At 65.4% G+C, this 54729-nt stretch carries 60 protein-coding genes and 1 pseudogene (1 of these 61 only partly in view); 30 read left to right on the forward strand and 31 right to left on the reverse strand.

Features of this window, described 5'->3' with window-relative positions:
• Together J2R76_RS02080 and soxR are read right to left on the reverse strand one after the other, a co-directional pair.
• Window positions 1-261: a GlsB/YeaQ/YmgE family stress response membrane protein gene (locus J2R76_RS02080; RefSeq protein ID WP_016843463.1), complete on the reverse strand. Its 261-nt coding sequence runs from the start codon at window positions 259-261 to the stop codon at window positions 1-3.
• A gap of 107 nt (window positions 262-368) precedes the next feature.
• On the reverse strand, window positions 369-845 hold the full coding sequence (soxR, locus tag J2R76_RS02085) for a redox-sensitive transcriptional activator SoxR (RefSeq protein WP_057018397.1): 477 nt from the start codon (window positions 843-845) through the stop codon (window positions 369-371).
• A gap of 131 nt (window positions 846-976) precedes the next feature.
• On the opposite strand from soxR, the gene J2R76_RS02090 reads away from it, so the two are divergent.
• Together J2R76_RS02090 and J2R76_RS02095 are read left to right on the forward strand one after the other, a co-directional pair.
• Window positions 977-2092: an efflux RND transporter periplasmic adaptor subunit gene (locus J2R76_RS02090; protein ID WP_076828459.1), complete on the forward strand. Its 1116-nt coding sequence runs from the start codon at window positions 977-979 to the stop codon at window positions 2090-2092.
• 33 nt (window positions 2093-2125) lie between these two features.
• Window positions 2126-5206 (forward strand): efflux RND transporter permease subunit, encoded by a 3081-nt coding sequence (locus tag J2R76_RS02095; RefSeq protein WP_253623736.1) that lies wholly within the window; start codon window positions 2126-2128, stop codon window positions 5204-5206.
• Window positions 5207-5305: 99 nt separating this feature from the next.
• Here J2R76_RS02095 and J2R76_RS02100 read toward each other — a convergent pair whose 3' ends face one another.
• Window positions 5306-6490: an acyltransferase gene (locus tag J2R76_RS02100; protein ID WP_057018399.1), complete on the reverse strand. Its 1185-nt coding sequence runs from the start codon at window positions 6488-6490 to the stop codon at window positions 5306-5308.
• Window positions 6491-6677: 187 nt separating this feature from the next.
• On the opposite strand from J2R76_RS02100, the gene J2R76_RS02105 reads away from it, so the two are divergent.
• Complete coding sequence (locus J2R76_RS02105; RefSeq protein WP_024582607.1) at window positions 6678-6851, forward strand: DUF1328 domain-containing protein; 174 nt, start codon at window positions 6678-6680, stop codon at window positions 6849-6851.
• A 123-nt stretch (window positions 6852-6974) separates the two neighbouring features.
• Here the strand turns inward: J2R76_RS02105 and J2R76_RS02110 are convergent, their stop codons facing one another.
• Entirely contained in the window at window positions 6975-7334 is a 360-nt protein-coding gene (locus J2R76_RS02110) for a DUF427 domain-containing protein (RefSeq protein ID WP_057018401.1), read from the reverse strand.
• A 187-nt stretch (window positions 7335-7521) separates the two neighbouring features.
• Here J2R76_RS02110 and J2R76_RS02115 point away from each other — a divergent pair, with 187 nt between their 5' ends.
• Together J2R76_RS02115 and J2R76_RS02120 are read left to right on the forward strand one after the other, a co-directional pair.
• A complete protein-coding gene (locus J2R76_RS02115) occupies window positions 7522-7758 on the forward strand; it encodes a BolA family protein (protein WP_016843470.1) in 237 nt (78 codons plus the stop codon).
• 32 nt (window positions 7759-7790) lie between these two features.
• Window positions 7791-8972 (forward strand): low temperature requirement protein A, encoded by a 1182-nt coding sequence (locus tag J2R76_RS02120; RefSeq protein WP_076828463.1) that lies wholly within the window; start codon window positions 7791-7793, stop codon window positions 8970-8972.
• A 9-nt stretch (window positions 8973-8981) separates the two neighbouring features.
• Here J2R76_RS02120 and J2R76_RS02125 read toward each other — a convergent pair whose 3' ends face one another.
• From J2R76_RS02125 to egtB, 3 genes are read right to left on the reverse strand one after another with little or no spacing between them, the layout of a single operon-like run.
• A complete protein-coding gene (locus J2R76_RS02125; RefSeq protein ID WP_076828465.1) occupies window positions 8982-9377 on the reverse strand; it encodes a DUF4345 domain-containing protein in 396 nt (131 codons plus the stop codon).
• A 25-nt stretch (window positions 9378-9402) separates the two neighbouring features.
• Window positions 9403-10371, reverse strand: coding sequence for an L-histidine N(alpha)-methyltransferase (egtD, locus tag J2R76_RS02130; RefSeq protein ID WP_076828467.1), 969 nt, complete (start codon window positions 10369-10371; stop codon window positions 9403-9405).
• A gap of 53 nt (window positions 10372-10424) precedes the next feature.
• Window positions 10425-11678 carry an ergothioneine biosynthesis protein EgtB gene (egtB, locus tag J2R76_RS02135; RefSeq protein WP_076828469.1) on the reverse strand — a complete coding sequence of 418 codons (1254 nt, stop codon included), beginning with the start codon at window positions 11676-11678 and terminating at the stop codon, window positions 10425-10427.
• Between the two features lie 292 nt (window positions 11679-11970).
• On the opposite strand from egtB, the gene grxD reads away from it, so the two are divergent.
• The 4 genes from grxD to J2R76_RS02155 all read left to right on the forward strand — a co-directional run bounded on the left by grxD (window position 11971) and on the right by J2R76_RS02155 (window position 15550).
• Window positions 11971-12303 (forward strand): Grx4 family monothiol glutaredoxin, encoded by a 333-nt coding sequence (gene grxD, locus J2R76_RS02140; protein ID WP_016843475.1) that lies wholly within the window; start codon window positions 11971-11973, stop codon window positions 12301-12303.
• Complete coding sequence (locus J2R76_RS02145; protein ID WP_057018462.1) at window positions 12300-12851, forward strand: O-acetyl-ADP-ribose deacetylase; 552 nt, start codon at window positions 12300-12302, stop codon at window positions 12849-12851. The genes grxD and J2R76_RS02145 overlap by 4 nt, the downstream gene beginning before the upstream one ends.
• Before the next feature lie 49 nt (window positions 12852-12900).
• Window positions 12901-14184: a serine hydrolase gene (locus J2R76_RS02150; RefSeq protein ID WP_076828470.1), complete on the forward strand. Its 1284-nt coding sequence runs from the start codon at window positions 12901-12903 to the stop codon at window positions 14182-14184.
• Window positions 14185-14287: 103 nt separating this feature from the next.
• Window positions 14288-15550, forward strand: a complete 1263-nt coding sequence (locus tag J2R76_RS02155; protein WP_076828472.1) for a serine hydrolase — start codon at window positions 14288-14290, stop codon at window positions 15548-15550.
• Window positions 15551-15601: 51 nt separating this feature from the next.
• Here J2R76_RS02155 and J2R76_RS02160 read toward each other — a convergent pair whose 3' ends face one another.
• The 8 genes and pseudogenes from J2R76_RS02160 to murI all read right to left on the reverse strand — a co-directional run bounded on the left by J2R76_RS02160 (window position 15602) and on the right by murI (window position 21434).
• Window positions 15602-16669 (reverse strand): low specificity L-threonine aldolase, encoded by a 1068-nt coding sequence (locus J2R76_RS02160; protein ID WP_076828474.1) that lies wholly within the window; start codon window positions 16667-16669, stop codon window positions 15602-15604.
• A gap of 39 nt (window positions 16670-16708) precedes the next feature.
• Complete coding sequence (locus J2R76_RS02165) at window positions 16709-17005, reverse strand: type II toxin-antitoxin system RelE/ParE family toxin (protein ID WP_076828475.1); 297 nt, start codon at window positions 17003-17005, stop codon at window positions 16709-16711.
• Complete coding sequence (locus J2R76_RS02170) at window positions 16984-17211, reverse strand: hypothetical protein (protein WP_076828477.1); 228 nt, start codon at window positions 17209-17211, stop codon at window positions 16984-16986. Before J2R76_RS02170 ends, J2R76_RS02165 begins: the two co-directional genes overlap by 22 nt.
• Window positions 17212-17330: 119 nt before the next feature.
• Window positions 17331-17948, reverse strand: coding sequence for a 30S ribosomal protein S4 (gene rpsD / locus J2R76_RS02175; protein WP_076828559.1), 618 nt, complete (start codon window positions 17946-17948; stop codon window positions 17331-17333).
• A gap of 269 nt (window positions 17949-18217) precedes the next feature.
• On the reverse strand, window positions 18218-19003 hold the full coding sequence (locus tag J2R76_RS02180) for an acyltransferase (RefSeq protein ID WP_076828479.1): 786 nt from the start codon (window positions 19001-19003) through the stop codon (window positions 18218-18220).
• 118 nt (window positions 19004-19121) lie between these two features.
• Window positions 19122-19510, reverse strand: a pseudogene (locus J2R76_RS02185) (cupin domain-containing protein).
• Between the two features lie 290 nt (window positions 19511-19800).
• On the reverse strand, window positions 19801-20577 hold the full coding sequence (locus J2R76_RS02190; RefSeq protein WP_076828481.1) for an HpcH/HpaI aldolase/citrate lyase family protein: 777 nt from the start codon (window positions 20575-20577) through the stop codon (window positions 19801-19803).
• Window positions 20578-20636: 59 nt separating this feature from the next.
• Complete coding sequence (gene murI / locus J2R76_RS02195) at window positions 20637-21434, reverse strand: glutamate racemase (RefSeq protein WP_076828483.1); 798 nt, start codon at window positions 21432-21434, stop codon at window positions 20637-20639.
• Between the two features lie 184 nt (window positions 21435-21618).
• Between murI and J2R76_RS02200 the strand changes: the two genes are divergently transcribed.
• Both J2R76_RS02200 and J2R76_RS02205 read left to right on the forward strand, forming a co-directional pair.
• Entirely contained in the window at window positions 21619-22191 is a 573-nt protein-coding gene (locus J2R76_RS02200; RefSeq protein WP_076828485.1) for a cytochrome b, read from the forward strand.
• Window positions 22188-23228, forward strand: a complete 1041-nt coding sequence (locus J2R76_RS02205; protein ID WP_076828487.1) for an agmatine/peptidylarginine deiminase — start codon at window positions 22188-22190, stop codon at window positions 23226-23228. Before J2R76_RS02200 ends, J2R76_RS02205 begins: the two co-directional genes overlap by 4 nt.
• 55 nt (window positions 23229-23283) lie before the next feature.
• Here the strand turns inward: J2R76_RS02205 and J2R76_RS02210 are convergent, their stop codons facing one another.
• The 3 genes from J2R76_RS02210 to J2R76_RS02220 form a co-directional block, all read right to left on the reverse strand.
• A complete protein-coding gene (locus J2R76_RS02210) occupies window positions 23284-24456 on the reverse strand; it encodes a M20 aminoacylase family protein (protein ID WP_076828489.1) in 1173 nt (390 codons plus the stop codon).
• A gap of 168 nt (window positions 24457-24624) precedes the next feature.
• Window positions 24625-25293, reverse strand: a complete 669-nt coding sequence (locus tag J2R76_RS02215) for a response regulator transcription factor (protein WP_076828491.1) — start codon at window positions 25291-25293, stop codon at window positions 24625-24627.
• Window position 25294: 1 nt separating this feature from the next.
• The gene (locus tag J2R76_RS02220) at window positions 25295-26665 is read right to left on the reverse strand and encodes a histidine kinase (protein WP_076828560.1); all 1371 of its coding nucleotides are present in this window, start codon (window positions 26663-26665) and stop codon (window positions 25295-25297) included.
• 244 nt (window positions 26666-26909) lie between these two features.
• Here J2R76_RS02220 and J2R76_RS02225 point away from each other — a divergent pair, with 244 nt between their 5' ends.
• The 7 genes from J2R76_RS02225 (at window position 26910) to J2R76_RS02250 (ending at window position 32650) form a co-directional block, all read left to right on the forward strand.
• On the forward strand, window positions 26910-27689 hold the full coding sequence (locus J2R76_RS02225; protein ID WP_076828493.1) for a MotA/TolQ/ExbB proton channel family protein: 780 nt from the start codon (window positions 26910-26912) through the stop codon (window positions 27687-27689).
• Complete coding sequence (locus J2R76_RS02230; RefSeq protein ID WP_076828495.1) at window positions 27686-28375, forward strand: hypothetical protein; 690 nt, start codon at window positions 27686-27688, stop codon at window positions 28373-28375. Before J2R76_RS02225 ends, J2R76_RS02230 begins: the two co-directional genes overlap by 4 nt.
• Window positions 28368-28976: a hypothetical protein gene (locus J2R76_RS02235; protein ID WP_076828497.1), complete on the forward strand. Its 609-nt coding sequence runs from the start codon at window positions 28368-28370 to the stop codon at window positions 28974-28976. The genes J2R76_RS02230 and J2R76_RS02235 overlap by 8 nt, the downstream gene beginning before the upstream one ends.
• 617 nt (window positions 28977-29593) lie before the next feature.
• On the forward strand, window positions 29594-29728 hold the full coding sequence (locus tag J2R76_RS40555) for a hypothetical protein (RefSeq protein ID WP_016843141.1): 135 nt from the start codon (window positions 29594-29596) through the stop codon (window positions 29726-29728).
• Entirely contained in the window at window positions 29725-30318 is a 594-nt protein-coding gene (locus J2R76_RS02240) for a TetR family transcriptional regulator (RefSeq protein WP_076828498.1), read from the forward strand. The genes J2R76_RS40555 and J2R76_RS02240 overlap by 4 nt, the downstream gene beginning before the upstream one ends.
• Window positions 30319-30425: 107 nt before the next feature.
• Complete coding sequence (locus J2R76_RS02245) at window positions 30426-31166, forward strand: metallophosphoesterase (RefSeq protein WP_076828500.1); 741 nt, start codon at window positions 30426-30428, stop codon at window positions 31164-31166.
• Between the two features lie 5 nt (window positions 31167-31171).
• Window positions 31172-32650 carry a bifunctional serine/threonine-protein kinase/universal stress protein gene (locus J2R76_RS02250; protein WP_076828502.1) on the forward strand — a complete coding sequence of 493 codons (1479 nt, stop codon included), beginning with the start codon at window positions 31172-31174 and terminating at the stop codon, window positions 32648-32650.
• Window positions 32651-32663: 13 nt separating this feature from the next.
• On the opposite strand, the gene rpe is transcribed toward J2R76_RS02250, so the two are convergent.
• Window positions 32664-33365, reverse strand: coding sequence for a ribulose-phosphate 3-epimerase (gene rpe, locus J2R76_RS02255; protein ID WP_076828504.1), 702 nt, complete (start codon window positions 33363-33365; stop codon window positions 32664-32666).
• A 253-nt stretch (window positions 33366-33618) separates the two neighbouring features.
• Between rpe and J2R76_RS02260 the strand changes: the two genes are divergently transcribed.
• A complete protein-coding gene (locus J2R76_RS02260) occupies window positions 33619-34410 on the forward strand; it encodes an EF-hand domain-containing protein (protein ID WP_076828506.1) in 792 nt (263 codons plus the stop codon).
• 158 nt (window positions 34411-34568) lie between these two features.
• On the opposite strand, the gene J2R76_RS02265 is transcribed toward J2R76_RS02260, so the two are convergent.
• The 6 genes from J2R76_RS02265 to J2R76_RS02290 form a co-directional block, all read right to left on the reverse strand.
• Complete coding sequence (locus tag J2R76_RS02265) at window positions 34569-35564, reverse strand: P1 family peptidase (RefSeq protein WP_076828508.1); 996 nt, start codon at window positions 35562-35564, stop codon at window positions 34569-34571.
• Between the two features lie 177 nt (window positions 35565-35741).
• Window positions 35742-36860 carry a branched-chain amino acid ABC transporter substrate-binding protein gene (locus J2R76_RS02270; RefSeq protein ID WP_028339917.1) on the reverse strand — a complete coding sequence of 373 codons (1119 nt, stop codon included), beginning with the start codon at window positions 36858-36860 and terminating at the stop codon, window positions 35742-35744.
• A gap of 166 nt (window positions 36861-37026) precedes the next feature.
• Complete coding sequence (locus tag J2R76_RS02275; protein ID WP_018272406.1) at window positions 37027-37776, reverse strand: ABC transporter ATP-binding protein; 750 nt, start codon at window positions 37774-37776, stop codon at window positions 37027-37029.
• Window positions 37773-38606, reverse strand: a complete 834-nt coding sequence (locus J2R76_RS02280; protein WP_028336791.1) for an ABC transporter ATP-binding protein — start codon at window positions 38604-38606, stop codon at window positions 37773-37775. Before J2R76_RS02280 ends, J2R76_RS02275 begins: the two co-directional genes overlap by 4 nt.
• Entirely contained in the window at window positions 38603-39928 is a 1326-nt protein-coding gene (gene livM, locus J2R76_RS02285) for a high-affinity branched-chain amino acid ABC transporter permease LivM (RefSeq protein ID WP_057018422.1), read from the reverse strand. Before livM ends, J2R76_RS02280 begins: the two co-directional genes overlap by 4 nt.
• 10 nt (window positions 39929-39938) lie before the next feature.
• A complete protein-coding gene (locus J2R76_RS02290) occupies window positions 39939-40856 on the reverse strand; it encodes a branched-chain amino acid ABC transporter permease LivH (protein WP_076828509.1) in 918 nt (305 codons plus the stop codon).
• Window positions 40857-41224: 368 nt separating this feature from the next.
• Between J2R76_RS02290 and J2R76_RS02295 the strand changes: the two genes are divergently transcribed.
• On the forward strand, window positions 41225-41371 hold the full coding sequence (locus tag J2R76_RS02295) for a hypothetical protein (protein WP_168858023.1): 147 nt from the start codon (window positions 41225-41227) through the stop codon (window positions 41369-41371).
• Window positions 41372-41464: 93 nt separating this feature from the next.
• Here J2R76_RS02295 and J2R76_RS02300 read toward each other — a convergent pair whose 3' ends face one another.
• Window positions 41465-42223, reverse strand: a complete 759-nt coding sequence (locus tag J2R76_RS02300) for a hypothetical protein (protein ID WP_076828511.1) — start codon at window positions 42221-42223, stop codon at window positions 41465-41467.
• A gap of 10 nt (window positions 42224-42233) precedes the next feature.
• On the reverse strand, window positions 42234-42413 hold the full coding sequence (locus J2R76_RS02305; protein ID WP_143270940.1) for a hypothetical protein: 180 nt from the start codon (window positions 42411-42413) through the stop codon (window positions 42234-42236).
• Here J2R76_RS02305 and J2R76_RS02310 point away from each other — a divergent pair.
• Window positions 42403-42930 (forward strand): hypothetical protein, encoded by a 528-nt coding sequence (locus J2R76_RS02310; protein WP_076828512.1) that lies wholly within the window; start codon window positions 42403-42405, stop codon window positions 42928-42930. The genes J2R76_RS02305 and J2R76_RS02310 overlap by 11 nt on opposite strands.
• On the opposite strand, the gene J2R76_RS02315 is transcribed toward J2R76_RS02310, so the two are convergent.
• The 3 genes from J2R76_RS02315 to J2R76_RS02325 all read right to left on the reverse strand — a co-directional run bounded on the left by J2R76_RS02315 (window position 42910) and on the right by J2R76_RS02325 (window position 45777).
• Entirely contained in the window at window positions 42910-43302 is a 393-nt protein-coding gene (locus J2R76_RS02315) for a carboxymuconolactone decarboxylase family protein (RefSeq protein WP_028339924.1), read from the reverse strand. The genes J2R76_RS02310 and J2R76_RS02315 overlap by 21 nt on opposite strands.
• 253 nt (window positions 43303-43555) lie before the next feature.
• Entirely contained in the window at window positions 43556-44338 is a 783-nt protein-coding gene (gene pcaD, locus J2R76_RS02320; protein ID WP_076828562.1) for a 3-oxoadipate enol-lactonase, read from the reverse strand.
• 83 nt (window positions 44339-44421) lie between these two features.
• Window positions 44422-45777, reverse strand: a complete 1356-nt coding sequence (locus J2R76_RS02325) for a 3-carboxy-cis,cis-muconate cycloisomerase (protein ID WP_253623737.1) — start codon at window positions 45775-45777, stop codon at window positions 44422-44424.
• Window positions 45778-45987: 210 nt separating this feature from the next.
• Between J2R76_RS02325 and J2R76_RS02330 the strand changes: the two genes are divergently transcribed.
• The 9 genes from J2R76_RS02330 (at window position 45988) to J2R76_RS02370 (ending at window position 53467) form a co-directional block, all read left to right on the forward strand.
• Complete coding sequence (locus tag J2R76_RS02330; protein WP_016840413.1) at window positions 45988-46434, forward strand: carbon monoxide dehydrogenase subunit G; 447 nt, start codon at window positions 45988-45990, stop codon at window positions 46432-46434.
• 155 nt (window positions 46435-46589) lie between these two features.
• A complete protein-coding gene (locus J2R76_RS02335) occupies window positions 46590-47075 on the forward strand; it encodes a (2Fe-2S)-binding protein (RefSeq protein WP_028336799.1) in 486 nt (161 codons plus the stop codon).
• Between the two features lie 36 nt (window positions 47076-47111).
• Window positions 47112-47918, forward strand: a complete 807-nt coding sequence (locus J2R76_RS02340) for a xanthine dehydrogenase family protein subunit M (RefSeq protein ID WP_050383296.1) — start codon at window positions 47112-47114, stop codon at window positions 47916-47918.
• A 48-nt stretch (window positions 47919-47966) separates the two neighbouring features.
• Window positions 47967-48872, forward strand: coding sequence for a MoxR family ATPase (locus J2R76_RS02345; RefSeq protein WP_076828515.1), 906 nt, complete (start codon window positions 47967-47969; stop codon window positions 48870-48872).
• A 105-nt stretch (window positions 48873-48977) separates the two neighbouring features.
• Complete coding sequence (locus J2R76_RS02350; protein WP_253623738.1) at window positions 48978-50180, forward strand: VWA domain-containing protein; 1203 nt, start codon at window positions 48978-48980, stop codon at window positions 50178-50180.
• A 29-nt stretch (window positions 50181-50209) separates the two neighbouring features.
• The gene (locus J2R76_RS02355) at window positions 50210-50533 is read left to right on the forward strand and encodes an XdhC family protein (protein ID WP_018272401.1); all 324 of its coding nucleotides are present in this window, start codon (window positions 50210-50212) and stop codon (window positions 50531-50533) included.
• 2 nt (window positions 50534-50535) lie between these two features.
• Window positions 50536-51237 (forward strand): XdhC family protein, encoded by a 702-nt coding sequence (locus J2R76_RS02360; protein WP_076828519.1) that lies wholly within the window; start codon window positions 50536-50538, stop codon window positions 51235-51237.
• Window positions 51234-52838 (forward strand): NTP transferase domain-containing protein, encoded by a 1605-nt coding sequence (locus J2R76_RS02365; protein ID WP_253623739.1) that lies wholly within the window; start codon window positions 51234-51236, stop codon window positions 52836-52838. Before J2R76_RS02360 ends, J2R76_RS02365 begins: the two co-directional genes overlap by 4 nt.
• Window positions 52839-53116: 278 nt before the next feature.
• Window positions 53117-53467 (forward strand): DUF4189 domain-containing protein, encoded by a 351-nt coding sequence (locus J2R76_RS02370; protein ID WP_371852140.1) that lies wholly within the window; start codon window positions 53117-53119, stop codon window positions 53465-53467.
• Between the two features lie 45 nt (window positions 53468-53512).
• Here the strand turns inward: J2R76_RS02370 and J2R76_RS02375 are convergent, their stop codons facing one another.
• On the reverse strand, window positions 53513-54729 hold the 3' portion of the coding sequence (locus J2R76_RS02375; protein ID WP_076828522.1) for an FAD-binding oxidoreductase. Its footprint extends 1 nt past the window's final position; only the last 1217 of its 1218 coding nucleotides appear in the window; only part of the start codon is in view: it crosses the right edge, with 2 bases visible at window positions 54728-54729; it ends in the stop codon at window positions 53513-53515.

Raw genomic sequence — 54729 nt, forward strand, 5'->3', positions numbered from 1 at the left:
TTATGTCGCGCCGCGGACCGCGCGCCAGGCAAAGATGATGATGCAGGCGCCGATGAAGCCGGCGACGAGATAGCTGAGCCAGCCTCCGCCGAGCGATACGCCGAGCAGACCCAACAGCCAGTTCGCTAGCGCGGCGCCGACAATGCCGAGGATGATATTCATGAAGATGCCGGTTCCGGATTTCATGAACATCTCGGCGAGCCAGCCCGCCAGTCCGCCGACGATGATGGCGGCGATCCATCCAACTTGAGGGTCGTTCATCTCAGGACTCCCTAGGGTCAAGAAGTCCGGCCAGCATACCTGAGAATCACCTGGCGGGATGTGACCAAAGGCAGGTTGTGCGCAACTTGTCGGCCGCGAAAATGCCGTCAGCCCCGCCGCTTGCGCCGCGCCCGGCGTTCGGCCGCGGTGATCAGGATGCGCGGGCCCGGCCCCTGGGCGCCGAGCTTGTCGTCGCAGTTGCGCAGCGGGCAATCGGTCACCGACAGGCAGCCGCAACCGATGCAGTTGAACAGCTTGTCGCGGAGATCGGTGAGATCGTTGATGCGCTGCTCGAGCGTCTCGGTCCAGGCCCGCATCGCGCGCTCCCATTCGCGCACGGTCGGCGCGCGATCGAGCGGTATCGCGGCGAAGGTCTGCCTGATCTCCTCGAGCGGGATCCCGGCGCGCTGCGCGATCCTGATCACGGCGATCCGCCGCAGCACCCCGCGCATGTAGCGCCGCTGGTTGCCGCCGGTGCGCCGGCTCGCGATCAGTCCCTTGCTCTCGTAGAAGTGAAGGGTGGAGACAGCAAGTCCGCTGCGCCGCGCCACCTCGCCGACAGAAAGCTCCTGCGCAAGCGTCATTGCAAATCCTGGATTAGAAGTCCTGCAAGCTGCCAGCCTTGACCTCAACCGTACTTGAGGTTCTATATCAGTTGCGGGCTTGCAGGCGCAAGCTTCCGGCCGACACGCCGGGGTTTGTTCTTGGAAACAATATGCCGTCCGCATCATTTTCGTCGCGCCGCTGGCTCGGGCTTTGTGCCAGGCCGTTCGGCATCACCGTTCTGTTGCTCGCCTGTGCCGCGGCCGGCTTGTTTGCCTGGCGTGCAGGCGGATCCAGCGCCTCGGCCAAGCCCACCGCCGAGGCCCCGCCGACGCCGGTCGCGGCGATGGTGGTGCGGACCGAAACCCTGCCGCGGTCGATCGAGGCGATCGGCTCGCTGCAGGCGGTGCGTCAGGTGATTCTGGCGCCGGAGGTTGCCGGCCGCGTCACCGCGATCAATTTCGATGCCGGCATCGATGTCGCCGAGGGCGCGCCGCTGGTGCAGCTCTATGACGCGCCGCTGCGCGCCGCGCGTGCGGTTGCGGTCTCCAAGGGACGCTTCGCGCAATTGCAGGAGAAGCGCTCGCAGGGCCTCGCGCCGTCCGGCTTCGTGACCCAGGAGACGCTGCAGCAGCGGCAGGAAGATCTGAAGCAGGCCGACGCCTCGCTCGACCAGCTCGATGCCCAGATCGCGCAGATGACGATCCGCGCGCCGTTCGCGGGCCAGATCGGTCTGCGCAAGGTCAATCTCGGCCAATACGTCAATGCCGGCGATGCGCTCGCGACGCTGACCGCGCTCGACCAACTCTATGCCAATTTCACCGTTCCGCAGCAGCGCCTGTCAAATCTGAAGGTGGGAGGCGCGGTGACGATCCGTACCGATGCTTTCCCCGATCGGGTGTTCGAGGCCAAGATCAACGCCATCGAGCCGCAGGTCGCCGAGGACACCCGCAATGTCCTCGTGCAAGCCCTGTTTCCTAATCCCGACCGGCTGCTGCGGCCGGGCCTCTTCGTGATGGTAAGCGTGGTGCTGCCGCCGCAGGCGGACGCCATCGTGGTGCCGGTGACCGCGATCCAGACCAGCGCATCCGGCGAGAGCGTGCTGGTCGTGCGCGACAACAAGGCGGTCGGCGTCGCTGTCAAGACCGGGCAACGGATCGGCGAGCGTGTCGTGGTGGAGCTGGGGCTTGCGCCCGGCGATCACATCGTCACCGCGGGCCAGCTCCGCGTCATGCCCGGCGCGGCCGTCCAGACGACCATGCCGGAGACGCCGGAGAAGGGGCGCTGACCCGCGAGCGGTAGGCGACCAAAGGCAAGCATCATGCATTTCACCGACATCTTCATCCGCCGGCCGATTCTGGCGACGGTCGTCAGCCTGCTGATCCTGTTGATCGGCACCGCAGCGATGGTCTCGCTGCCGGTGCGGCAATATCCCAACATGGAGAGCGCGACGATCCAGGTCGACGTCTCGTTCCCCGGTGCGACCCAGGACGTGATGCAGGGCTTTGTGACGTCCGTCATCGCGCAGTCGATCGCGACCGCCAACGGCATCGAGTACATGACCTCGAACTCGACGCTTGGCCTCAGCCAGATCAAGGCCAAGCTGGTGCTCAACGCCAATGCCGACCGCGCCATGACCGAGGTGCTCGCCAAGGTGCAGCAGGTCAAGTACCGGATGCCGACCGGCGTGTTCGACCCTGTCATCACCAAGATCACCGACGGCGCCTCGGCGGTGCAGTACATCGCCTTCACCAGCGACACGCTGACGCCGGCGCAGATCACCGACTTCGCGACCCGCGTGGCGCAGCCGCTGCTCACCTCGGTGCCCGGCGTGGCGTCGGCCGACACCTCGGGCGGATCGTCGCTGGCGATGCGGGTGTGGATCGATCCGTTCAAGCTCGCGGCACGCGGGCTGACCGCGGCCGATATCTCCGCCGCGCTGCGGTCCAACAACGTGCAGGCGGCGCCGGGGCGGCTGCGCGGCGAGATGACCGTCACCAACATCACCGCGGCGACCGATCTGCGCAATCTCGACGATTTCCGCAAGATGGTGATCAAGACCGGCGCCGGCGGCGGAGGCCTGGTGCGGCTCGGCGACGTCGCCACCCTCGAGATCGGCGGCGAGAACTACGATTCCAACGCACGCGACAGCGGCAGGCCCACCGTCTACATCGCGGTGCAGCCGACCCCCGACGGCAACCCGCTGGAGATTGTCGCCGCCACCGCCAAGGTGATCGAGGACCTCAACCGCGTGGCGCCGCCCGGCTTGAAGGTCGCCGACGTCTTCAACATCGTGCACTTCGTCAAGGCCTCGATATCGGAGGTGCAGCATTCGCTGGCCGAGGCGATCGCGATCGTGGTGGTGGTGATCCTGCTGTTCCTGGGCTCGTTCCGTTCGGTGCTGATCCCTGTGGTCACCGTGCCGCTGTCGCTGGTCGGCACCGCCGCGATGATGCTGGCGCTCGGCTTTTCGATCAATCTGCTGACCCTGCTCGCGATGGTGCTGGCGATCGGGCTCGTGGTCGACGACGCCATCGTGGTGGTGGAAAACATCCATCGTCACATCGAGGAAGGGCGGAGCCCCAGCGACGCCGCCTTGATTGGCGCGCGCGAGATCATCGGTCCCGTGATCGCGATGACGATCACGCTCGCCGCGGTCTATGCGCCGATCGGCCTGATGGGCGGCCTGACCGGCAGCCTGTTCCGCGAATTCGCCTTCACACTGGCGGGCTCGGTGGTGGTCTCGGGCGTCATCGCCCTGACCTTGTCGCCGATGATGAGCGCGCAGCTGCTCGGCGAAGCCAACTCGCACGGCCGATTTGCCCGTTTCGTCGAGCATCAGTTCTCAAGGCTGTCGCGTGGCTACGGCCGGCTGCTGGCCGCGACGCTCAAGATGCGCGCAGCGGTGCTGCTGGTGGCATTCGGCGTGCTGGCGGCGATCGTGGTGCTGTTCCTCGGCAGCCAGCGCGAGCTCGCGCCCTCCGAGGACCAGGGCTATGTGTTCACCGTGCTCCGCGCGCCGCAATATGCCAGCGTCGATTACACCACGCGCTCCTCCGACCAGATCGAGCAGCTGTTTCGCTCGTTTCCCGAATACCATGCGAGCTGGTTCATCAACGGTACCGACGGGCAGAACCATGCCTTCGGCGGCATCACCCTGACCGATTGGGACAAGCGCAAGCGCTCGGCCAACGACATCCAGAACCAGCTCTACGGCATGTCCTACGGCGTGCTCGCCGCCAGCGTGACGCCGTTCCAGCCGGCGGCGCTGCCGGCGGCGACCGGCGGCCTGCCGTTTCAGATGGTGGTGCGCTCGGCCGGCGATTTCGCCACCATCTATCAGGAGGTCGAGACGCTGAAGGGGGCCGCATGGAAGAGCGGGCTGTTCGCCTTCGTCGACAGCGATCTTGCCTTCGACAGCCCGACCGCGCGGATCACCATCGATCACGCCAAGGCGGCCGAGGCCGGCGTCAGCATGCAGACCATCGCCGACACGCTCGCGGTGCTGGTCGGCGAGAATTATGTCAACCGCTTCAATTTCTTTGAACGCTCCTACGAGGTGATCCCGCAGGTGCGCCAGGCCGACCGGATCACGCCGGAAGGGCTCGGAAACTTCAACGTCCGTTCGAGCTCGGGGCAGATGTTTCCGCTGTCGACGGTGATCAAGGTCAACGTCAAGCCGGAGCCGAACCGGCTGCCGCAGTTCAATCAGATGAACGCGGCGACGATCTCGGCAGTGCTGAAGCCCGGCGTCACCATGGGGCAGGCGGTGTCGTTCATGCAGGGGCAGAAACTGTCGCCGGGGATGACCGTCGACTGGCTGTCGGACAGCCGGCAATATGTCCAGGAGGGCAACCGCCTGATCGTGACCTTCGGCATGGCGCTGATCGTGATCTTCCTGGTGCTGGCGACGCAGTTCGAGAGTTTTCGCGATCCGCTGGTGATCATGGTCACGGTGCCGCTCGCGGTCTGCGGTGCGCTGCTGCCGCTGTATTTCGGCTTCACCACGCTGAACATCTATACCCAGATCGGCCTCGTCACCCTGATCGGGCTGATCTCCAAGCACGGCATCCTGATGGTGAGCTTTGCCAACGAGATCCAGCACCATGAAGGGCTCGACCGGGTCGCCGCGATCCAGAAGGCGGCCGCGGTGCGGATGCGGCCGGTGCTGATGACGACAGCCGCGATGGTTGCGGGCCTCGCCCCGCTGCTCTATGCCGACGGCGCCGGCGCGGCGAGCCGCTTCGCGATCGGCATCGTCGTGGTGATGGGCATGCTGATCGGCACGCTGTTCACGCTGTTCGTGCTGCCGACCTTCTACATCCTGATCGCCCGCGATCATCGCGCCGCGGCCGCCCCGCGGCTGGAAAGCGTGGCGGCGAGGGGCGAGATCGCTGCGTAGGCGTAGGGTGGGTAGAGCGCAGCGAAACCCACCATCTCGATGCACAGCACGAAAGTGATGGGTTTCGCTGCGCTCTACCCATCCTACGGGTTCATCGAACTAAAGCACGTATCTCGAGCCGGGAATCTTGCGCAACACGGCCGTGACCGCCCAGCTCAGCGCCACAGTGGCGAAGAACGCGATCGCGGCCTTGGCGAAGGCCGGCAGATCCATATCAAACAGCCAGTATTGCAGCCACAGCACGATCGGATAGTGCACCAGGAACATGCCGTAGGCGTCGCCCTGCATCCGGTCGAGCAGCGTCGGGCCCGACGATTTCGATTGCAGGAAGTAGGCCAGGATCGCGAACAGGATCGAGGCGCTGAACAGCACATAGAAGGTACCGTAGATCCCGAGATACCAGCCCGGCAGCGGATCGGGGTTACCGATGATCATGCGCTTGATGTAGATCATCACCCACATCAAACAGTAGGGGATCAGCGTGATGCCGGTCCAGAACCAGCGGCGCTCGGTCAGCCGTCCGTGCGCGCTGAGCACGCCACCCTCGAGGTTCGCCGCCCCGATTCCCGCTCCGATGAAGAAATAGGACGCGTACAGCAGCACCCGACTCGCCTGCACCGAAAACGGTCCGAACTCGAACCAGTAGTTCTGGCCGTAATGGACCAGCATCGGCAGGTAGGCGGCGACACTGACGATGACGAGGAACAGCCAGAACTTCGAGGGACGTTGAAATCCCTTGATCGACAGGCGGTTGATCGGATCGAGCAGACGCGGCGACACCCGGTACAGCAGGCTCGCCGTGAGGTCGAAAGCCATCAGGACGTAGACGAACCAGATCGGGCCGCTTGGCCACGGCCCGACCGTCATGGTTTTCCACCAGAATTCGGAGAAGCTCAGCCCCGGCGTCGCGCGCAGCGCGATCGCGTAATAGGCGATCGGAATGACCGTGACAGCGCAGATCACGAACGGCAGGCCGAGCCGCAGCAGCCGGTCGCGCAGGAAGATCAGCCATGGCTTGTTGCCGAGCCCCGGCCAGACGAACAGCCCCGACAGGAAAAAGAACATCGCCATGAAGAAGCTGTCGGTGGCGAGCACCACGCAGTCGAAGCCGATCCACGATGTCGGGTCGGTGTGCCCGAAATAGGTGTAGGGGATCACCGCGTGGTGCAGCAGCACGACCAGGGTCAGGAAGGTGCGCGCGCGGTCCAGCGCGACATTGCGCTTGTGGAGCTTCGGTGCTGCCTGGATGTCGACGGCCGGAGCCGCGTGAGCAATCGATTTCATGGTGCCACCAGCCGGGTCTACATCCTGATGTTGCAGTCGGGAACCTGATTCAGCAAGGCCCAATCGGCTGGACGGGGGAGTATCGAGGTCGGTCATCTCGGCGAAGCTGTTTCGTCTTTGGAACTGCGGTCGGGTGCGGGCGTTCTCGTTCGACCTGGCGGACACGCGCGGTTATGAGGAGCGGGTAATGACAATTCTGAAATGGGCGCTGATCTTCCTTGTCGTATCGATCATCGCGGGTTTGCTTGGCTTCACCGGCATTTCCGCCGCCTCCGCCGACATCGCGCGCTTTCTGTTCTATGTGTTCGTCGTGATCTTCCTGGTGCTCCTGATCCTCGGGCTCACGATATTCAGGGTATAGCTGGGATCGGGGCCAAGGGCTCCCGACGTCATGCCCGGGCCTCGCCCGGGCATTGCCGTTTTGCAGGCTGGGTCAGCGCGCGACCAAAGGCCGGGAGAGGCCCGGCGCTTGCGGCAGGCGACCCTAGGCGACTTCCTCGATCTTCACCTTGTCCGGATAGAAGGCGAGGTGGCCGGCGATCTCGGTCATCGCCGGGAAGGGCTCCTCATAGGTCCAGATCGCGTTGTCCAGCGTCTTGCCGTTGGCCTTGATGCTGAAGTAGTTCGCGTCCCCCTTGTACGGGCAATGCGTGGTCCGCTCGGTGCGGGTCAACAGCTCCATGTTGGCGTCCTGCCGGGGGACGTATTGCACGGCCGGATAGCTCGCTTCCTTCAAGGTCAGCGCATGGGTAGTCTCGGCGATCACGACGCCGTCCGCGATGACGCGGACGCGCTTGGCGTTGGGCGTGATCGTAATGGGATGATCGGGGCCGGGGAGCTTCATGATTCTGCGCCTCTTCTGGTCATTTCGGTGTGATGGCTTGTGACCGATTGATGCAGGTTTAAATCGCTGGGAATGGGAATATAGTGTGCCCGGGATGACCTAGAAGACCCCAAGGGCTAGGTTTTATCCTTAGGTTTATCTGGCCGATCTGGCCCTGATTCGAACGACCTGACGGAGGTGGACTGGGATGCCGATGGACGCCCGTGATATCGAATCGATGATCAAGGCAGCGATTCCCGATGCCGAGGTGACGATCCGCGATCTGGCCGGCGACGGCGACCACTACGCCGCCACTGTTATTTCCGAGTCCTTCCGCGGCAAGTCCCGCGTCCAGCAGCACCAGATCGTCTACCAGTCGCTGAAGGGCCAGATGGGCGGCGTGCTGCACGCGCTGGCCCTGCAGACCGGCGTGCCGGAAGGCTAGGCCCGGCAAAGCTGCGGGCGGGGGCCTCAAGCATGGTGGACAATCCACGCGGTGCGATGTTTCGCGTCATCGTGCCGAACCAGCACAGCCGCGTCACCAATGCCGAGCTGTTCTTCGACCTCGTCTTCGTCTTCGCCGTCACGCAGCTGTCGCATACGCTGCTGCACCACTTCACCCCGCTTGGGGCGGTGCAGGTCACGCTGCTGTTCCTCGCGGTGTGGTGGGTGTGGGTCTACACCACCTGGGTCACCAACTGGCTCAATCCCGAGCTGACGCCGGTCCGCCTGCTGCTGTTCGTGCTGATGCTGGGCGGGCTGTTGCTGTCGACCTCCATACCGACCGCCTTCGAGGGCCGCGGGCTGTGGTTTGCCGGGACCTATGCGGCAATGCAGGTCGGCCGCACCACGTTCTGGCTGCTGGCGACGCCGCGGCGCCGGACGGCGGTGCGCCACAACGCCATCCGCATCCTGACCTGGCTGTCCTGCTCGGCCGTGCTGTGGATTCTCGGCGGATTCGCCGAGCACGAGACACGGATGTGGCTCTGGATTGCGGCGCTGACCATCGAATATATCGCGCCGGCCGCGCGGTTCTGGACCCCTGGGCTCGGCTTTTCCTCGATCGAGGCGTGGTCGGTCGAGGGCGGCCACATGGCCGAGCGCTGCGCCGGCTTCATCATCATTGCGCTCGGCGAGGCCATCGTGGTCGATGGCGCGACCTTTGCCGAGCTGACCTGGACGCCGGAGAATGTCACCGCGTTCATCTCGGCGCTGGTCGGCAGCATCGCGATGTGGTGGATCTATTTCCACAAGGGCGCCGAAGCCGGCTCGGATATGATCTCCAAGTCAGAGGAATCCGGGCGCGTGGCGCGGATCGCCTATACCTATCTGCACATGCCGATCGTCGGCGGCATCATCCTCACCGCGGTGGCCGACGAACTGGTGCTGAAGCACCCGTCCGGTCATTCCGATCTGAACACGATCGTCAGCTCGGTCGGCGGGCCCATGCTGTTCCTGGTCGGAACCATCCTGTTCAAATATGTGATCCGCAACTTCCTCCAGCTGTCGCACGGCGTCGGCATCGTCGCGCTGGCGATCACGGCCTATTTCGCCCGCGAGATGTCGCCGCTGGTGCTCTCGATCGTCACCACCGCGATCATGATCGTGGTCGCCGCGTGGGAGTCGATCTCGCTGCGGTCGACGGGGGAAGAGGAATAGCGGCGGCCGTTACTTGCGGCCGGCCTTTGCTACCAGGTGCTGCCAATAGACGAACAGCGGTGCGCCGATCACTTCGAGCGCGGTGAAGCCCACGAAGGGCAGCGGCGGCAAGCCGACCATCAGCATCGACAGCAGCCTGCCGATGCCGCCGAGGAAGATGCCGCCCCAGACCACCCGAAACAGCACGCTCTCGCTTTCGATCCGCGGTACCAGCCAGAGCAGCGCGAGGCCGAGACCAAGCCAGACCCCGCCGAAGAAGCGCAGATTGCTGTCGAGCACCGGCAGCGCCGGAACGCCCGCTGAGGCGTAGAGCGGATCGCTGACGCCCAGCATGGTGATGATGCCGGTCAGGATCGGGACCAGGGCGAGCAACGCCGTCGCGATCTGCAGCGGACGCCTGCCCATGATTTGCCCCGTCCTGGTTTGGGCGCTAGTCCGCGACCAGTGCGTGCACCGAGAACATCGTGTTAGCGTCGGTCCAGCTTTCGCGCACCGTCCAGCCCGCGCTGCGGGCGAGCGCGGTGAAGCGCTCGAGCGAGTATTTGTAGCTGTTCTCGGTGTGGATGCTCTCGCCCGGACGGAACGCAAAGGTGTTGCCGAGGATGCGCACGGTCTGCGCCTTGCGACTGATCAGGTGCATCTCGATGCGATGGCGATCGCGGTTGTAGATCGAGCGGTGCGTGAATCCCGACAGATCGAAATTGCCGCCGAGCTCGCGGTTGATGCGAACCAGCACATTGAGGTTGAACCGCGCGGTGACACCGGCTGCGTCGTTATAGGCGTCGTACAGCACGCGCTCGTCCTTCTCGAGGTCGACGCCGATGATCATCTGCGCGCCGTGGCCGAGGATTTTTCGCGCGCTGCGCAGGAAGGCCAAGGCCTCGCTCGGCTCGAAATTGCCGAGCGTCGAGCCGGGGAAGAAGCCGACCTTCGGCATCGCGGCGACGGCCTCGGGCAGCGTGAACGGCGTGGTGAAATCGGCAGCGACCGGGTAGATGCCGAGGCGAGGGAAATCCTTCCGCAGCCCGTCGGCCTGGGCTTTCAGGAAATCGCCTGAGATATCGACCGGCACATAGGCTGCGAATTCGCAATGCTCGAGCAGCAGGCGCACCTTGGTGGTCGCGCCAGCGCCGAACTCGACCAGCGCCGCGCCGTCAGGGATGATCGCGGCGATCTCGTCGCCGCGGTCGCGCAGGATGCCAAGCTCGGTGCGCGTTGGATAATATTCCGGCAGCACCGTGATCTGCTCGAACAGCTCGGAGCCGGTGGCGTCGTAGAAATATTTCGGCGACAGCCGTTTCGGGTGACGGGCGAGATCGCCAATCACGTCGCCGGCAAACACCGATGTCGCTTCGTCGAACGGATACGCTTTGGCCAAAGCGGCGGCATGCACATTCATGATACTCTCCCGAACGCGCTTACCGACGCGTTATTGATGTCGACAGGACTCAATCAGGCATAGTCTGCGAGGCGTAACCCCGTGAATTGCCAGCGATGGTGTGGATAGAAGAAGTTGCGATAGGTGACGCGGCTGTGACCTGAAGGCGTCGCCAGCGACGAGCCGCGCAGCACGAGCTGGTTGACCATGAACTTGCCGTTGTACTCACCGAGCGCGCCTTCGATCGCGCGGTAGCCCGGATAGGGCGAATAGGAGCTACGGGTCCATTGCCAGACGATGCCGTAGGCGTCGTTGAGCAGGCCGGCGCGCGCGGCGACCTCCCATTCCATCTCGGTCGGCAGGTGCCTGCCGGCCCATCGGGCGAAGGCGTCGGCCTCGTAATAGCTGACGTGGCAAACCGGCGCTGACGGATCGATCGGCTGCAGGCCGCCGAGCGTCATGAGCTTCCATTCGCCGTCGATCTCGCGCCAATGGCCGGGTGCCTGCCAGCCCTCGTTGCTCACGGTGCCGAAGCCATCCATCAGCCACAGCGTGGCGGTGGAATAGCCGCCGTCCTTCATGAAGGCGAGCCAGTCGGCATTGGTGACGAGGTTCTTCGCGAGCTTGACCGGGCCGACCAAGGCGCGATGCGCGGGCTTCTCATTGTCGAAATGGAAGCTGTCGTCGCCATGGCCGACGGTGTGGATGCCTTCGTTGAGCGTCACCCATTCCTCAGGCCCGTGCTGCGACGCCGGGAAGCGCCACGCCGGATCGTAGGCCGGCGGGATCGGGTTCTGCGCGAAGGCATGCAGGATGTCGGTGTACATCAGCTCCTGATGCTGCTGCTCGTGATTGAGCCCGACCTCGACCAGCGGCACCAGCGCCTCGAGCGTGTCGGCGCCGGCAGTCTGGAAGAATTTCACCACCTCGGCATCGACATGGCGGCGGTAGGCGGTGACTTCGTCGGCGGTCGGGCGGGTCAAATGGCCGCGCTGGTGGCGGGCGTGCCGCGGACCGGCGCTGACGTAATAAGAATTGAACAGATAAGCGTAGTCGGGATGGAATGGCGTGTAGCCCTTGACGTGCTCGCCGAGCAGGAACTGCTCGAAGAACCAGGTGGTATGGGCGCGGTGCCATTTGGCTGGGCTCGCGTCCGGCATCGACTGGATCAGCTGGTCTTCGGGCGACAGCGGTGCGGCCCGCCGTTCGGTCTCGTCGCGGACGGCGCGATAGGCGTCCACCAAGCGCTGGGCGAGCGGGCCGGATTCGGAGGATAGTGACGGGGGGACGGCGGGAAGGGCGGCCGCGGCAGAGGCTGGTTTCGTCACAGGGGTCTCCGATTCAATGGAGAGAACGTTGCTTCGGCAAACTGGTTCCCAACGGACAGTTCGTCCTAGATAGGGGCTCCGTTACGGGAAAAAAGCCTCCCCCTGCGATGATATTGGGGCCGTCAGATAATCCCGGCCCATTTTGGGCGCCCGCAGCGCCCGGTGCATGCCAGATTTCCGCCATTTTGCTTTGGATGCACAATGGTTTGAGCTACATATATAGTCAGTCACGGGTTAGAAGGGTGGGCCGGCCCGTCAAGGCCTGAGAGCGCCGCCCCCGAAGGAAGCGAAAATGAGCATCGAGCAATTCATCGACAACGAAGTGAAGTCGAACGACGTCGTGCTGTTCATGAAGGGCACGCCGCAATTCCCGCAGTGCGGGTTTTCCGGTCAGGTCGTGCAGATCCTCGACCACATCGGCGTCGGCTACAAAGGCCTCAACGTTCTCGAATCCGCCGAGCTGCGCAACGGCATCAAGGTCTATTCGAACTGGCCGACGATTCCGCAGCTCTATGTGAAGGGCGAGTTCGTCGGCGGTTGCGACATCATCCGCGAGATGTTCCAGGCCGGCGAATTGCAGCAGCTGTTTGCCGACAAGGGCATACCGGTCGACGTGGCTGCCTGACCTTGACGGCGCGCCAGATCGGCAAGGCGCGGCTCGAAGTCATCGTTACCGACATCACGACCCTGCGCGTTGACGCCATCGTCAACGCGGCCAATTCATCGCTGCTCGGCGGTGGCGGCGTTGACGGTGCGATCCATCGTGCCGCGGGGCCCGAGCTGCTCGCTGAGTGCCGCACCTTGCACGGCTGCAAGACCGGCGATGCCAAGATCACCAAAGGCTATCGGCTCCCGGCCAAGCACGTGATCCACGCCGTCGGCCCGATCTGGCACGGCGGCATTCAAAACGAGGATGCGCTGCTCGCATCCTGCTATCGCCGCGGCATCGAGCTGTGCCACGCCAATCAGCTGGGCTCCATCGCATTTCCCGCCATCTCGACCGGCGTCTATCACTTCCCGCCGGATCGCGCCGCCGACATCGCGGTCAAGGCCGTCGTCGATGCCCTGGCCGCCGCACCCGGCCTCGCGCAGGTGATCTTTTGCTGCTTTTCTGCCCAAAGCGGCGAGCTTCATCAGAAGGTCCTGGGGGCCTTTGGCAGCCCTTGTGCCTGATGATACCGCCGCTACACTTCCCCGTGATTTCCGGGGAGGGATAATCCAAATGCATTCATTTCGTTTGACGTGCGCGGCCGCGGCCGCCGCGGTGGTGCTGGCGGCGCCGGCGTACCCGCACACCGAGGGCACCTACGAGATTCCGGCGGGTGCGCATTTCAACCGCGACAAGCTCGCCAAGATCAGCGAGTTCTTTAAGAACGAGGTCGCGACCGGGAAGATTCCCGGCGCCATCGTCTTGATCCAGCAGCGCGGCAAGCCGGTCTATCACGAGGCCTTCGGCGTGCAGGATGTGGTCAGCAAGGTGCCGATCACGGACAAGACCATCTTCCGGCTGGCCTCGATGTCCAAGTCGATCACCGCCGTGGTGTCGATGCAGTTGCTGCAGGAAGGGAAATACAAGCTCGACGATCCCGTCTCGAAATACATCCCGTCCTTTGCCAACGTGAAGGTCGGCGTCGAGAAGAAGGCCGAGGACGGCACCAAGACGCTGGAGCTGGTGCCGCCAAAGCGGCCGCTCACGATCCTCGATCTGATGACGCATACGTCGGGTATCACCTACGGCTTCTATGGCGACAGCCTGGTCCGCAAGGCCTACAAGGAAGCCAATATCTACGGCGGAGATTTTGATCTCGCCGAATTCGCCGAGCGGATCGCCAAGCTGCCGCTGCACAACCAGCCCGGCGCGCTCTGGCAATACGGCCATTCCACCGACATTCTGGCGCGCGTGATGGAGGTGACCACCGGCGAGAAGCTCTCGACGATCGAGCGCGAAAGGCTGCTCGATCCGCTCGGCATGAAGGACACCGGCTTCTTCGTCACCGATCCCGAGAAGCAGAAGCTGATGGCCGAGCCGATGCCGAACGACAGCGACTTCCGGGTCGGCCGGGTCAACGATCCGACCAAGGTCAAGAAATGGGAGTCCGCCAGCGGCGGCATGGTCTCGACCATGGCGGATTATTCGCGCTTCGCGCAGATGCTGCTCAATGGCGGCACCCTCGACGGCAAGACCATCCTGAAGCCCGAGACGTTCAAGGAGCTGACGACCGACCGCGTCGGACCGGGCTCCGGCGTCGAGCGCGACTTTTTTTACTTCCCCGGCGACGGCTTCGGCTTCGGGCTTGGGATCGCGGTGCGCACCGATCCCGGCACTGCGAAGCCACCACCGCCCGGCGATCTCGGCGAGCTGAAATGGGACGGCGCCAGCGGCTGCTATTATGTCATCGACCGCAAGCAGGACTTCTTCTTCGTTCTGCTGGAGCAGACGCCGACCGAGCGTCAGCGCATCCAGCGGACGCTGAAGCAGCTCGTCTATGAAGCCATGGAAAACTAGAGCGTTTTCGAGCGAAGTGGATACCGGTTCGCGTGAAGCAGCGCGTTGAAAAGAAGGGAATGACGGCATGATCCGATTCAGGCGGATCGGCTCATGCGCTTGCATGCGTGGGGGCCGCGCGTTCGTCGCGGCACTAGCGTTCGCGTTGGTCGCAACGGTTGCGAAGGCCGGCTCCGCGGGGCCGGCCGCGCACAGCTTCTCGGCGGAGGGCCTCGCCAGGGTCTCCGACTATGTCAGGAACGAGGTCGCGACCGGAAAGATCCCGGGCGCGATCCTGCTGCTGCAGCAGCATGGCAAGCCGGTCTACTACGAGAAGTTCGGGGTTCGCGACGTCGCCACCGAGCTCTCGATGAGCGCGGATACCATCTTCCGCCTCTATTCGATGTCGAAGCCGATCACCACGGTCATCGCGATGATGCTGGTCGAGGAAGGCAAGCTCGCCCTCGGCGATCCGGTGTCGAAATATATCCCGTCCTTTGCCGACATGAAGGTCGGGGTGGAAAAGCGCGGCGATGAGGGCAAGATGGCGATGACGCTGGAGCCGCTGAGGCGCCCCATCACCATCGAAGACCTGATGCGCCACACCGCCGGCCTGCCTTACGGCTATTACGGCGGTGGTATCGTGAACAAGACCTACGCCGATGCCGGCCTGTTCAACAACGATCCCGACAATGCCGAATTCGTGGCGCGGCTCACGGCGCTGCCGCTCGCCGAACAACCCGGCACGCAATGGGACTACGGCCATTCCACCGACGTGCTCGGCCGCATCATCGAGGTGATCACGGGGAAATCGCTGTTTCAGGTCGAGCAGGAGCGGCTGCTCGGCCCGCTCGGGATGAACGAGACCGCGTTCTACGTCGCCGACCGGGCGAAATGGCCGCTGATCGCCGAGCCGATGCCGAAGGATCGCACCATCAGTCCGGTCGCCGACGTCCGCAATCCGCGCAAGCGGCTGCGATGGGAATCCGGCGGCGGCGGCATGGTCGGCACCATCGGCGACTATGCGCGCTTCTCGCAGATGCTGCTGAACGGCGGCAGCTATGAGGGCAGGCGCTATCTGAAGCCGGAGACCATCGCGCTGATGGCGAGGGACCATATCGGTCCGGAGACCGGCGTCGTGCGCGACCAGAACTACTATCCTGGTCCGAATTCCGGCTTCGGCCTCGGCTTCGCGGTCCGCACCTCGGTGCCGGCGAACACAGACTGGCCGCTGGGCGAGTATCGCTGGGACGGCGTCGGCGGCACCTTCTTCTTCATCGATCCCGCGGACGACCTGTTCGGGATCTTCATGGTGCAGACGCCGTCGCAGCGCGGCCGGATCCAGCAGGAGCTGAAGACGCTGATCTACCAGGCGATGGGGCGGTAGAATTCAGCTTCGAAGCCCGGATGAAGCGAAGCGCAATCTGGGCTACGGGAGTTACGCCGCGCGCACGATGTCCCTGACGTGTCCGACCGCTTCCTCGATCATCGCCGCGGTGACATCGAGATGCGTGCAGGCCCTGATCCGGCCGTCCATCATCGCCAGGGTCACGCCGCGCTTGCGCAGCTCGGCGACCATCTTGTCGCCTGAGACGCCGGCGCCGTCGGGCTTGAAGAAGACGAGGTTGGTCTCCGGCGCCTGCACCGCGATGCCGTTGATCTGCGACAGGCCGCGCGCCAGCGCCCGCGCATTGGCATGGTCGTCGGCGAGGCGGTCGACATGGTGATCGAGCGCATGGATGCAGGCGGCGGCGCAGACGCCGGACTGCCGCATCGAGCCGCCGAGCCGCTGCTTCCAGCGCCAGACATCGTCGATGAAGGCGCGGGTGCCGGCGATCACGCCGCCGATCGGCGCGCCGAGGCCCTTGGAGAAATCGATCCAGGCGGAATCCCAGCCCGCCGTCATGTCGCGCGGCGTGATGCCGGACGCCACAGTCGCATTGAGCAGCCGCGCGCCGTCCATGTGGGTGACAAGGCCGTGGGCCTTGGCGGTACGCACGACCTCGTCGAGCGCTGCCTTCTTCCAGATCGTGCCGCCACCGATATTGGCGGTCTGCTCGACGCTGACGAGCACCTGCGGCGGCTGGTAGCGGGTGCGCGGATGCAGCGCGGCCTGGAAGGTCTCAGGCGTGAACTGGCCGTCATCGCCCGGCAGCTGCGTGATCTGGAAACCGCCGAGCGCGGCATGGGCGCCGCCCTCGCGCGCAATGATATGCGCGGTCGCATGCGCCAAAATCTCGTCGCCGGGGCGGCAATAGGCCAGCGTCGCCGCGACGTTGCACATGGTGCCCGACGGCATGAAGACGGCAGCCTCCTTGCCGAGCAGATCGGCGACGCGGGCGCAGAGCTCATTGGTGGTCGGATCGTCGCCGACCTGCTCGTCGCCGACCTCCGCCTTCGCCATCGCCTCGCGCATCGCCGGCGTCGGCCTGGTCTGCGTATCGGACAGAAGGTTGATGCGGACGGGCGGGGCCTTGGGATCGGGCCGGGCAGGGGTGTAGTGCATGGGCTTTCCTCATCGCTCCGCTGGCGTGCGGAATCGCCGCTAGCGTATAGGCCTCCGGGCAGCGTGACGAAACCGCATAATTATGATCTCGGTGGGCGTCACGCGATAGTCGATCAGGTAGGGATAAGGTGTCGCCGAAAGCCGGCGGACGCCTGAGCGGCTTGTCGGGCGCCCTGCGCGCGGCTGCTCTTGCAGCAGCGTGACAAGTGCCAAGATGCGGTCCCGCACGTCGACCGCCCCCTGGGGCGATCGTGTCTCGATATAGGAGAGTGCCTGATCAATCTGAACAAGAGCGCGTCGCGTGTAACGGACGCTCACAGCCCGTGCTTTGCCCACATCGCACGGACTTCCTCGGCCGTTGCCAGCTCGCCGCGTGCAATCTCGGAGTCGGCTTCAGCCAGATCGGCGTCTTCTTCCGGCGCGAGCTGAAGCGGTGGTTGGTCGACGCCGGCAAGCTGCAGCATGATGCGCGCGAGCTCGTCCTGCTCTGTGTCAGGCAAGTTTGAAACTGTCTCGAAGGCCTGTTCCAGTAACCGGGTCATCGGCAAGAAACCTCAACGGGCAGTCATCTGCCAAGTCCCGAATATCATAGTCGTCTTGTGGGCAAACAAAAAGGCCCCGGCAAAACCGGGGCCTTTCGGATATCGCAATGCTGCAGTGATCAGCGCGAATAGAATTCGACGATCAGATGCGGCTCCATCTGCACCGGGAATGGCACGTCCGAGAGGCCGGGGGTGCGCGCGAACGTCGCGGTCATCTTGGAGTGATCGACCTCGATGAAGTCGGGCACGTCACGCTCAGGGAGCTGGGCCGCTTCCAGCACCGGCGTCAGCTGCTTGGAGGAGTCCTTGACCTCGATGAGGTCGCCGACCTTCAGCTTGTAGCTGCCGATGTTGACCTTGCGGCCGTTCACCTTGATGTGGCCGTGGTTGATGAATTGGCGCGCGGCGAACATCGTGGAGACGAACTTGGCGCGGTAGACCACGGTGTCGAGACGGCGCTCCAGGAGGCCGATCAGGTTCTCGCCGGTGTCGCCCTTCAGGCGGCTGGCTTCGACATAGATGCCGTGGAACTGGCGCTCGGAAATGTTGGCGTAGTAGCCCTTGAGCTTCTGCTTGGCGCGCAGCTGCACGCCGAAGTCGGAGAGCTTGCCCTTGCGGCGCTGGCCGTGCTGGCCGGGGCCGTATTCGCGGCGGTTCACGGGGCTCTTCGGGCGGCCCCAGATATTCTGGCCCATGCGGCGATCGATCTTGTACTTCGCCTCACTGCGCTTTGTCATCGCGTCCTCTTTGTACAGCCGTCGCACCCAGCGCCCGGCGTTTTGTCAGTCTAGGGTTTGAGGAGACGCGCCCTCCTGTGTACCGGCCAAAAGGCCTGTACCGACAGGTCCGCCTCGAAAGCTCGGGGAGGACCACGGGTCGCGAAACGCATCGCGGGCCGAAAACCGGCCCGCGAGCAAGGTGGTCTTAAGGAGAAAGTCCGGTTCTGTCAAACAAAACGCAGGGCATTTTGGGCCGAATTGGCGTCAAAATTCGCCGATTTTGCCCCTCAGAGGCGGCTTCCGGCCGCCCGGACCAGCCGGGCATCGGCTTGCGGCCGGCCCGCGCCCAGTTCCGCGGCGATTTCGCCGCCCAGCACCTGCTCGAGGCGGATCAAGGTCTGCGCGATCAGGGCGGCGTCGCAGACCAGATGGTCCCAGCGCAGCACCAAGTCGACAGTGTGGTCCGGCCTGATCACGCCGTAGCTCAACAGGAATGGCCCTGGGCTCAGCGCGTGCAACTCGCCGGGGCCATAGGCCGCGACCGAGGTCACGCCAAAACTGCCGCAGAAATTGGCGCGCTGCCGGCCAAAATTCATCCCGATCGTCCACGCCAGGCGGCGCAGCGGAAGCGGCAGGCGCGTCACGCAGAGCATTTTGCGGAACGAGGGGATTTCGTGCAGCGGCGCGGTCTTGGCGCGGCGGATCAGCGCGTCGACCTCGGCGAGCGGCATCTCGTCGGCGGCACAGATGCGCTCGAACAGCACGCAATCCTCGCCCTTCTCAACGCGGGCAATCGCCACCATGCCGACGCTGCGCGGCAACTCGTAGAGGCAAGGCCACGGCCATTTGACGTGCAGCGTGCGTAACGTCGGCTCGGTCCTGGCGACCAGCGCGAATGCCTTGACGAAGATGGCGGCCCAGCCCGGTGCCTGCGCCGCACGTGCACGAGCCTCGACGATTGCCCGCACGTTCAGGGTGCGCTTCAGGGAGACCAGCGGCACGCCGGCCGATGCATGCATCAGATCGGCGACGAGACGGCGCGGCAATGAAATCTGACGAAATTTACCGCGCATCCGTTCGGTTCAGTTCCTTAGCAAACAGGCAAAAAATCAAAGGCCCGGCGAGCTCAAATGGTTGCTCGCCGCATTGGAGCTCAGATGAACCAACTGGTCGGAGACCAAAGGGTTCTGCTCACGGCGCGGGTTTTGCCAACGGCTCGCCGGCCTTGACCACATAGACGCCGAGCACCTTGAGCGGCTTGTCGCCGGACGTCTTGGCGTCGTGCACCGCGCCTTCCGGGATCTGGTAGGAATCGCCCGCCTTCAGCTCAGCGGCGGTTTGCCGTCGATCAGAAGCTCGAGCTCGCCTTCGAGCACATAGCCGGTTTCAGCGCCGGGATGGGTGTGACGCCCCGACGCACCTACGGCCGGAACCTCGGCGATCGCGGTGATCGTGTTGTAGCCTGTCGGAAAATCGACCTTCTGCAGCGGCGTCCGCTTGATGCCGCTCTGCTGCGCCAGCGCAGCGCCGGCACCGGCAAGGGCAATCACAGTGAGACCAAGCAATAATTTCCTGAACATGGATTTTCCTCCCAACCCGCGAATCTCTAGCAGCGCGGAATCGCGGCGGAAAGCGGGCGATATGTGATGTGCACTTGCGACGTTGGGATTAGTCCGTTCATCGAACAGCGCGGGTTGTGCCGCTTATTCATGAGCTACTCAGGCGAACGAGCCGTATCGGCGACACGCATCGTTCACTCCGTCGCAGGCGCGATGCAGGAAGTTGCGCCCGCGGTTCCTTCACGACGTGACTGGAACCTGCTCGCCGGCAGCTGTGAACAAGCGGAGCGCCGCGCGGCCGCGTTTGACGCCTACCGCTTGATCCCCGCGAACACAGCCGCAATGCCGCGCTGGAACAGCGACCAGTCGAAGCCGAGTGCGAGCGCGAGGTAGCCGCGGTCGATCATCGCATTGGCCTGTTCGGCGGTGCGCGCGACGCCGCCGATCGGCACGCCGCTCTTCATGATGCCTTGTTCGGCGCGCTGCATCAGCGCGACCACTTCGGGATCGTCGGGCAGGCCGCGCTTGTTGATCGAGGTGGCGAGATCGCCGGGGCCAATCACCGCGAGGTCGATGCCCGGTGTCGCCATGATCTCGTCGATGCGGTTGACGGCATCGACGTGCTCGATCGTGATCATGCAGATCATGTCGTCGTCAGCGGTCGCCATATAGTCGTTCATCGAGACGCCCCAGCGGAACGGCGCATGGAACGGTCCCCAGAGCCGGTCGCCTTGCGGCGGATAGCGCACGCTGCGCACCGCCTTCACCGCATCGCTTGCGTTGCAGATCATCGGAAAATTGATGCCGAGCGCGCCGATGTCCATCGGTGCCTTGGCGAGATGCGGCTCGTTGGCGGCGATCCGCACCATCGGCACGCAGGGCGTGCCCGAGGTCGCCACGATCATCGCATGGGCGGTGCCGAGATCGATCGGGCCGTGCTCGAGATCGACGATGATCCAGTCCAACGACTGCGCCATGATCTGCACGGTCTGGATGCTCGGAATGGTCGCGATCGCGCCGAAGGTCGGGCGCTTGTCGCGCCACGCCTCGCGCAGGCGATTGAGCGGTGTCAGCGGGGCTGCGGTCAAATTTGGTCCTCCCTCGAAGGAGAGCAGAGGCTAGCAGCGCGTTGTGACGGCGAAAAGGATCAGGCCGGCACGCGGCCGCCGAAGAATGGCGTCAGCGCTTCCGTCAGCGCGTGCGGGCGCTTCGATGTGAAGATCATCTCGGCGCCGGCCTGGTCACTCTCCGAGCCTGCCGGGCCGAGCAGGTCGGCGACGCGGCGTGCGATCGCCGGCGCCGGATCGATCCAGTCGACCGGCCAGGGCGCGAGCCTCCTGAGGCGCTCCAGCAGCAGCGGATAATGCGTGCAGGCGAGCACGACGGTGTCAGTGCGGGCGGGGTCATGGGCGCCATCGCCGACGAAGCAGGGCGCGAGCTCGGCCGCGATATCCTCGTCGCGCACCCTCTCGCCGCTGAGGGCGGCCTCCGCCAGCGAAGCGAGCTCGCCGGAGCCGACCAGCGTCACCTCGCAGCCTTGCGCAAAGTCCGAGATCAGCTTGCGGGTATATTCGCGCTTCACGGTGCCCCTTGTGCCGAGCACCGACACGCGCTTCGTTTTCGACGAGGCGCAGGCCGGCTTGATCGCCGGCACGGTGCCGACGAAGGGCAAAGGATAGGCGTCGCGCAAATGCGCCATGACCAGCGTGGACGCCGTGTTGCAGGCAATCACGACGAGGTCGGGCGCGTGGGCCGCGATCAGCTCACCGACCAGCGGCACCACGCGGGCGATGATCTCGTCCTCGCCGTGATGGCCATAGGGGAAGAAGGCGTCGTCGGCGACATAGACGTAATGCGCGTCGGGCCGGGCGCGGACGATCTCGCGCAGCACGGTGAGGCCGCCGAGACCGGAATCGAACACAAGGATGGTCGGGGGAGTGGACACGCGAAAACTCTATCCGAAGCAGGGTTACCATTCAGTTGTTTTTGGCTATCCGGCCGCTTCGGCCGACAAAAGGCGGTGAAGCCGGGAATTTCACATGGCCTTGACCGATAGCTGCAAGTATCACGGCAAACTATTGCTGCGACGTGTGAAATCCAAAAATGCGGCCGCAAGGGGGCCACGCGACATGATCCGCAATACCGCCGCGAGCTGGGGCTCGCTCGCCCGCGCGTTCCACTGGGTGCTCGGCATCGCCATCATCGGCATGCTGGCCTATGGCTGGTGGATGAACCACGTCCCGGCGCGGGCGGACAAGTTCTTCTACCGCTCGATCCACGCCGATATCGGCTACCTGGTGCTGCTGCTCACCGTGCTGCGGCTGGTCTGGCGCGGCGTCAACCCGACGCCGGCGCTGCCGGCCGAGATGCCCTCCTGGCAGCGGATCGCCGCCCGGGTCAGCCACGGCGCGCTCTACGCCGTCACCCTCCTGGTGGCGATGCTGGGGTGGGCGCATTCCGGCGCCCGCGCCCAGGATTATTCGAGCTTCTTCGGCCTGTTTCACGTTCCCCAGATCACCTCGCCCGACAAGGCGGCGGCGGATGCCTTTGAGGATCGCCACATCTTCTTCGCCTATGTCTTGCTGGCGCTGATCGTGCTGCACCTCGCCGCGGTCGCCTTCCACCACTTCGTCAAGCGCGACCGTGTCGCCGCGCGGATGGTGGGGACGGGCGCGGCGGACCAAGCCGGTTTGTCCACATGAGAAACTCCGCACCGGACGCTGACCGCCGTTGGCGGATGCCGGACGAGAGCGCTTTGCATGTCGCCACCTGGATGGCGTTCGCGCACGACACTAAGATCTGGCGCAAGCAGCGGCTGCTTCCGGTGGTCAGGGAAAACCTCGCCCTGGTCGCGAAGGAGATCGCGGCTCATGAGCCCGTGAACATGCTGGTGCGCAAGGAAGACTACGATATTGCCGCGCGGCTATGCGGCCCTCGGGTGAACCTCGTTGTTCAACCGCTCGACGACATCTGGATCAGGGACACCGGACCGGTCTTTGTAACGAACCCGTCAGGGCAACTCGGAGCCGTCGGCTTCAACTTCAACGGCTGGGGCGGGAAACAAAGGCATGCGCATGATGCCAAGATCGCGGAACGTGTGGCCGAGCTTGCGCAAGCTGAGTTCATCAAGGCCGGCCCGAAGCTGGAGGGCGGCGGCATCGAAGTCGACGGCGAGGGGACAGCGATCATCACCAAAAGCTGTGTTCTCAACGACAATCGCAATCCTGGTTTGACGAAGGATGAATGCGAGGCTGAACTCTTCCGCCTGCTCGGGCTGCAGGAGATCATCTGGCTACCCGGCTGTCACAACAAAGACGACATTACCGACGGCCATACCGATTTCTACGCGCGCTTCACCAGCCCGGGCGTCGTTGTCGCGGGCCTGGAGATGGATACGTCGTTCGACGATTACGAGGTGACGAGAGAACACCTGGCAATCCTGCGCAAGTCGACAGACGCAAGAGGTCGACACCTGAAGGTCGTGGAGTTGCAGGGACCGTCGACGGTCCGTCCAAAGTACGGAAACGACGACGGCTTCGCCGCCGGCTACATCAATTTCTACGTTTGCAACGGTGCCGTGATCGCGCCGGAATTCGGTGATGCGGCAGCGGACCGCAACGCGCGCGACAAGCTGCGCGACCTGTACCCCGACCGGGAAATCATCCAGCTCGATATCGACGGCATCGCCGCCGGTGGCGGCGGCATCCACTGCGTGACGCAGCAGCAGCCGCGCTTGTGAAAGCTGGCGGCCCGGTCGCGAAGCGGGCGACCGGGCCGTGGCTGCACGAGCGGCGCTAGCCCGCCGGCATCTGCTTCTCGACCAGCCGCACCCAGTAGGAGGCGCCGTGGCCGAGGATGTTGTCGTTGAACTTGTAGGCGGGGTGGTGGCACATCGGACCGTCGCCCATGCCGAGGAAGACGAACGCGCCGGGTCGCGCTTCCAGCATGAAGGCGAAATCCTCGGCGCCCATCACCGGCACCAGATTGTCGTTGACGCGGTCGGCGCCGACCACATCGCGGGCGACCTCGGCGGCGACGCCGGCCTCGCGCGCGTGGTTCAACGTCACCGGATACATGCGTCCATAATCCGTCTCGGCCGAGCCGCCATAGGCCTTGGCGATGCTGGAGGCGACCTCGCCGATCCGGCGCTCGACCAGGTCGCGCACACCGGGATCGAGCGTGCGCACGGTGCCGCCCAGCGTCACGGTCTCCGGGATCACGTTGAACGCGGTGCCGGCCTCGAACATGGTGATCGAGATGACCGCCGATTTCAGCGGGTCGACATTGCGCGATACGATCGACTGCAACGCATTGATGATCTGGGCGCCGATCAGCACGCTGTCGACCGCCTCGTGCGGGGCGGCGCCGGCGTGGCCGCCCTTGCCGTGGACCACGATCTTCAACGTGTCTGACGAGGCCAGCATCGGGCCCGGCGTCGTCGCGAAGTAACCCTCGGGCAGGCCGGGCATGTTGTGCAGGCCGTAGACCTCCTGGATGCCCCACCGGGTCATCAGCCCGTCGTCGACCATCGCCTTGCCGCCGGCGCCGCCTTCCTCGGCGGGCTGGAAGATCACGACCGCGGTGCCGTCGAAATTGCGCGTCTCGGTGAGATATTTGGCGGCGCCGAGCAGCATTGCGGTGTGGCCGTCATGGCCGCACGCGTGCATCTTGCCGGGAATCTTCGAGGCGTAGGCGACGCCCGAGGCCTCCGCGATCGGCAGCGCGTCCATGTCGGCGCGCAGGCCGATGGTCTTTCCCGAAGTGGACTTGCGGCCGCGGATCACGCCGACCACGCCGGTGCGCCCGATCCCCGTCACCACCTCGTCGCAGCCGAACTCGCGCAGTCTGTCGGCGACGATGCCGGCGGTGCGGTGGACTTCGTAGAGCAGTTCGGGATTCTCATGGAAGTCATGGCGCCAGGCGGCCATTTCATCCGAGAGGGCGGCAACGCGATTGACGATGGGCATGGGGAGCGTCCGTTTCTTGTGAACTTTGGTGGGCGGGTCAGCGTAGCGTAACCCGCCGACTTGTCACGCGGGAATGGCGTCAGTATCCCGGATGAGCGCAAGCGATATCCGGGGATATGCACAACCAGCCCCGGGTGTCGCTGCGCTCACCCGGGCTACGGGAGCGGGCTACAAATTCGCCAGCCCGCATTCGACGGCGAGGCGGACCAGCTGGGCGTCGGTCCGCATGCCGGTCTTGGCCTTGATGAGGTAGTGATAGTTCTGCACGGTCTTGGTGCTGAGGTTGAGGTTGGCGGCGATCTGCTCCTTGGTGCTGCCGGCGGCCAGCTGCCGGAGGATTTCGATCTCGCGCTCGCCGAGCTGGTCGAGCGCCGATCGGGTCGGCACCAGGCTTTCCATCGCCAGCACGCGGGCGACGTCGTCGCTCATCGCATGCTCGCCGCGCGCCACCGAGCGGATCGCAGCGATCAGCTCGGCCGGTTCGCTGCCCTTGGTGACGAAGCCACTGGCGCCGGAGCCGAATGCCGCTTTCACCTGGGCCGCCTCGCTATGCATGCTGAAGACGAGGATGCGCGCGTCAGGGTCGCGCGCGCGGATGTTGCGGATCGCCTCCAGCCCGCTGGCACCCGGCATCGAGATATCCATCACCACCACGTCCGGCTGGTGCGACTTGAACGCGCGATAGGCACTGGCGGCGTTGTCGGCTTCGGCGACCACGTGGAAATCGTCCTGATGCTCGAGCACGCGCCGATAGCCCTGGCGGACCACCGGATGATCGTCCACCAGCAGGATCGAGATGCCCCGAATCTTCGCCGTTGTCGTCGTCACGGTTGTCATCTCAGGCGGCGAGCGGGATCGTGGCGGCGACCGACAGGCCGCGGCTGGCGCGCGCGATCGACAGCGAGCCGCCGAGGGCTGTGACGCGTTCGCTGACGCCGGTGAGGCCGAAGCCCGCGGATTGCGCCACCTTGGCCGCATCGCCGCCGCCGTCGTCCTCGACGCGCACCAGCAGGGCGTTCTCGCTTCCGGTGCGCCGCTCGATCCGCAGCACGATCTCGCGCGCCGAGCTGTGGCGCAGCGCATTGGTCAGGCATTCCTGCGCGACGCGATAGGCGGTGGCGGCGACCGTGCCGCTGATGTCGGCAAGGTCGCCCTGCAGATCGAGCTGGATCATCGGCTGCGCCGTGCGCGACCGCCAGCTGTCGACGAGATCGACGAGGCTTGCCTCCAGCCCGAGCTCTTCGGCCGGCGGATGGCGCAGCCGGTTCAGTGTATCGCGCAGGCACGCCATGATGCGGCGCGTCGCCTGCGAGATCATCCGTGCATCCTGTGCAATTTCGGTGCCGGCGGCGTACTTGTCTCCGGCGCTTGCCTCGATCGTGTTGGCGAAGGCGAGGATCGCGGTGAGATTCTGGCCGAACTCATCGTGCAGCTCGCGCGCCAGCGTGCGGCGTTCGTCGTTGCGGATTTCGAGCAGCCGCCTGGTCAGCACCGTGCGTTCCTCCTCGGCAAGCGCGAGGCGGTCGCCGAGATCGCTGACGGCGCGCCCGATCATCGCGAGCTCCATCGAGCGGACGCGCGGCAGCGGCGTACGGTACTCGCCGTCGGCCATCCGCCGCAGCGCGGACACGATCGAGTGGGCGGGCGCCAGCGTGTGCGCGATCGCAAGCGAAGCGAGCAGCGCGATGGCGAGGGCCATCAACAGCGCGACATGGATGTTGTCGAGGATGTGCTGCCAGGCGAGCGCGATCGCGGCGTCCGGATCGGCGATGGCGCGGACGGTTCCCGCGGTCGCGGCGCGGGCGCTGATCGGCCGCTCCACGGTGGCGTGATCGCCGAGTATCATCTGCACGGTGGCCGCGAACCAGCGTGGCGGCGCCTTGCCGATCCCCTTGCTCTGGCCGCAGAGCGGCTTCTCGAAGGCGCCGGCCGGTTCGAACTGCACGCAGATCCCGGGCGCGATCAGGCCCATGGTTTCGATGGTGCGCCAGTCCGGTGCCGGCAGCAATTGCTCGCGCATCCGGTTGCTGCGCAGCAGCAATTCGCGCCAGTACAGCGCCTCGAGCGATTGCGAAACACGCTCGGCGGATGCCTGCGTGGCACGATCGACACTGCGATAGGCGTCGATCGTGGCCCAGACGGTGGCCGCGCCGAGGCATAGCGCGACGATCACGAGCAGGCGGGCGACCAGTTGAAGCACAAGGCGCATGCGATCACTCCACGGCCAGAGCATGATCCGGAACGGAGAGAAGCGGCTGGTCATGCTCAAACGAGAGGTGCGATGCTAACAGCACCGCTGTTCCCCGCCAATCGCAAGCATGCGAAGCTACGCAGGTCGGGAAATTTGCCTGACGGAATCTGGGCAGATGTCTTTGGACGGCGCAGGCCGGCTCTGCTCTAACGGAAGGTGAGGCCCGCGCCGCGCCTCACGGAACACAGGGAGCTCACGCAGCATGGATGCCAAGGTCGATGTCGCGGCCGCATCGGCCGGCACGGACGCGGCAGAGCGCAGCGCCCTGCTGCTCTGGATGATCTTCACCGGCCTTTCGGTGTTCGCCGCATTCCTGCTGTGGCGCTACGGGCTGATCCGCCTCATGATCAGTTCCGACCGCACCTACATTTCCAGCGTCATCGCCGTCCTTTACATCGTCACCTGCATCCATTGCTTCTGGCGGACGCGGGCGATCGCGCGGGAAGGCGAGGTCGCGCGCTCCTGCCGCACCATCCTCGCCGCGCCCGATGGCGCCAAGATCCTTGCATCGGGGGCGCTCGCATCAAATGCCCGCGGCCTGCCCGGCGGGCTCGTCACCGATCACATCAAGAGCCTGGTGCAGAAGGCCGAGGCGCAGGCGGGGCGCATCGACCAGACCCTGCTGCTGCGGACGCTGGCGGACCGGCTGCGCGGGTCCAACGGCTTCGGCGCCTTCGTCTCCGACACGCTGATGAAGCTCGGCCTGCTCGGCACCATCATCGGCTTCATCATCATGCTGGCGCCGATCGCTTCGCTGGATGCCGCCGACAAGGTCGCGATGAAATCGTCGATGGGCCTGATGAGCGACGGCATGGCGGTCGCGATGTACACGACGCTGGCCGGGCTGATCGGATCGATCCTGGTCCGGATCCAGTATTACATGCTCGATTCCGCGACCCAGCGGGTGTTTTCCGACGCAGTCGTGCTGACCGAGACGCACGTCACGCCGGCCCTCGAACGTCGCCTTGGTACGCCGTCATGATGGATGAGTTCGGGCTCTATCCGCGCGAGGAGCCGTTCGATCCGCTCGGCGTGATGTTGTTCAAGGCGCTGCAGGTCATCGCCTTCCTGTTCTTCTTGGCGCTGCTTGCGGTGTCGCCGGACTCCAAGGAAGGCAAGATCGAATCCAAGGCGGAGTTCATCATCACGATGGACTGGCCGGACAACCATCCTGACGATCTCGACTTGTTCGTGCAGGATCCGGCCGGCAACATCGCCTGGTACCGGCATCGCGAGGCCGGCTTCCTGACGCTCGATCGCGACGACCGCGGCGGCGCCAACGACTTCATCGTGGTCAACGGCAAAAAGATCGCATCGCCGATCCGCGAGGAGATCGTCACGCTGCGCGGCGTCGTCGCCGGCGAATACACCGTCAACGTCTCGCATTTCCAGGCGACGACCGGCCAGCCAGTGCAGGCCAATGTGAAGGTGCAGAAGCTCAATCCGACCGCGCAGGTGATCTTCGACGACAAGCTGACCGTCGATCACACCGGCGACGAGAAGACCGCGGTCAGGTTTCGTCTCGATGCCGAGGGCAAGGTGATCAACGTCGACCGGCGGCCGAAATCGCTGCTCGAGACCTTCCGCAGCAGCTGGCGCAACGGCGGCGACCTCGATCCTAACACCGGCGTCCCGAAATCCGGCGTCAGGGTGCTCCGCAATGATTAGCTTGCAGTCGGCGATCCTCACGCTTGCGGTCGCATACGCGGTGGTCGGTGCGCTGCTCTTGATCGTGCTGGTCTATGCGCGGCTGCACTGGTCGCTGAAGGCTGTCGTCATCGTCGTGACCAGCGCGTTCTATTTCGTCAGCTTCGGCGGCATGCGCGATCTGCTCGGCTGGGCGTCCGCGGAAAAATTGCCGGCGAATTTCAAGCTGCTGTCGACGCGGATCGTGGAGCCGCATTCGCTGGAGGGCGACCCCGGCTCGATCTATCTCTGGGTCGAGGAGCTTGACGAGGACAACCGGCCGAGCGCGATCCCGCGCGCCTTCCGCATTCCCTATAGCGACGCGCTGGCGGCGCAGACCCACACCGCCGAGAACGAGATCAAGGCCGGGCACCCGCAAGGCGGACGGGCGGCGGATTTCGGCGGCGGCGACGGCACCATCATCGACTTCGTCAGGGAGTACATCACGCCGAAGACGATCCTGGAGACGACCGGCGGTGATTCCACGACGGGGACGTTCGTGGCCCCGCCGGCCGGCGCGCAAGGGTCGGTGTTCACGCCGCTGCCGCCGCCCCGGATGCCGCCCAAGGACGAGCAGCGATAGCAGGATGCCTCCCCGGGAGGGTGGCACAAAAATAGGGATCGGGAATAATCAGTCAGCGGGATGGACAGTAATCATCCGGAATTCCTCAATTCCCTGAAGTGTGTAGTCTTGGGGCTAACCGGGGCTAGATTTCATCCCGAAGCGATTTTCCCGGCAAAGGGGCCGCTGCGTGAAGCGGCCCCTTTCGATTCCGTCGCCAAGCCCGGTGAGGGGCCGGCGCGGTGAGGCGGGCTCACAGCACCGTCAGGAATGCGATCGCAAGAACCATCAGCCACCCGACAATGACGAGCGAGACCACCGCGCCCGCGGTGATCTTGGCGATCTCCTTCAAGGTCATTGGCCGGTCCATGCAAGTCTCTCCCAGGTAGCCCCGAGCGAGAGATAGGCGCGGATTGGCAGATCGCCCCCGCTGCTCACGGAACGTTGTAGCGCCCATCAGCCGGGGGCTTTCCCGGGAGGACCGCTGTCATTTCACAAAATATTGTCTGACAGATATTGAAATCTGTCAGCGGGATGGTGTATATATTCATCAGCCCAAGGGAGGAGGGCGCCCAGTGGCTGTTCCGGCGTTTGGCCGGGGAGCCGGACTTAATTGACTACCTCGAAGGACTACCTCCATGACCATAGAAATCTTTCAATTGACCGCCCAGATTCAACAGTGGCTCAATCTTCGCGTCGCTCGCCACTTGGCCGCCCAGGCCGCCAAGTTCACCCGCGGGCAGGACAGCGATAACCAGACGGTAAACGCATGAACGAGGCGGTGGTTTTGACACCCGAGCGGATCCTTGAGGCAACTGAGGATGTCTTGAGGCGCTTCGGGTTGACCAAGGCCACCGTTGTCGACGTTGCCCGTGCGCTGGATGTCAGCCACGGCAGCGTCTACCGTCACTTCCCCAGCAAAGCCTCGCTGCGCGATGCCGTCGCCAAGCGCTGGCTCGACCGCGCCAACGAGCCGCTGTGCAAGATCGCAGCCGGCGAAGGCCCGGCGCCGGAGCGGCTGGAGCAATGGTTGCGCACCGCCTTCACGATCAAGCAGAAGAAGGTCTGCGACGATCCCGAGATGTTCGCGACCTACCTGGCGCTGGCGCAGGACGCGCGCGAGGTGGTGGAAGCCTACAAGGACAAGCAGGTCGACCTGATCGCGAAAATCCTCTCCGACGGTGTCGCGCAGGGCGTGTTCGAGATCGACAATGTGAAGGCGACCGCCCGTGCCGTGTTCGACGCCACCGTCCGCTACCATCACCCGGCGCATGCTGAGGAATGGGCCAAGCCGGAATGCCCGGGGCGGATCGATGCGCTGCTGGCCCTGCTGCTGAAGGGCCTGCGGGTCTGCAAGCCCTAGCTGAGCTTTCTGCCGACATCCCCTGACCACCTGATGCCTTTGGCCCGATTGCGAGCCCGGGGCCGCATGTGCTTGATATCGGATAGGGATCAGCAACGCGGACCACGATGCGGCTTGCACTGTTTGCCGATATTCACGCCAACCGGCAGGCCTTCGCCGCCTGCCTCGACGCTGCGCATGCGCGCGGCGCCGAGCGGCTGATCTGCCTCGGCGATATCGTCGGCTACGGTGCCGATCCCGAATGGGCCGTCGACACGGTGATGGACCTCGTCGCCAAGGGCGCGATCGCGGTGCGCGGCAATCATGACAATGCGATCGGCGTGCCGAGCGACAGCATGAATGCCGAGGCGCAGGCTGCGATCGACTGGACCCGCGGCCGGCTCAGCGGCGAGCAGAAGGCGTTCCTTGCCGAGCTTCCGATGTCGCGGGAGGAGGACAATCGGCTCTACGTGCACTCCGAAGCTTCGGAGCCCGCGAAATGGCGCTACGTGCGCGACACCGCGGACGCCGCGCGCAGCATGATGGCCACCGAGCTGCAGATCACGTTCTGCGGCCACATCCATCGTCCCGGCCTCTATTCGATGTCCTCGACCGCCAAGATGACGAGCTTCGTTCCGACTTCGGGCATCGCCGTTCAGTTGCTGCCGGGGCGGCGCTGGCTTGCGGTGCTCGGCTCGGTCGGCCAGCCGCGCGACGGCGATCCCGCGGCGTCGTTTGCGATGTTCGATACCATAAGCCGCGAGATCACCTTTCATCGCGTGCCCTACGACGTCGCAACCGCGGCGGCGCGGATCAAGGCGAACGGCCTGCCGCACTGGCTCGCCGACCGCCTGCCGCTCGGCCGGTGACGCCGATGGCGGCGCTGGCGATGCAGGCGGGCGCCGAGATCGATGGCTTCACCATCGGCGAACGCGTGCACCGCGGCGGCATGGCGACGCTGTGGAGCGTCACCCATCCCGGCATCACCGTGCCGCTGCTGATGAAGGTGCCGCTCACCTCGGAGGGCGAGGATCCGGCCGCGATCGTCAGCTTCGAGATGGAGCAGATGATCCTGCCGCGGCTGTCGGGGCCGCACGTGCCGGCCTGTTTCGGCACCGGCGACTTCGAACGCCAGGCCTATGTGGTGATGGAGCGCATCCCCGGTCAGACGCTCTACAAGCGGCTCGGCGAGCTGCCGATGCCGTATGAGGAGGTGAGGGTGATCGGCGGCAAGGTCGCCACCGCGCTCGCCAGCCTGCACCGGCAGAACGTCATCCATCACGACATCAAGCCGAGCAGCATCATGTTCCGCGAGCGCGGCGAGGCGGTGCTGATCGATTTCGGCCTCTCGCATCACCGGCATCTGCCCGACCTGTTGCAGGAGGAGTTTCGGCTGCCTTACGGCACCGCGCCCTACATGGCGCCGGAGCGCTTGCTCGGCGTCCGCGACGATCCGCGCAGCGATCTGTTTTCGCTCGGCGTGCTGCTCTACTTCTTCACCACCGGCGTCCGCCCCTTCGGCGAGACCGAAAGCCTGCGCGGCATGCGCCGGCGGCTGTGGCGCGATCCCTATCCGCCGCGCGAGCTGAAGCCCGACTATCCGCCTTGGCTGCAGGAAATCGTGCTGCGCTGCCTGGAGATCGACCCCGCCGCGCGCTATCCGACCGCGGCGCAGCTTGCCTTCGATCTCGGCCATCCCGATCAGGTGAAGCTGACGGCGCGGGCGCAGCGGCTGCGCCGCGATCCGCTCAGCACGGTCTGGCGCCGCCGCTTCAATCTCGGCGCGGTGCCGCCGCGGCCGAAGTCCGATGTCGCGGCCCAGCTCGCCTCGAGCCCGATCGTGGCCGTCGCGCTCGATATCGGCGAGGGTGCCGAGGCGCTGAACGACACCATCCGCGTCACCGCCGAGCGGGTGCTGTCGACCTCGCCCTCGGCGCGGCTCGCCTGCGTGAATGTGCTGAAGCTCAATCGCCTGGCGATCGACCGCACCCATGACGAGCAGGGCCAGAACAAGCATGTCGACCGCCTGGTGGCGCTGCAGCACTGGGCGCGGCCGTTCGGGCTCGAGGAAGGGCGGTTGACCGTGCATGTGCTGGAGGCGATCGATCCGGCGGCCGCGATCCTCGAGTTCGCCGCGGTCAACCTGGTCGACCACATCATCATCGGCGCGCGGCAGAACTCGCTGCGGCGCGCGCTGCTCGGCAGCGTGTCCGCCAGGGTCGCGGGGGAAGCGCCGTGCACGGTGACCGTGGTGCGGCCGTCGCGGCTGGCGTCGCAAGCGGACGACGGCGAGAGCGATGAGGCGGCCGAGCAAGCGGCGAATGCCGCGGCCACGCCGCCCGCACTGTTCTAGTTTCCCCGGATCGTCAGATCGCCTCGCCGCGAGCTTCGGCCGCCGCATGGCGGATCGCGGCGATGTTGGTCTTGTAAGCCTCGACCGTGCCGCCCTTGAACACGGCGGACCCCGCGACAAAGGCGTTGGCGCCGGCGGCCGCGAGCTGGCCCGCGACGTCGGGTGCAACGCCGCCGTCGACCTCGATGTCGATCGGCCGGCCCGCGATCATCGCCCTGACATCGCTGATTTTGCCGATCGCCGAGCGGATGAAGGCCTGGCCGCCGAAGCCGGGATTGACCGACATGACCAGCACGAGGTCGATCAGGTCGAGCACATATTCGATCGCGCTCGCCGGCGTTGCCGGATTGAGCGAGACGCCGGCCTTCTTGCCGAGCGCGCGGATCGCCTGCAGCGAGCGGTGCAAATGCGGGCCGGCCTCGGCATGCACCGTGATATGGTCGCAGCCCGCCTTGGCGAACGCCTCCAGGTAGGGATCGCAGGGCGAGATCATCAGATGGGCGTCGAAGATCTTTTTGGTGTGCGGCCGCATCGCCTTGATGACGTCGGGGCCATAGGAAATGTTCGGCACAAAGTGTCCGTCCATCACGTCGAGATGGATCCAGTCGGCGCCGGCCTGGTCGACGGCGCGGACCTCCTCGCCGAGCTTTGAGAAATCCGACGCCAGGATCGACGGAGCGATAACGAGGGGACGCGGGGTGAATGACTGAGTCATGTCAGCTGTTCCGGAACACTTCAGGGGGCGACGGGTGAGTCCGCCTAACATGCGGACGCGTGGCGGGCAATGACGAGCGGACGGCGCTCTGCGACCGGAAAATTCTTCCGCCGGCGGCAGCTCTTGCCGGGTGCGCGGAACCCGCTTCGATGCGGGAACGCCTGGTTTTGCTGGGTTTTTGCCATGGCACGCCCTTTGCTCAGCCATTGACCAGCGTTTGAGCCGCCAGGCGCGGCCCTGTTGGAGTATTGCCATGCTGTTCGCCCTTGGCGCTGCGTCGTCGGCCATTGACCTCTTGAGCTCGCTGATGTCGTCGAAGTCGACGACCAAGACCGGCAGCTCTGGTCAGGGGAATCAGACCACCGGCCTGTTCGCCCCTTCGACCGGTACATCGACGTCGGCCGGCAGCAGCACCGGTACCGGCTCGGGCAGCGGCTCTCCGCAGATTTCGCCCCTGACGATGGGCGCGCTGATTTCCGCGCAAAGCCAGTCCCAGACCGCGGTTTCAAACAGCCCGACGGCGGCCAGCCGCTCGGATGCGCTCAAGGACCTGTTCTCGCAGATCGATGCCGACGGCAACGGCAAGATCACCCAGTCGGAATTCGAGAACGCGCTCGGCGCCGGCGGCACCAATACGGCGCAGGCCGACGACGTGTTCTCCAAGCTCGACAGCAATGGCGACGGTAACGTCAGCCTCGACGAGATGTCCCAGGCCTTGCAGGGCCACAAGGGCGGTGGCCATCATCGCCATCACATGGCCAGTGGCTCGACCGACGAATCCAGCAGCGGCGCGGGCGGATCGAGCTCCGATCCCTTGATGCAGGCGCTGGACGGCGCGACCTCGACGTCGGTGACCAACAGCGACGGCTCGACCACCACGACGACGACCTATGCCGACGGCTCGAAGGTGGCTATGACGACGCCGGCCACATCCTCCGCGACCCTCAACGCGGCTTCGTCCTACAATATCGTCGAGCAGCTGATCCAGCGCCAGGCGAAGGCGATCTCGGCGCAGGACTTCGCTGCGATTTCGGTCAGCGCTTAAGACGAGACTGGTAATTTCCGTCATTGCGAGGAGCTCGGCGACAAAATTGCAAAGCAATTTTGCGCTGGAGCGACGAAGCAATCCATCTGTCCACATGTGCGGACAGATGGATTGCTTCGCTTCGCTCGCAATGACGGCAGAGCCAGAAGCGCGATGATCTAACCGAATCTGTCCCGCCAGCTCGGTAGCGCGCCGGCGAATGGCAGCGCGGCCGCTGAATGGACGCCGCGGGCGATGGCGCGCGCCACCGTGTTGGCGGCGAGCGCACCGAGCCTGGTGAGGCCGAACAGCGGATCGATCGGCCTGGCGCCGGTCGCGGCGGCAAACACCACGTCGCCGTCGAGCGGGGCGTGCACCGGATAGATCGCGCGCGCCATGCCGGTCTGCGCGATCATCGCAAGCCGCCGTGCCTGCGGCTTCGTCAACTGCGCATCGGTCACCACGACGACGAGGGTGGTGTTCTCGACGGCGCGCGCGTCGGCGCCGCCCTTCAGCCGCGCCTTTAGCATGTCCGGCGTGAACGAGGGCGGCAGGCCGCGCCCGCCGAATTCACCGCCGACCTCGAACGGCGCCGCCCAGAACCAGGGGCCGCTGCCGACCGTGACGCTGCCGACCGCGTTGACCACCGCGAGCGCCGCGACCGTCACGCCGTCGTCGGTCATGTCGGACGCCGAGCCGAGGCCGCCCTTCAGGTTGGCCGTGGTCGCGCCCATGCCGGCGCCGACGCTGCCGAGCTCGAAGTCATCGGAGGCGGCATTGGCCGCCGCGTAGCCGAGGTCGCGATAGGGCGGAAAGCGTCCCCACGCCTTGTTGCCGCCGTTGAGCAGGTCGAAGCAGATCGCGCCCGGCACGATCGGGATCACCGCGTCGCGGATACGGAAGCCGCGGCCGCGCTCGGCGAGCCAGGCCTGCACGCCGCCGGCGGCATCGAGCCCGTGCGCCGAGCCGCCGGACAGCGCGATGGCGTCGATCGCCTCGACGACGTTGTGCGGCGAAAGCAGCGCTTCCTCGCGGGTCCCGGGACCGCCACCGCGGACATCGATCGAGGCGACCGCCGGCCGCTCGAACAGGATGGCGGTGACACCGGAGGCGACCGTGGGATCGTCGGCATGGCCGACGGCAACGCCGGCAATATCGGTGAGAAGGTTTTTCACGATGGGTCCATCCGCCTGCTGTCCGATCGATCCGGTATAGCAGCCGCAACGGATGCATCAACCGTCGGGCATGGGCGGGCAGGCACCTGCGGTAAGACTTGCAGGCAACAGGTCAAGAAAACGCCCCGGCGGACCGGGGCGTTCTCGTACTCTGATTGGATCAGACGCGAGAGAGGCTCAGGAGCCCTTCGGATTGATCTCGGTGTAGTTGCCCTTGGCGTCCCACTTGTAGACGACGTAATCGATCGCCTTGATGTCGCCCTTGGCGTCGAAGGCCATCTTGCCGAGCACGGTGTCCCACTCGCCGGCCTTGATGGTGTCCATCACCTTCTTGGCGTCGGTCGAACCGGCCTTGGCGACGGCCTGCGTCCAGACCTGCATCGCGGCGTAGGTGTAAAGCGTGTAGCCCTCGGGGTCGATGTTCTTGGCCTTGAACTTCTCGACGATCGCCTTCGCGGTCGGCTTGTTGCGCGGGTCGGGGCCGAAGGTGAACAGCGTGCCTTCGGCGGCGGGGCCGGTGATCGAGGCGAATTCCTTGTCGTTCATGGCATCGCCGGCCATCAGCACGGTCTGCAGGCCCTGGTCGCGCATCTGGCGCAGGATCAGGCCGGCTTCCTGATGGTAGCCGCCGACATAGACCAGATCGATGTTGTCGCGCTTCAGGCGCGAGACGATCGAGTTGAAGTCCTTGTCGCCCTTGTTGTAGGACTCGAACATCTTCTCCTGGAAGCCGGCCTTGTTCAGCGCCTTCTTGGTCTCGTCGGCGAGGCCTTTGCCGTAGGTGGTCTTGTCGTTCAGGATCGCGACGTTCTTGCCCTTGTAATTCTTCATGATGTAGTCGGCTGCGACCAGGCCCTGCTGGTCGTCACGGCCGCAGACGCGCGCCACGTTCCAGAGCTTGCGCTCGGTGAACAGCGGGTTGGTCGAGGCCGGGGTGATCTGCAGCACGTTGGCGTCGGCATAGGCCTCGGAGGCCGGGATCGAGGACGACGAGCAGAAATGGCCGGCCACGAACGGGATCTTCGAAGAGCCGATCTTTTCCGCGATCGAGCGCGCCTGCTTCGGATCGCAGGCGTCGTCGTCAGCTTCCAGCGCGAGCTTCTTGCCGAGCACGCCGCCGGCGGCGTTGATGTCGGCGACCGCCTGCTCGGCGCCGTTCTTCATCTGCCGGCCGAAAGCGGATTCGGAGCCCGTCATCGGGCCCGCGACGGCGATGGTGATGTCTTGCGCGAACGCGCTCGCCGATAATGCGAACGAAGCGCCAAGTGCCAGGCCGATCAGCTTCAGTGATTTCATGAGACGTCCCTCGTGGTCGTTGCCTCTTGCGGAAGGGCCCGGCACGCCGGGCCCCAAAACCGCGGGCATTCTCAGCTGATTTCGCGGCGAAGTCACCGGCAATTTTCAGGCAAATCGACGCTGCATCCGCCGCGTCTTGCTTGCGGGGACGGCACGGAACGTCAAGCTAGCCGCGGCGGCCGCCTTCCAGATAGGCGGCGCGGATTTCCGGGCGCTGCAGCAATTCGGCGCCGGTTCCGGCCAGCGTGATCAGCCCGTTGACCATGACATAGCCGCGATGGGCGAGCTTCAGCGCATGGTTGGCGTTCTGCTCCACGATCAGCACGGTGAGGCCGTCCTGCCGGTTCAGCGTGCGGATGGCGTCGAAGATCTGCCGCGCGATCAGCGGCGCGAGCCCGAGCGAGGGCTCGTCCAGCATCAACAGCCGCGGCCGGCTCATCAGGGCGCGGCCGATCGCCAGCATCTGCTGCTCGCCGCCCGACAGCGTGCCGCCGCGTTGTGCGACGCGTTCCTTCAGGCGCGGGAACAGCGCGAACACCCGCTCCAGCCCGGCTGCGCGCTCGGCCTCGCTGCATTCGGTGGCATCGGCGCCCATCTGCAGGTTTTCCGCGACGCTCATGCGCGGAAAGATCCGCCGGCCCTCCGGCGATTGTGCGATGCGCAGCCGCGCGATCTCGTGGGTCGGCACGCCGGTGATGTCACGGCCGTCGAACTCGATGGCGCCGGCGCGGGCGCGCGGCCTGCCGAAGATCGTCATCATCAGCGTCGACTTGCCGGCGCCGTTGGCGCCGATCAGGGCGACGATCTCCCCGCGATTGATCTCGATATCGACGCCCTTCAGCGCCTCGATCTTGCCATACGCCGCGCGCACGCCGCGCACCGCGAGCAGGGGTGTCGTTGCCTGTGCCGCGCTCACGTGCCGCTCTCCATCACGGCGATCGCCTCTTCCTCGTCGGCGCCGAGATAGGCGGCGATCACCTTGGGGTCGTCGCGCACCGTCTGCGGCGTGCCTTCGGCGATCTTGACGCCGTAATCCATGACCACGACGTGATCGGAGATCTCCATCACGACCGACATGTCGTGCTCGATCAGGAGGATCGAGGTGCCCTGTTCGTTGCGGATCGACAGCAGCAGCTCGTTGAGCCCGCCGCTCTCGCGCGCGTTCAGACCGGCCGCCGGCTCGTCGAGACAGAGCAGCACCGGTTCAGTGCACATCGCGCGCGCGATCTCGAGCCTGCGCTGGTCGCCATAGGGCAGATTTCCCGCGGCATCGTCGGCGCGGTCGAGCAGGCCGACGCGCGCGAGCCAGGTCCGCGCCAGATCGATGGCGCGCTGCTCGGCCTCGCGCCAGGACGGCAGGCCGAGCAGCCCGAGCAGGGTCAGGCCCGAGGCGCGCATCAGCGCGTTGTGCTGGGCGACCATCAGATTTTCCAGCGCGGTCATGCCGGGAAACAGCCGGATGTTCTGGAAGGTGCGCGCCACCTTGGCCTGCTTGGAGATGCGGAAATCGTTCAGCCGCTCGAGCTGGATGGTGCGGCCGTCGTCATGGGCGAGGCGGATCGCGCCCCCGCTCGGCCGGTAGAACCCGGTGATGCAGTTGAACACGGTGGTCTTGCCGGCGCCGTTCGGCCCGATCAGCGCGGTGATCTTGCGCCGCTCGGCCGCAAAGGACAGCTCGTTGACCGCGACGATGCCGCCGAAGCGCATCATCAGGCGGTCGACGGTGAGGATGGGGTCGCCGCTCATCCGTGGCCCTCCTTGACGAGGTCGGACGAGATCGCCTGGTTGCGTTCCAGGAACACGGTCGGCGCGCGATGGCCGATCAGCCCGCGCGGCCGCCAGATCATCAGCAGCACCATCGCCATGCCGAACACCAGCATGCGGTATTGATCGAGGCCGCGGAACAGCTCGAAGCCGCCGATCATGGTCAGCGCGGCGAGCGCCACGCCAAGCTGCGAGCCCATGCCGCCGAGCACCACAATCGCCAGCACCAGCGCCGATTCCTGGAAGGTGAAGGATTCCGGGCTGATGAAGCCCTGCCGGGTGGCGAAGAACGCGCCGGCGAGGCCGCCGAACATCGCGCCGGTCGCGAACGCCGTCAGCTTGGTGGTCGTGGTGTTGATGCCGAGCGCGCGGCAGGCGACCTCGTCCTCGCGCAACGCTTCCCAGGCGCGGCCGATCGGCAGCCGCCGTAGCCGGATCGTCACCCAGTTGGTGATCAGCGCCATCGCCAGGATCAGATAGAACAGGAAGACGAGGCGGTGGGTCGGCGAGAATTCGATGCCGAGCTTGGCGGCGAGCCCGTCGTCACCCGCCGTCAGCGGAATGCCGAACATGGTCGGGCGGGGAATTCCCGAGACGCCGTTGGGGCCGCCGGTCAGGCTCTGCCAGTTGATGATGACGAGGCGGATGATCTCGCCGAAGGCGAGCGTCACGATCGCAAGATAGTCGCCGCGCAGCCGCAGCACCGGGAAGCCGAGCAGCACGCCCCAGAACGCCGCCAGGATGCCGGCAAGCGGCAGGCAGACCCAGAACGACAATCCGAAATTGGTCGCAAGCAACGCATAGGAATAGGCGCCGACCGCGTAAAACGCGACATAGCCGAGGTCGAGCAGGCCGGCGAGGCCGACCACGACGTTCAATCCCCATCCCAGCATCACATAGGTCAGGACCAGGATCGACAGGTCGAGAATGTAGCGCTGGTTGTAGAAGATGACAGGCACGAGGAAGGTGAACACCAGGAGCGCCGGCGCCAGCCAGCGGCCGGCGAACGACATCGCCGATTGCACCGGCTTCGGCACGATGCGGTCCTTGTCGACCGGTCCCCACCATTGCCGCAGCAACTCGACGACGATGCTGCCGCCGAACACGGTAGCGACAAGGGCTGCGAGGTCGCCGAACCGCGTCCAGTAGATCAAGCCGCCCTGCGGCCCGGCCTCGGTGCGAATGCCGATCATCAGCGAGAACAGCACCAGCGCGACAAGGGCGCTGATCAGGGCCTTCTTGAGAATGAAGGCGCTGCCCGAGGGCTGCGCGGCGTGCGAGGGGCGGGCTGAGGTCGCGCTCACGAAGTGCCTGTCAGACTTTTTCGACTTCGGGACGGCCGAGCAGGCCGGTCGGCATGAAGATCAGCACCACGATCAGGATCGAGAACGCGGCGACGTCCTTGTACTCAACCGAGAAATAGGCCGACCAGAACGTCTCGATCAGGCCGATTGCGAGCCCGCCGAGCATCGCGCCCGGCAGCGAGCCGATGCCGCCGAGCACGGCGGCGGTGAACGCCTTGATGCCAGCGACGAAGCCCATGAAGAAATCGACCAGGCCGTAATACAAGAGATACATCATGCCTGCGACCGCGGCGAGCGCGGCGCCGATCACGAAGGTCATCGAGATGGTGTAGTCGACGTCGACGCCGAGCAGCGCGGCCATGGTCTGGTCCTGCTCGCAGGCGCGCATGTCGCGTCCGAGCCGGGTGCGCGAGACCAGCCAGGTGAACAGCGCCAGCACGACGATGGTGGCGAGCACGACCATGATCTGGATGTTGGAGAGCTGCACGGCGAAGCCCGACGAGCCTTCATGCAGCGTGTAGCCGCCGGTGATGATCGGCGGCACCGGCTTCACCCGCGCGCCCTGCGACACCTGTGAGAAATTGGTCAGCACGAATGACATGCCGATCGCCGAGAGCATCGGCGCCAGGCGGAATGAATGCCGCAGCGGCCGGTAGGCGATGCGCTCGATGGTCCAGCCGTAGAGCGCCGTGATCGCCATCGAGACCAGCAGCACGATCAGCAGGATCAGGGGGATCGCGGTGAGGCCGAGCGACACCAGCACCAGGAACGAGATCAGCGCGATGAAGCCGCCGATCATGAAGATGTCGCCATGGGCGAAGTTGATCATGCCGACGATGCCGTAGACCATCGTGTAGCCGATGGCGATCAGGCCGTAGATCGAACCGAGCACGAGGCCGTTGATCAATTGCTGGGCGAAATAATCCATACGCTGCCGTCAGAGCCTGTTCGGTTGAGAACCGACCAGGCTCTCGTGTTGATCTGGACGCGCTTTCTTCACGCGAACCGGTTCCCACTTCGCTCGAAAACGCTACGTCGAGGGTGACGCGGCGAGGGCCCCGGCAGCCTGATCCGTCGCGTCGTGTCGTTTTCTAACAGTGGAACCCCGGCCGCGGCAACAGCGTGGCAGCAGCAGAAAGGGCTTGTACATAACTAGTTTGGCGGATGCGGTTCCGATGTCACAGGGCCGACATGGCCTTGCCTTGCAATGATCACGCCGGAACCCGTGTTCCCCGAGCAACCGCGCTTCCGACGCGCGCGTTGTCCCCAGCTTGATGAAAGCAAGGGAGTAGCTGAATGAGCAACCCAAATCAGAATCCGGGACAGCCGAACCAGAACCCCAATCAGAAGCCCGGCCAGCAGCAGCAGGGCGGCGGCCAGAAGCCCGGCCAGCAACAGCAGGATCAGGGCCGGCAGGGTCAGAAGCCCAATCCGGAGCGCTAATTCGGACAATTGAGCCGAACTAGCAGGGAGGCCTCGCCGAAAGGCGAGGCCTCCCTTGTTCAGGCTGGACCCTTTTCGCTTGGGCTGTCTTGTTCAGGCCAACTGGTCGGCGAAGCGGCCGCGGAAGGCGTACGAACCGAAATGCGTGAGCTCGCTTCGAAGGTCGAGCCAGATTTCGCCGCCGAGATCGATCCAGCGCCGGCAGAACGCGTAATCTTCGGACAGATACTCGCCGGTTGTCTTGTCGATCATGCATTCGAACAGCGAGACGCGGTCGAGGTCGGCGCGAACCAGGTCGCCGGTGTTCAAGTCGTTGCTTTTGTGGTTCGCCCGATATTTGAGTTCGGGATGGGCGTCGCACAGCCTGACGAGGGCGGATCGCTTCATCATGAGAAAGCCGGTTCCGGCATATCGGACCTTGGCGAAGCCGTCGCCGCGAGATGTGATCTGGTCGCCCTCCCATGTGACGACATAGTCCAGCGAGGATGACGCGAGGTTCTTGCGCTTGGCGTCCGCAGCCCGCTGCACCTTTGCCCAATCGATGTGCTTGAGCGGATAGGCCGCGGCGGAAACGTCGGTGCCGCAATCCAGCAGCCGGAACACGGACTCGGGTTCGAACCCGATATCGGCATCGATGAACAGGAGATGGCTGGCGCCGGATGCAAGGAATTGGTGGGCCAGTTCGTTCCGGGCGCGGACGATCAGCGATTCGTTTCCGATCAGATGAAACTGGATGTCGATGCCCCGGGCGGTGGCCGCAGCTTGAAGCTTCAGGGCGGACAACACATAGGCCATCTTCAGATCGCCGCCGTAGCAGGGCGTTGCGACGAAAACGCGCGCTCTTTCGGTCATTTTACCCCCTTTATCCCCGGCCGGCGCCGATCTTGCGCAGATCCCGGCCTCGATCCGGAATCATCGCATCGCGCTTAACCTTAACAAAGGGTTTAAATTGCTGCCGGCAATTGATCGGCGTTAGCTCGCAAGCTGAACCGTCGCCGGTCTGAAAGGCGCGGGATGCACGGGAAGCGGCAATGTCGAACAACTGGCGGATCAGCTCCTTCAACGGCGCGCTGCTTGCGGCCTATTTCATTCCGGTCTGGACCATCATCGCCTTCAGCATCATGGTGTCGCCGATCCACGGCCTCTATGAGCGGCCGAGCGTGTCGATCGCGTTCTATGCCAGCGACTATCTGCACCTCGGCAAGATGGCGACGGTGCGCCTCGCATGGCTGCTCGCGCTGGCGCGGATCACCGTGGTGGCGTTCTTCGCAGTCTTCCTCGCGATGGCCGCCTTCTCACCGCTGCGCAAGAGCAGCAGCGGCGCCGACGAGGCGCTGGCGGTGGCGCTCTGCCTCGGCAGCGTGCTGAGCTTCGCCAGCATGATGATGGCCTCCAAGGTCGGCGAGGTCGAAGCGTTGCGCATGCATGCGGCCGAGCTCCTGATGCTGCTCGGGACCGCGATCGTGATGTTGTTCGAGACTGCGCCGAAACGGGCCGTCGAGCCGCCCGTCGCCGAGGCGGGCGCGCCTGCGAGCGAGCTATCCCTTCAGCAGCCCTAGCTCGGCAATGATCGCGCCGGCTTCCTTGACGGCGTGGTTGGCCGCTGGCACGCCGCAATAGATCGCCTGCTGCAGCAGGATCTCCTTGATGTCCTCGGGCGTGAAGCCGCCCTCGGCGAGCGCGGCGCGCACATGCAGGCGGAATTCGTCCCACTGGCCGAGCGCGACCATGGTGCCGATCACAAGCACACGCCGGGTGCGGTGATCGAAATGCGGCCGGGTCCAGATGTCGCCCCACGCATAGCGCGTGATCAGGTCTTGGAAGTCGGTGTTGAACGCGTTGCGGTTCTTGATCGACTTGTCGACCCATTCATTGCCGAGCACCTTGCGGCGCTGCGTCATGCCGTCGTCGCGGCGCTGATTGTCGTCCATGGATGTCTCCTCATGAAATCGTAGCCCGGATGGAGCGCAGCGCAATCCGGGGCTTCAGCGTTGGCCGAAGGACTTGTCCCGGATTTCGCTTCGCTGCATCCGGGCTACGTGCTGATTGTGGCCCATAGAGCATCTTTCCCGGTTACGTCATTCCGGGGCGGTCCGCAGGACCGAACCCGGAATCTCGAAGTTATGGATGCGGATCGAGATTCCGGGTTCGATGCTTCGCATCGCCCCGGAATGACGATGACCGTTACCGTTGCGTCAGGAAGCCGACCACGGCCTCGGTGAAGGCGTGCGACTGCTCGACGTTGGAAATGTGCGCGGCATCGAGCAGCGTCATGCTGGCGCCGGGAATGCCGCTGCGGATCATTTCGCCTGCCGACACCGGCGTCGCCATGTCCTGCTTTCCTGCAATCACCAGGGTCGGGCTCTTGATCTTCGGCAGCAGGGCGCGCTGGTCGAGTGTCGACAGCGCCTCGCAACAGGCGAGATAGCCTTCGACCGGCGAGGCAACCAGCATCGCTTTCATGCGCGCCGCGGTCTCCGGCTCGCGCTCGCGGAAATCGGCGGTCAGCCAGCCCGCGATCACGGTATCGGCGACGGCGGCGATGCCGCCTTCCTTCACTACCTTGATGCGGTTCAGCCAGTTGGTCGGATCGGGGTAGTAGCAGGCGGTGTTGGCGAGGATGATCTTGCCGAATCTTTCCGGGGCATTCGCTCCCAGCCACTGTCCGACCATGCCGCCCATCGACAGGCCGCACCAGTGCACCTTCTCGATGTTGAGGTCGTCGAGGATCGCCAGCACGTCGCGGCCGAAGCGCTCCATGGAGTAGGGGCCCGCCGGCACGCCGGACTTGCCGTGACCGCGGCGGTCGTAGCGGATGACGCGGAACAGCTGCGTCAGCGCCCGCATCTGCGGCTCCCACATCTGCAAGGTGCAGCCGAGTGAGTTCGACAGCATCAAGGTCGGTCCGCCGTCGCGGCCGTCCACCTGGACGTTGAGCAGGCACCCGTCGGCGTTGATCATCGGCATCGTCTTGTCCCTCTCGTCATGCGCTTGCCGGGTCATCTGCGCGAACATGCGCTTCGCGCTGTTGCCCGGCAATGACATCGTCGCTATTTGTGATCCAGTGAAGCCAGCAGGCGGTCGATCAGCGCTTGCGAGGCGCCCTGATAGGCCATCGGCTCGAACAGCTCCGCGATTCGTTTCGCGTCGAGATGCGCGGTGATCTTGGCGTCCGCCGACAGCACCTCGCGCAGGTGCTTCTTCTCCGCGACCGCGCGCTTGCTGGCGGCCTCGATCAGATGATGGGCGTCGCTCTTTCCGATCTTGTCGGCGAGCGCAAAGGTGACGGCTTCCGCCATGATCAACCCTTGAGTCGCATCGAGATTGACGCGCATCCGCGCCGCATCGACCTCAAGCCCTTCGGCGAGATCGACGATGGCAGCAAGCGCGCCCGAGGTTACCAGCATCAGGCCCGGCAAGGTCGGCCATTCCGCATGCCACGGACCGGCGCTGCGCTCATGATCCTGCACCTGCGCGGCGAAGATCGTCGCGGCGAGATTCGGCGCCATGGTCGCAGCCCCCAGCGCGCTCGCGGCGGCGACCGGATTGCGCTTGTGCGGCATGGTGGAGGAGCCGCCGCGGCCGGCGCCGGCCGGCTCGAAGGCCTCGCCGACATCGGTCTGCATCATCAGCGACACGTCGCGCGCGATCTTGCCGCAGCTGCCGGCGAGGATGGCGAACACCGACGCGGCCTCGGCGATGCGGTCGCGATGGGTATGCCAGGGCGCATCCGGCAGCGGCAGATCGAGCTCTCGCGCAAGGGCGGCGGCGACCGCCAGCCCCTTATTGCCGAGCGCGGCGAGCGTCCCGGCGGCGCCGCCGAATTGCAGCGCCAGCGTCTCGCGGCGCAGGCGCAGCAAGCGCTTGCGGGAGCGATGCAGCGCCGCGGCATATTCGGCGAGTTTGAGGGCGAACGGCATCGGCAGCGCATGCTGCAGCCAGGTCCGCGCCACCACGGCGGTGTTGCGATGGGCGCGCGCAAGCCCGGCGAAGCCAGCGACGGCGCGGTCGAGGTCGGCCAGCAGCGCGTCGATCCCCGCACGCAACGACAGCATGGTCGCGGTGTCGATGACGTCCTGGCTGGTCGCGCCCCAATGCACGTAGCGCGCCGCCTCGGCGTCCGCCCTGGCGACATTGGCGGTCAGGGCCTTCACCAGCGGGATCGCCAGATTGCCGGACCGCGTCGCGGCGTCGGCCAGCGCGGCCAGGTCGAATGATTCGGCCTTGCAGGCGGCGCCGATTGGTCCTGCGCCAGCTGCGGGAATCACCCCGCAGGCCACCTCGGCGCGGGCCAGCGCGGCCTCGAAATCCAGCATGTTCTGCAGCGTAGCGGCGTCGTTGCACACCGCGCGCATCGCGGCGCTCGACAGCATCGGCGCAAGCAGGGGAGAAAGGGCTGTGCTCATGGCCGGCGACCTAACCACTGTCGCGCGTCGATGCCAATGCCCCGGGGCTGCCTGCATTTTCAACACCGGGGATTGCGCGATTTCGTGAACGATCGGCTTGGCTTGCTGCGGTTGCGAATATGCATCGCTCATCCTCCGAAGGTGCCCTTTCCTTTGCGCCCCGGCTGCTTTACTTGGGGGAAAAGGTTCTAGCGATCGAGGAGATCCCCCATGGCCATGACAATGACCGGCGAAGTCCAGCTTGCAGCGCCGCGCCAGGCTGTGTGGGACAAGCTCAACGATCCCGAAGTGTTGAAGGCCTGCATTCCCGGCTGCGAAGAGCTGGAGAAGACCGACGAGGGCGGCTTCCGCGCCACCGCCAAGATGAAGGTCGGCCCGGTCTCCGCCCGCTTCAAGGGCAAGGTCACCTTGAGCGATCTCGACCCGCCGAACGGCTACAAGATCTCAGGCGAAGGCGAGGGCGGGGTCGCCGGCTTTGCCAAGGGCGGCGCCACCGTGGGCCTTGCAGACAAGGATGGCGGTACGCTTCTGAGCTACAATGTGGAGGCGCAGATCGGCGGCAAGCTCGCCCAGCTCGGCCAGCGCCTGATCAACGGCGCCGCCAAGAAGCTGGCCGATGAATTCTTTGCAAATTTCGCCAAGGCGGTGCAGGGTTAGCCTCGCCTTTCGGCTGGATTATTCAGGTCCGGCCATGTCCTGGATGGGTGGCTCGAAAGGTTGCCCATCGCGGGGCGCGCCCATATTATGCCGTCTGGAATGATTTAAAACCGCCTGCTTCGCCGATATGCGGTGGCGCAGATAAGAGAGTGCTGATGGCCAAGATTTCAATGATCGTGAACGGCAACCCCGTGAACGCGAATGTCGACCCCCGTACCCTTCTGGTCCAGTTTCTGCGCGAAAACCTGCGGCTGACAGGCACCCATGTCGGCTGCGACACCTCGCAGTGCGGCGCCTGCGTCGTGCATCTGGACGGCAGGGCGGTGAAATCCTGCACGACGCTTGCGGTGATGGCCGACGGTCACGAGGTCAAGACCATCGAGGGGCTGGCGGCCGATGGCGCGCCGCTGCATCCGATGCAGGAGGCCTTCCGCGAGCATCACGGCCTGCAGTGCGGCTTCTGCACGCCGGGCATGATCATGACCGCGGTCGACCTGGTCCATCGCAAGGGCCACGAGCTCTCCGACGAGGTGATCCGCGAGGAGCTGGAAGGCAATCTGTGCCGCTGCACCGGCTACCAGAACATCGTTGCTTCGATCGCCGCCGGCGCCAAGGCGATGGCGAAGTCGGACCTCGCCTAGTCAGCAATTCACCGCGAGCGCGATCAGGACATTCCAATGTACGAATTCAAATATCACCGTCCCGGCACCGTGCGGCAGGCCGCCAATTTGCTGGTGAAGAACGAGGACGCCAAGCTGATTGCCGGCGGTCACACGCTGGTGCCGGTCATGAAGCAGCGGCTCGCCAGCCCGCCGCATCTGGTCGATCTCTCCCACATCGAAGGTCTCGATACGATCGAGATGAAAGGCCGCTCGCTGGTCATTGGCGCCACCGCCAAGCATGCCGAAGTCGCGAACTCCGCGGTCGTGGGCGAGGCGATCCCGGCGCTGGCCGAGCTTGCCGGCCTGATCGGCGATCCCGCCGTGCGCCACCGCGGCACCATCGGCGGCTCGCTCGCCAACAACGACCCGACCGCCGACTATCCGGCCGCGGTGCTGGCGCTGGGCGCGACCATCGTCACCAACAAGCGCCGCCTCAAGGCCGAGGAATATTTCCAGGGCCTGTTCTCGACCGCGCTGGAGGCCGACGAGATCATCACCAAGGTGATGTTCCCGGTGCCGAAGAAGGCGGCCTACGTCAAGTTCCGCAACCAGGCCTCGCGTTATGCGTTGGTTGGCGTGTTCGTGGCCAAGCGTCCGTCCGACGTGCGCGTCGCGGTCACCGGTGCGGGCTCCGACGGCGTCTTCCGCGTCACTGCGTTCGAGGACGCGCTGAAGAAGCGCTTCTCGCACAAGGTGCTCGACGGCATCGCAGTTTCGGCTGACGGGCTGAACAGCGACCTGCACGGCAGTGCAGAATACCGCGCGCATCTGATCGGCGTTTTGACGCGCCGGGCGGTGGAAGCCGCGAACGCCAAGGACTAAGTACCAAGGCGTGACTTTGCTGACCTCTGTTCGAAGACTGGCTGTTCCATGAGTGCATCGGCGTTACCCACTTCCGTCGATGCGCTCGAGGATCTCCTGACCTCGCGCGGCTACCTCGCCGAGCGGTCGCTCGCGACCGTGACGTATCTCGCGCTGCGGATGGGCCGGCCGCTGTTCCTCGAAGGCGAGGCCGGTGTCGGCAAGACCGAGATCGCAAAAGTGCTGTCGGCGGCGCTCGGGCGCAAGCTGATCCGCCTGCAATGCTATGAAGGCCTCGACGTCGCCTCCGCGGTCTACGAGTGGAGCAGTGCGGCGCAGATGATCGCGATCCGCCTTGCGGAGGCTTCCGGCGATACCGATCGCGACCAGCTCGCCAGCGACATTTTCGCCGAACGCTTCCTGATCAAGCGGCCGCTGCTGCAGGCGCTCGAGCCCGATGTCGCGGGTCCTCCGGTGCTGCTGATCGACGAGCTCGACCGCGCCGACGAGGCGTTCGAGGCGTACCTGCTGGAAATCCTCAGCGACTTCCAGGTCACGATTCCCGAGCTCGGCACCGTGAAGGCGCCGGCGCCGCCGATCGTGATCATCACCTCGAACCGCACGCGCGAGATTCATGACGCGCTGAAGCGGCGCTGTCTCTATCACTGGGTTGATTATCCCACAGCCGAGCGCGAGCTTGCGATCGTCAAGTCGCGGGTGCCGAACATCTCCGCCAAGCTGTCGCAGCAGGTCGTCCGCTTCGTGCAGGCGCTGCGCAACCAGGATTTCTACAAGTCGCCGGGCGTCGCCGAGACCATCGACTGGGCCACCGCGCTGTCCGAGCTCGACGCCCGCTCTCTGACCCCGCAGGTCGTCGGCGACACGCTGGGCGCGCTCTTGAAGTATCAGGACGACATCGCGCGCATGCAGGGCGATGCGTTGCAGAAGACATTGAAGGAAGCGACGAGCGACTAGCCGTCATTCCGGGGCACGCGAAGCGTGAACCCGGAATCTCGCGCCGCAATCTCCAGATTCCGGATCCGCACTTCGTGCGGTCCGGAATGACGAGGCCAAACAACAATGGCGATCAACCACCTCGCGCCTCCGACCGGCCACATGGCCGACAACGTGATTGGCTTTGCCCGCGCGCTGCGGGCGGCCGGGCTTCCCGTCGGGCCGGGCTCGGTGATCGATGCGCTCGACGCGCTGCAGCTGATCGAGGTCGGCCACCGCTCCGATTTCTACGCCACGCTGGAAGCGATCTTCGTCAAGCGCCACGAGCACGCGCTGATCTTCCGCCAGGCCTTTATGCTGTTCTTCCGCGCCGCCGAGGAGTGGAAGAGCATGCTGGATTCGGTGCCGCTGCCGGACCACGCCAGGAAGAAGCCGCCGCCGGCCTCGCGCCGCGTCCAGGAGGCGATGGCGCAGCCGGCGCGGAGCGAGGAGCGCCCGCAGGCCCAGGAGCAGGAGCTCAAGCTCTCGGTCTCCGACAAGGAGATCCTGCAGAAGAAGGATTTTGCGCAGATGACCGCGGCGGAGATCGCCGAGGTGACGCGCGAGATCGCCAAGATGCGGCTGCCGCAGGCCGAGCTCGTGACCCGCCGCTACCAGCCGGATGCGCGGGGCCTGCGGCTCGACATGCGCCGCACCGTGCGCAACTCGCTGCGCACCGGCGGCGAGATCATCGACATCCGAAAGCTCGGCCGGATCGAGAAGCCGGCGCCGATCGTGGCGTTGCTCGATATCTCCGGCTCGATGAGCGAGTACACCCGCCTGTTCCTGCACTTCCTGCACGCCATCACCGACGCCCGCAAGCGGGTCTCGGTGTTCCTGTTCGGTACCCGCCTGACCAATGTGACGCGCGCGTTGCGGGAGCGTGACCCCGACGAAGCGCTGGCGAATTGCTCGTCCGCGGTCGAGGACTGGGCCGGCGGGACGCGGATCGCGACCTCGCTGCACAGCTTCAACCAGCTCTGGGCCCGCCGGGTGCTCGGGCAGGGCGCCATCGTCCTCCTTATATCCGATGGACTAGAACGGGAGGCTGATGCCAAACTGGCCTTCGAGATGGACCGATTGCACCGTTCCTGCCGCCGCCTGATCTGGCTCAATCCGCTGCTGCGCTACTCCGGCTTTGAGGCCAAGGCGCAGGGCATCAAAATGATGTTGCCCCACGTTGACGAATTTCGCCCGGTGCATAACTTGACGTCCATCGAGGGCTTGATCGGGGCGCTGTCATCCCCGCCGCCGGCGCACCACCGCAGCCTGATCCGCTCCGTAGCCTAAGAAGCCTGACCCGATAGCAGGAGGCCACCATGCTGAACCGCGACGAAGACATCCTGCAGGCCGCCGAGACCTGGCAGAAGGAGGGCCATGGCGTGGCGCTTGCCACCGTGGTCGAGACCTGGGGCTCGGCGCCGCGCCCGGCCGGCTCGAGCCTGGTCATCAATGACGACGGCACCTTCCTCGGCTCGGTCTCCGGCGGCTGCGTCGAGGGCGCCGTCGTGACGGAAGCGCTCGACGTCATCGCGAGCGGCCAGCCAAAGATGCTTGAATTCGGCGTTGCCGACGAGACGGCCTGGAATGTCGGCCTGTCCTGCGGCGGCACCATCCGCGTCTTCGTCGAGAAGGTTGGTTAGCCGTGAAACTCGAGATCCTGAAAGAGCTGAACGCCGAGCGCGCCGCGCGCCGCCCGGTGATCATCGTCACCGACACCGCCAATGGCGATCAGCGTCTGGTCAAGGCCGCGGACATCGCCGCCGATCCGCTGCGCGCCGAGCTTTCAAAGCAGCTGTGGATGGGCAAGAGCGGCAATGTCGAGGTCGGGACCAAGAAGCTGTTCCTCAATGTCTACGCGCCGACCGCAAAGCTCGTGATCATCGGCGCGGTCCATATCAGCCAGGCGCTGGCGCCGCTGGCGCGCTCGCTCGACTATGACGTCACGGTGGTCGATCCGCGCACCGCGTTTGCGAGCCCGGAGCGCTTCCCCGACGTGCCGCTGGTCGCCGAATGGCCCGACGTCGCACTGCCGCCGCTCAACGTCGATCACTACACCGCCTTCGTCGCGGTGACGCATGATCCGAAGATCGACGATCCGGCGCTGCTGCACGCCTTCGACCGCAACTGCTTCTATATCGGCGCGCTCGGATCGCGAAAGACCCACGCCAAGCGCGCCGAGCGGCTGCGCGCGCAGGGCGCCAGGGACAGCGACATCGCGCGCATCCACGCGCCGATCGGCCTCGATATCGGCGCGGTGTCGCCGTCGGAGATCGCGGTCGCGATCATGGCCGAGATCACCGCGCAGCTGCGCTTGCCCCCCAAAGAAAAAGAAGAAGCGGCATGAAATTCGGTCCCGCCAGTCCGGCCGACGCGATTGGCGGCGTCACCGTGCATACCCTCCGCCAGGGCGCGCTGGTGCTCAAGAAGGGCACCACGATCGGCCTTGCCGAGGTCGAGGCGCTGACCAAGGCGGGCGTCGACGAGATCGTCGTGGTGCGGCTCGACGAGGGCGACGTCTCCGAGGACGCCGCGGCCGCCAGCATCGCGCAGGCGGTGGCCGGCGACGGCGTCAACGTCGAGCGCGCCTTCACCGGCCGCGCCAATCTGTTCGCGGCCCGTCCCGGTGTGCTGGTGATCGATCGCGCCGCGGTCGACCGTATCAACGACGTCGACGAGGCCATCACCTTCGCAACGCTCGCCGCGTTCAAGCCGGTGGTCGAAGGCGAGATGATCGCGACCGTCAAGCTGATCCCGTTCGGCGTCGAGGGGCGCTTACGCGATGCCGCCGTCGCGGTCGCCGGCAAGGATACGCTGCGGATCGCGCCCTATGTGATCCAGAAGGTCGGCGTGGTCTCGACGCTGCTGCCGGGTCTTGCGCCGAAGGTGATCGACAAGACGCTGCGCGTCACCGCCGAGCGGCTCGCGCCGGCCGGCGCCACCATCATCGCCGAGCGCCGCGTGCCGCATGACGAGACGGTGCTCGCCGCCTCGATCAAGGAATTGCTCGGCTTAGGGGCCGAGCTCGTCATCGTGTTCGGCGCGTCCGCGATCGCCGACCGTCGTGATGTCATTCCTGCTGCAATCACCGAGATCGGCGGCGCGGTCGAGCATTTCGGCATGCCGGTCGATCCGGGCAATCTGCTGCTGATCGGCAGCGCCGGCGGCGTGCCGGTCCTGGGCGCGCCAGGCTGCGCGCGCTCGCCGGTCGAGAACGGCTTCGACTGGGTCTTGATGCGGCTGCTCGCCGGCATCAAGGTGACGCGATCGGATCTCACCGGCATGGGCGTCGGCGGCCTGTTGATGGAGATCGTGACGCGGCCGCAGCCGCGCACGGTGCCGGACACCGAAGGCAACCGCAACGTCGCCGCGATCCTGCTTGCCGCCGGCCGCTCGACCCGGATGGGCGGCCCGAACAAGCTGCTCGCCGAGCTCGACGGCAAGAAGCTCGCGCGCATCGTCGCCGAGCAGGCGCTGGCCTCGAAGGCTTCCGAGGTGATCGTGGTCACCGGGCATCAGGCCGAGCTGGTCGAGCAGGCGCTCGATGGCCTCAAGGTCAAATTCGTCCGCAACCCGGATTTCGCCGGCGGCCTCGCCAGCTCGGTGAAGGCGGGCATTGCGGCGGTGTCCGACAGCGCCGACGGCGCGATCGTCTGCCTCGGCGACATGCCGCTGATCGATGCGAAGCTGATCGATCGCCTGATCGAGACCTTCGCGCCGGACCGCGGCCATCTGATCGCGGTCCCGGTCAGTGAGGGCCGCCGCGGCAATCCGGTGCTGTGGTCGCGGCGCTTTTTCAAGGAGCTGATGACGCTCGACGGCGACATCGGCGCGCGTCACTTGATCACCAAGCATGCCGAGGTAGTCGCCGAGGTCCCGGTCGACGGCGACAGCGCCTTCCTCGACATCGACACGCCGCAGGCGCTGGAAGCGGCAAGACAGGGCTGAACATTCTCCGCGTCGTCCCGGCGAAGGCCGGGACCCATTACCACCAATCGTTGTTGTTGGTGGGACAGCGGCCAGAGCCTCGCGCAATCATCACCATCGGTGGCTATGGGTCCCGGCCTTCGCCGGGACGACGAGTGGATAGAATTCGCTCTCAACCCGTCATTCACCATCTGGAAACGACCCCTGCGTACAGTCCGCGCCGGGCTTTGGGGGATTTCCGCTTGATCATTTCGACCGCCGTCGCGCAGCGTCGCGCGTTGACGATTCTCGTCCTGACATTGCTGCTCGGCGCCACGCGTTTCTCCGTGGAAACCTTCGTGCCCAAGGCGCGCGCGGCCGGCGCGTTCGCGGTCGGCAAGTGCGGGGCCTATGGCCAGGCCTACGACTATCCGGCGGAAGGCGCGGCGCGCGCCGCCGCGCTGAAGCAGTGCAAGGGCGATTGCACCACCGTCACCATGAAGCGGGCCTGCGCCGCGCTCTCGATCGACATGAAGAATCCCTGCGGCGCCCATGGCTATGCCGTGGCGCCGAAGATCTCGAGCTCGCTCAATGCCGCGACCAGGAAGTGCTACGACTATGGCGGCAAGGAATGCGTGATCCGCGCCTGGGCCTGCGACGCCAAGGGGTAAGGCAGTCGCCGCAATCCGCCTGGTGGGCAAAGCGCGCTGCCGAGTTCAGACGGCGCCATAAAAGTGCCGGTATTGCCAGGCGGCGTCGCGCTCCAATTGGTCTTCGGACCACGATTGGTCTTTGAACCGCATGACCGACATCGGCGATAGATCGATGGGCGGCTTGCCGTCCACGATCCAGGCCGCAAGCGCCTCGCCGACGGTCGGCGAGATCGACAGACCGGCGACGTTGCACCCGCTCGCAAAATAGAAGCCGGTCACGCCGGCGGCCGGACCGAGAATATGATGGCCGTCGGCGGTCATCGTCGGAATGCCGCCGCGAAACTCCCGCACCTTGGCGGTTTGCAGGAACGGGAGCTGGTCCTTGACCTCATCGGCGGCTGCATGAAGCACGCCGATATCGAGCGGCATGTCCTTGACGTCGAAGCCGGCCCCAAGCGACTGCATATCGAAGAAGCGCGGCGTTTCCTCGTAGACACCCCACAGGAAGCCGCCCTGACATGGGCGGGCATACACCGCAGCGTCCATGATGCGGATCATCGGCAGGTCGGCACGGACGCCATCCAAAGGCTCGGTGACGATCAACTGCTGCCGGGTCGGCACCAGCGGCACGCGGATCCCGCTCGCCTCCGCGACCTGCCGCGTCCACGCGCCGGCCGCATCGACGACAACCGGACTTTCAATGACGCCGTTCGCGGTGGTCAGGCCGATCACGGTGCCGCCGACGATGTTGACGGCGCGCACGTCGGTCTTCGGCAGCAAGATTGCACCGTTGGCCGCCGCGGCTGTGGCGAAACCGACGGCAACCTGCGCCGGGTCGAAATACCGGTCGTCGCCGATCCGCATCGCCGCAACGACGCCCGTCGGCTGCAAGAACGGATTGAGACTGCTCGCCTCTTGCGGAGAGATCAGTTCGACGTCGAGGCCGGTGCGGCGTCCGCGCGCGAAATCGTCCTCGATCACTTCGGCGTCCTGTGGCCGGCGCGCAATCTTGAGGCTGCCCGAATGCACCCAGTCGAGCGGCTGGCCGGTTTCTTCCGTGAACGCCTCGATCTTGCGGCATGCGTCCTTGATGAGGCCAATCATCAAGTCGCTCTTGCGCGCACAACTCACCATGCCTGCCGCGCGGGGCGAGGTTTGCGATCCGATCTCATGCTTGTCGACAAGGGCGACGCTGAGACCTCCACGCTTGCTCAGGTAATAGGCTGTGGCCGCGCCCAATCCGCCCGAACCAATAACAACAACATCGGCCTTGCTGATCA

The sequence above is a fragment of the Bradyrhizobium sp. USDA 4532 genome, assembly GCF_024171315.1.
GTDB classification, from domain to species: Bacteria; Pseudomonadota; Alphaproteobacteria; order Rhizobiales; family Xanthobacteraceae; genus Bradyrhizobium; species Bradyrhizobium australafricanum.

Coding starts and splice junctions, on each gene's coding strand:
- J2R76_RS02080 (WP_016843463.1), bottom strand. CDS start 261: ATGAACGACCCTCAAGTTGGATGGATCGCCGCCATCATCGTCGGCGGA.
- soxR (WP_057018397.1), bottom strand. CDS start 845: ATGACGCTTGCGCAGGAGCTTTCTGTCGGCGAGGTGGCGCGGCGCAGC.
- J2R76_RS02090 (WP_076828459.1), top strand. CDS start 977: ATGCCGTCCGCATCATTTTCGTCGCGCCGCTGGCTCGGGCTTTGTGCC.
- J2R76_RS02095 (WP_253623736.1), top strand. CDS start 2,126: ATGCATTTCACCGACATCTTCATCCGCCGGCCGATTCTGGCGACGGTC.
- J2R76_RS02100 (WP_057018399.1), bottom strand. CDS start 6,490: ATGAAATCGATTGCTCACGCGGCTCCGGCCGTCGACATCCAGGCAGCA.
- J2R76_RS02105 (WP_024582607.1), top strand. CDS start 6,678: ATGACAATTCTGAAATGGGCGCTGATCTTCCTTGTCGTATCGATCATC.
- J2R76_RS02110 (WP_057018401.1), bottom strand. CDS start 7,334: ATGAAGCTCCCCGGCCCCGATCATCCCATTACGATCACGCCCAACGCC.
- J2R76_RS02115 (WP_016843470.1), top strand. CDS start 7,522: ATGCCGATGGACGCCCGTGATATCGAATCGATGATCAAGGCAGCGATT.
- J2R76_RS02120 (WP_076828463.1), top strand. CDS start 7,791: ATGGTGGACAATCCACGCGGTGCGATGTTTCGCGTCATCGTGCCGAAC.
- J2R76_RS02125 (WP_076828465.1), bottom strand. CDS start 9,377: ATGGGCAGGCGTCCGCTGCAGATCGCGACGGCGTTGCTCGCCCTGGTC.
- egtD (WP_076828467.1), bottom strand. CDS start 10,371: ATGAATGTGCATGCCGCCGCTTTGGCCAAAGCGTATCCGTTCGACGAA.
- grxD (WP_016843475.1), top strand. CDS start 11,971: ATGAGCATCGAGCAATTCATCGACAACGAAGTGAAGTCGAACGACGTC.
- J2R76_RS02150 (WP_076828470.1), top strand. CDS start 12,901: ATGCATTCATTTCGTTTGACGTGCGCGGCCGCGGCCGCCGCGGTGGTG.
- J2R76_RS02155 (WP_076828472.1), top strand. CDS start 14,288: ATGCGTGGGGGCCGCGCGTTCGTCGCGGCACTAGCGTTCGCGTTGGTC.
- J2R76_RS02160 (WP_076828474.1), bottom strand. CDS start 16,669: ATGCACTACACCCCTGCCCGGCCCGATCCCAAGGCCCCGCCCGTCCGC.
- J2R76_RS02170 (WP_076828477.1), bottom strand. CDS start 17,211: ATGACCCGGTTACTGGAACAGGCCTTCGAGACAGTTTCAAACTTGCCT.
- rpsD (WP_076828559.1), bottom strand. CDS start 17,948: ATGACAAAGCGCAGTGAGGCGAAGTACAAGATCGATCGCCGCATGGGC.
- J2R76_RS02180 (WP_076828479.1), bottom strand. CDS start 19,003: ATGCGCGGTAAATTTCGTCAGATTTCATTGCCGCGCCGTCTCGTCGCC.
- J2R76_RS02200 (WP_076828485.1), top strand. CDS start 21,619: ATGATCCGCAATACCGCCGCGAGCTGGGGCTCGCTCGCCCGCGCGTTC.
- J2R76_RS02205 (WP_076828487.1), top strand. CDS start 22,188: ATGAGAAACTCCGCACCGGACGCTGACCGCCGTTGGCGGATGCCGGAC.
- J2R76_RS02210 (WP_076828489.1), bottom strand. CDS start 24,456: ATGCCCATCGTCAATCGCGTTGCCGCCCTCTCGGATGAAATGGCCGCC.
- J2R76_RS02215 (WP_076828491.1), bottom strand. CDS start 25,293: ATGACAACCGTGACGACGACAACGGCGAAGATTCGGGGCATCTCGATC.
- J2R76_RS02220 (WP_076828560.1), bottom strand. CDS start 26,665: ATGCGCCTTGTGCTTCAACTGGTCGCCCGCCTGCTCGTGATCGTCGCG.
- J2R76_RS02225 (WP_076828493.1), top strand. CDS start 26,910: ATGGATGCCAAGGTCGATGTCGCGGCCGCATCGGCCGGCACGGACGCG.
- J2R76_RS02230 (WP_076828495.1), top strand. CDS start 27,686: ATGATGGATGAGTTCGGGCTCTATCCGCGCGAGGAGCCGTTCGATCCG.
- J2R76_RS02235 (WP_076828497.1), top strand. CDS start 28,368: ATGATTAGCTTGCAGTCGGCGATCCTCACGCTTGCGGTCGCATACGCG.
- J2R76_RS40555 (WP_016843141.1), top strand. CDS start 29,594: ATGACCATAGAAATCTTTCAATTGACCGCCCAGATTCAACAGTGGCTC.
- J2R76_RS02240 (WP_076828498.1), top strand. CDS start 29,725: ATGAACGAGGCGGTGGTTTTGACACCCGAGCGGATCCTTGAGGCAACT.
- J2R76_RS02245 (WP_076828500.1), top strand. CDS start 30,426: ATGCGGCTTGCACTGTTTGCCGATATTCACGCCAACCGGCAGGCCTTC.
- J2R76_RS02250 (WP_076828502.1), top strand. CDS start 31,172: ATGGCGGCGCTGGCGATGCAGGCGGGCGCCGAGATCGATGGCTTCACC.
- rpe (WP_076828504.1), bottom strand. CDS start 33,365: ATGACTCAGTCATTCACCCCGCGTCCCCTCGTTATCGCTCCGTCGATC.
- J2R76_RS02260 (WP_076828506.1), top strand. CDS start 33,619: ATGCTGTTCGCCCTTGGCGCTGCGTCGTCGGCCATTGACCTCTTGAGC.
- J2R76_RS02270 (WP_028339917.1), bottom strand. CDS start 36,860: ATGAAATCACTGAAGCTGATCGGCCTGGCACTTGGCGCTTCGTTCGCA.
- J2R76_RS02280 (WP_028336791.1), bottom strand. CDS start 38,606: ATGAGCGGCGACCCCATCCTCACCGTCGACCGCCTGATGATGCGCTTC.
- J2R76_RS02290 (WP_076828509.1), bottom strand. CDS start 40,856: ATGGATTATTTCGCCCAGCAATTGATCAACGGCCTCGTGCTCGGTTCG.
- J2R76_RS02295 (WP_168858023.1), top strand. CDS start 41,225: ATGAGCAACCCAAATCAGAATCCGGGACAGCCGAACCAGAACCCCAAT.
- J2R76_RS02300 (WP_076828511.1), bottom strand. CDS start 42,223: ATGACCGAAAGAGCGCGCGTTTTCGTCGCAACGCCCTGCTACGGCGGC.
- J2R76_RS02310 (WP_076828512.1), top strand. CDS start 42,403: ATGTCGAACAACTGGCGGATCAGCTCCTTCAACGGCGCGCTGCTTGCG.
- J2R76_RS02315 (WP_028339924.1), bottom strand. CDS start 43,302: ATGGACGACAATCAGCGCCGCGACGACGGCATGACGCAGCGCCGCAAG.
- pcaD (WP_076828562.1), bottom strand. CDS start 44,338: ATGCCGATGATCAACGCCGACGGGTGCCTGCTCAACGTCCAGGTGGAC.
- J2R76_RS02325 (WP_253623737.1), bottom strand. CDS start 45,777: ATGAGCACAGCCCTTTCTCCCCTGCTTGCGCCGATGCTGTCGAGCGCC.
- J2R76_RS02330 (WP_016840413.1), top strand. CDS start 45,988: ATGGCCATGACAATGACCGGCGAAGTCCAGCTTGCAGCGCCGCGCCAG.
- J2R76_RS02335 (WP_028336799.1), top strand. CDS start 46,590: ATGGCCAAGATTTCAATGATCGTGAACGGCAACCCCGTGAACGCGAAT.
- J2R76_RS02340 (WP_050383296.1), top strand. CDS start 47,112: ATGTACGAATTCAAATATCACCGTCCCGGCACCGTGCGGCAGGCCGCC.
- J2R76_RS02345 (WP_076828515.1), top strand. CDS start 47,967: ATGAGTGCATCGGCGTTACCCACTTCCGTCGATGCGCTCGAGGATCTC.
- J2R76_RS02350 (WP_253623738.1), top strand. CDS start 48,978: ATGGCGATCAACCACCTCGCGCCTCCGACCGGCCACATGGCCGACAAC.
- J2R76_RS02355 (WP_018272401.1), top strand. CDS start 50,210: ATGCTGAACCGCGACGAAGACATCCTGCAGGCCGCCGAGACCTGGCAG.
- J2R76_RS02365 (WP_253623739.1), top strand. CDS start 51,234: ATGAAATTCGGTCCCGCCAGTCCGGCCGACGCGATTGGCGGCGTCACC.